Origin of the sequence: Pseudomonas sp. dw_612 (genome assembly GCF_018449725.1) — a bacterium.
Taxonomy (GTDB): Bacteria; Pseudomonadota; Gammaproteobacteria; order Pseudomonadales; family Pseudomonadaceae; genus Aquipseudomonas.
In genome coordinates this window covers 56,354-113,404 of the sequence record NZ_JAAVVC010000016.1, presented here as the reverse complement: position 1 = coordinate 113,404, position 57,051 = coordinate 56,354, and the positions used below count along the sequence as shown (strand labels likewise).

Annotated in this window: 54 protein-coding genes and 4 tRNA genes (2 of these 58 only partly in view); 24 read left to right on the top strand and 34 right to left on the bottom strand. The window is 59.4% G+C overall.

The features are described from left to right. The 3 genes in view from HB680_RS22500 to yacG are tightly spaced (each overlapping or abutting the next) and all read left to right on the top strand, a layout consistent with a single transcriptional unit that may run on beyond the window. Positions 1-347, top strand: the final stretch of a protein-coding gene (locus tag HB680_RS22500) for an A24 family peptidase (protein ID WP_213940687.1). It extends 526 nt beyond the left edge of the window; 347 of the gene's 873 nt are visible here — the last part of the coding sequence; its start codon lies beyond the left edge, outside the window; the stop codon is at positions 345-347. Next, complete coding sequence (gene coaE / locus HB680_RS22495; RefSeq protein ID WP_213940686.1) at positions 344-967, top strand: dephospho-CoA kinase; 624 nt, start codon at positions 344-346, stop codon at positions 965-967. The genes HB680_RS22500 and coaE overlap by 4 nt, the downstream gene beginning before the upstream one ends. Next, positions 964-1,164: a DNA gyrase inhibitor YacG gene (gene yacG / locus HB680_RS22490; RefSeq protein ID WP_123404924.1), complete on the top strand. Its 201-nt coding sequence runs from the start codon at positions 964-966 to the stop codon at positions 1,162-1,164. The genes coaE and yacG overlap by 4 nt, the downstream gene beginning before the upstream one ends. A 9-nt stretch (positions 1,165-1,173) precedes the next feature. On the opposite strand, the gene HB680_RS22485 is transcribed toward yacG, so the two are convergent. Together HB680_RS22485 and HB680_RS22480 are read right to left on the bottom strand one after the other, a co-directional pair. Next, complete coding sequence (locus HB680_RS22485; RefSeq protein WP_008033212.1) at positions 1,174-1,389, bottom strand: hypothetical protein; 216 nt, start codon at positions 1,387-1,389, stop codon at positions 1,174-1,176. 63 nt (positions 1,390-1,452) lie between these two features. Continuing rightward, complete coding sequence (locus HB680_RS22480; RefSeq protein WP_213940685.1) at positions 1,453-2,142, bottom strand: energy-coupling factor ABC transporter permease; 690 nt, start codon at positions 2,140-2,142, stop codon at positions 1,453-1,455. Between the two features lie 134 nt (positions 2,143-2,276). On the opposite strand from HB680_RS22480, the gene HB680_RS22475 reads away from it, so the two are divergent. From HB680_RS22475 to HB680_RS22455, 5 genes are all read left to right on the top strand, one after another. Continuing rightward, a complete protein-coding gene (locus tag HB680_RS22475; RefSeq protein ID WP_008154887.1) occupies positions 2,277-2,903 on the top strand; it encodes a DUF1780 domain-containing protein in 627 nt (208 codons plus the stop codon). Further along, positions 2,900-3,427 carry an MOSC domain-containing protein gene (locus HB680_RS22470; protein WP_213940684.1) on the top strand — a complete coding sequence of 176 codons (528 nt, stop codon included), beginning with the start codon at positions 2,900-2,902 and terminating at the stop codon, positions 3,425-3,427. Before HB680_RS22475 ends, HB680_RS22470 begins: the two co-directional genes overlap by 4 nt. Positions 3,428-3,481: 54 nt before the next feature. Continuing rightward, positions 3,482-3,655, top strand: a complete 174-nt coding sequence (locus HB680_RS22465) for a DUF3094 family protein (protein WP_213940683.1) — start codon at positions 3,482-3,484, stop codon at positions 3,653-3,655. Between the two features lie 60 nt (positions 3,656-3,715). Then, positions 3,716-5,014, top strand: coding sequence for an NAD(P)/FAD-dependent oxidoreductase (locus HB680_RS22460; RefSeq protein ID WP_213940682.1), 1,299 nt, complete (start codon positions 3,716-3,718; stop codon positions 5,012-5,014). 314 nt (positions 5,015-5,328) lie between these two features. Further along, positions 5,329-5,727, top strand: a complete 399-nt coding sequence (locus tag HB680_RS22455; RefSeq protein WP_213940681.1) for an EF-hand domain-containing protein — start codon at positions 5,329-5,331, stop codon at positions 5,725-5,727. 64 nt (positions 5,728-5,791) lie between these two features. Here the strand turns inward: HB680_RS22455 and HB680_RS22450 are convergent, their stop codons facing one another. The 8 genes from HB680_RS22450 to rluD form a co-directional block, all read right to left on the bottom strand. Next, the gene (locus HB680_RS22450; RefSeq protein WP_213940680.1) at positions 5,792-7,417 is read right to left on the bottom strand and encodes a methyl-accepting chemotaxis protein; all 1,626 of its coding nucleotides are present in this window, start codon (positions 7,415-7,417) and stop codon (positions 5,792-5,794) included. 154 nt (positions 7,418-7,571) lie between these two features. Beyond that, positions 7,572-7,648, bottom strand: a tRNA-Pro gene (locus tag HB680_RS22445). Between the two features lie 96 nt (positions 7,649-7,744). Further along, positions 7,745-7,820 (bottom strand) — tRNA-Lys (locus HB680_RS22440). A 5-nt stretch (positions 7,821-7,825) separates the two neighbouring features. Continuing rightward, positions 7,826-7,902 (bottom strand) — tRNA-Pro (locus HB680_RS22435). A 9-nt stretch (positions 7,903-7,911) separates the two neighbouring features. Beyond that, a tRNA-Asn gene (locus HB680_RS22430) sits at positions 7,912-7,987 on the bottom strand. 298 nt (positions 7,988-8,285) lie between these two features. Further along, positions 8,286-10,850: an ATP-dependent chaperone ClpB gene (gene clpB, locus HB680_RS22425; protein ID WP_213940679.1), complete on the bottom strand. Its 2,565-nt coding sequence runs from the start codon at positions 10,848-10,850 to the stop codon at positions 8,286-8,288. A 130-nt stretch (positions 10,851-10,980) separates the two neighbouring features. Further along, on the bottom strand, positions 10,981-11,706 hold the full coding sequence (pgeF, locus tag HB680_RS22420; protein WP_213940678.1) for a peptidoglycan editing factor PgeF: 726 nt from the start codon (positions 11,704-11,706) through the stop codon (positions 10,981-10,983). After that, on the bottom strand, positions 11,703-12,665 hold the full coding sequence (rluD, locus tag HB680_RS22415) for a 23S rRNA pseudouridine(1911/1915/1917) synthase RluD (RefSeq protein WP_007942311.1): 963 nt from the start codon (positions 12,663-12,665) through the stop codon (positions 11,703-11,705). Before rluD ends, pgeF begins: the two co-directional genes overlap by 4 nt. 151 nt (positions 12,666-12,816) lie before the next feature. On the opposite strand from rluD, the gene HB680_RS22410 reads away from it, so the two are divergent. The 4 genes from HB680_RS22410 to HB680_RS22395 all read left to right on the top strand — a co-directional run bounded on the left by HB680_RS22410 (position 12,817) and on the right by HB680_RS22395 (position 17,120). Further along, complete coding sequence (locus HB680_RS22410; RefSeq protein WP_213940677.1) at positions 12,817-13,839, top strand: outer membrane protein assembly factor BamD; 1,023 nt, start codon at positions 12,817-12,819, stop codon at positions 13,837-13,839. A 125-nt stretch (positions 13,840-13,964) separates the two neighbouring features. Further along, on the top strand, positions 13,965-14,198 hold the full coding sequence (locus HB680_RS22405; protein ID WP_123514560.1) for a PP0621 family protein: 234 nt from the start codon (positions 13,965-13,967) through the stop codon (positions 14,196-14,198). Beyond that, complete coding sequence (locus HB680_RS22400) at positions 14,188-15,777, top strand: ATP-binding protein (RefSeq protein ID WP_213940724.1); 1,590 nt, start codon at positions 14,188-14,190, stop codon at positions 15,775-15,777. Before HB680_RS22405 ends, HB680_RS22400 begins: the two co-directional genes overlap by 11 nt. A 2-nt stretch (positions 15,778-15,779) precedes the next feature. Beyond that, on the top strand, positions 15,780-17,120 hold the full coding sequence (locus tag HB680_RS22395) for a sigma-54 dependent transcriptional regulator (protein WP_213940676.1): 1,341 nt from the start codon (positions 15,780-15,782) through the stop codon (positions 17,118-17,120). A 131-nt stretch (positions 17,121-17,251) separates the two neighbouring features. Here HB680_RS22395 and thiO read toward each other — a convergent pair whose 3' ends face one another. From thiO to HB680_RS22360, 7 genes are read right to left on the bottom strand one after another with little or no spacing between them, the layout of a single operon-like run. Beyond that, on the bottom strand, positions 17,252-18,352 hold the full coding sequence (thiO, locus tag HB680_RS22390; RefSeq protein ID WP_213940675.1) for a glycine oxidase ThiO: 1,101 nt from the start codon (positions 18,350-18,352) through the stop codon (positions 17,252-17,254). 56 nt (positions 18,353-18,408) lie between these two features. After that, positions 18,409-18,804 (bottom strand): type IV pilin protein, encoded by a 396-nt coding sequence (locus HB680_RS22385; RefSeq protein WP_213940674.1) that lies wholly within the window; start codon positions 18,802-18,804, stop codon positions 18,409-18,411. Positions 18,805-18,818: 14 nt separating this feature from the next. Continuing rightward, a complete protein-coding gene (locus tag HB680_RS22380; RefSeq protein WP_213940673.1) occupies positions 18,819-21,926 on the bottom strand; it encodes a PilC/PilY family type IV pilus protein in 3,108 nt (1,035 codons plus the stop codon). Further along, positions 21,913-22,401: a PilX N-terminal domain-containing pilus assembly protein gene (locus tag HB680_RS22375; RefSeq protein WP_213940672.1), complete on the bottom strand. Its 489-nt coding sequence runs from the start codon at positions 22,399-22,401 to the stop codon at positions 21,913-21,915. Before HB680_RS22375 ends, HB680_RS22380 begins: the two co-directional genes overlap by 14 nt. Further along, positions 22,398-23,141, bottom strand: a complete 744-nt coding sequence (locus HB680_RS22370; protein ID WP_213940671.1) for a prepilin-type N-terminal cleavage/methylation domain-containing protein — start codon at positions 23,139-23,141, stop codon at positions 22,398-22,400. The genes HB680_RS22375 and HB680_RS22370 overlap by 4 nt, the downstream gene beginning before the upstream one ends. Then, complete coding sequence (pilV, locus tag HB680_RS22365; RefSeq protein WP_213940670.1) at positions 23,138-23,587, bottom strand: type IV pilus modification protein PilV; 450 nt, start codon at positions 23,585-23,587, stop codon at positions 23,138-23,140. The genes HB680_RS22370 and pilV overlap by 4 nt, the downstream gene beginning before the upstream one ends. Next, positions 23,584-24,057 (bottom strand): GspH/FimT family pseudopilin, encoded by a 474-nt coding sequence (locus tag HB680_RS22360; protein WP_213940669.1) that lies wholly within the window; start codon positions 24,055-24,057, stop codon positions 23,584-23,586. The genes pilV and HB680_RS22360 overlap by 4 nt, the downstream gene beginning before the upstream one ends. A gap of 130 nt (positions 24,058-24,187) precedes the next feature. Between HB680_RS22360 and HB680_RS22355 the strand changes: the two genes are divergently transcribed. Continuing rightward, complete coding sequence (locus HB680_RS22355; protein ID WP_213940668.1) at positions 24,188-24,745, top strand: GspH/FimT family pseudopilin; 558 nt, start codon at positions 24,188-24,190, stop codon at positions 24,743-24,745. Here HB680_RS22355 and ispH read toward each other — a convergent pair. The 6 genes from ispH to murJ all read right to left on the bottom strand — a co-directional run bounded on the left by ispH (position 24,714) and on the right by murJ (position 32,224). Continuing rightward, on the bottom strand, positions 24,714-25,661 hold the full coding sequence (gene ispH / locus HB680_RS22350) for a 4-hydroxy-3-methylbut-2-enyl diphosphate reductase (RefSeq protein WP_149661028.1): 948 nt from the start codon (positions 25,659-25,661) through the stop codon (positions 24,714-24,716). The two genes, HB680_RS22355 and ispH, sit on opposite strands and share 32 nt — an antisense overlap. Positions 25,662-25,823: 162 nt before the next feature. Further along, on the bottom strand, positions 25,824-26,261 hold the full coding sequence (gene fkpB, locus HB680_RS22345) for an FKBP-type peptidyl-prolyl cis-trans isomerase (protein WP_213940723.1): 438 nt from the start codon (positions 26,259-26,261) through the stop codon (positions 25,824-25,826). A gap of 7 nt (positions 26,262-26,268) precedes the next feature. After that, positions 26,269-26,781 carry a signal peptidase II gene (gene lspA / locus HB680_RS22340; RefSeq protein ID WP_213940667.1) on the bottom strand — a complete coding sequence of 171 codons (513 nt, stop codon included), beginning with the start codon at positions 26,779-26,781 and terminating at the stop codon, positions 26,269-26,271. Then, a complete protein-coding gene (gene ileS / locus HB680_RS22335; RefSeq protein ID WP_213940666.1) occupies positions 26,774-29,605 on the bottom strand; it encodes an isoleucine--tRNA ligase in 2,832 nt (943 codons plus the stop codon). Before ileS ends, lspA begins: the two co-directional genes overlap by 8 nt. Further along, a complete protein-coding gene (gene ribF, locus HB680_RS22330) occupies positions 29,606-30,556 on the bottom strand; it encodes a bifunctional riboflavin kinase/FAD synthetase (protein ID WP_054051371.1) in 951 nt (316 codons plus the stop codon). A 129-nt stretch (positions 30,557-30,685) separates the two neighbouring features. Further along, positions 30,686-32,224, bottom strand: a complete 1,539-nt coding sequence (gene murJ, locus HB680_RS22325) for a murein biosynthesis integral membrane protein MurJ (RefSeq protein WP_213940665.1) — start codon at positions 32,222-32,224, stop codon at positions 30,686-30,688. A 252-nt stretch (positions 32,225-32,476) separates the two neighbouring features. Between murJ and rpsT the strand changes: the two genes are divergently transcribed. Next, complete coding sequence (rpsT, locus tag HB680_RS22320; protein ID WP_008154937.1) at positions 32,477-32,755, top strand: 30S ribosomal protein S20; 279 nt, start codon at positions 32,477-32,479, stop codon at positions 32,753-32,755. Between the two features lie 199 nt (positions 32,756-32,954). On the opposite strand, the gene HB680_RS22315 is transcribed toward rpsT, so the two are convergent. The 5 genes from HB680_RS22315 to rplU all read right to left on the bottom strand — a co-directional run bounded on the left by HB680_RS22315 (position 32,955) and on the right by rplU (position 36,714). After that, complete coding sequence (locus HB680_RS22315; RefSeq protein ID WP_213940664.1) at positions 32,955-33,419, bottom strand: CreA family protein; 465 nt, start codon at positions 33,417-33,419, stop codon at positions 32,955-32,957. A gap of 11 nt (positions 33,420-33,430) precedes the next feature. Then, a complete protein-coding gene (proB, locus tag HB680_RS22310; RefSeq protein ID WP_213940722.1) occupies positions 33,431-34,549 on the bottom strand; it encodes a glutamate 5-kinase in 1,119 nt (372 codons plus the stop codon). Positions 34,550-34,672: 123 nt separating this feature from the next. Next, on the bottom strand, positions 34,673-35,896 hold the full coding sequence (gene cgtA / locus HB680_RS22305; protein WP_123514524.1) for an Obg family GTPase CgtA: 1,224 nt from the start codon (positions 35,894-35,896) through the stop codon (positions 34,673-34,675). Between the two features lie 193 nt (positions 35,897-36,089). Next, positions 36,090-36,365, bottom strand: a complete 276-nt coding sequence (rpmA, locus tag HB680_RS22300; RefSeq protein ID WP_046048788.1) for a 50S ribosomal protein L27 — start codon at positions 36,363-36,365, stop codon at positions 36,090-36,092. A 34-nt stretch (positions 36,366-36,399) separates the two neighbouring features. After that, positions 36,400-36,714: a 50S ribosomal protein L21 gene (rplU, locus tag HB680_RS22295; RefSeq protein ID WP_003230856.1), complete on the bottom strand. Its 315-nt coding sequence runs from the start codon at positions 36,712-36,714 to the stop codon at positions 36,400-36,402. A gap of 240 nt (positions 36,715-36,954) precedes the next feature. On the opposite strand from rplU, the gene HB680_RS22290 reads away from it, so the two are divergent. The 3 genes from HB680_RS22290 to HB680_RS22280 all read left to right on the top strand — a co-directional run bounded on the left by HB680_RS22290 (position 36,955) and on the right by HB680_RS22280 (position 38,896). Then, positions 36,955-37,923: a polyprenyl synthetase family protein gene (locus HB680_RS22290; protein ID WP_213940663.1), complete on the top strand. Its 969-nt coding sequence runs from the start codon at positions 36,955-36,957 to the stop codon at positions 37,921-37,923. A gap of 167 nt (positions 37,924-38,090) precedes the next feature. Next, complete coding sequence (locus HB680_RS22285; protein ID WP_213940662.1) at positions 38,091-38,432, top strand: zinc ribbon domain-containing protein YjdM; 342 nt, start codon at positions 38,091-38,093, stop codon at positions 38,430-38,432. Between the two features lie 206 nt (positions 38,433-38,638). Further along, on the top strand, positions 38,639-38,896 hold the full coding sequence (locus HB680_RS22280; protein ID WP_213940661.1) for a hypothetical protein: 258 nt from the start codon (positions 38,639-38,641) through the stop codon (positions 38,894-38,896). A 143-nt stretch (positions 38,897-39,039) separates the two neighbouring features. Here the strand turns inward: HB680_RS22280 and HB680_RS22275 are convergent, their stop codons facing one another. The 3 genes from HB680_RS22275 to HB680_RS22265 all read right to left on the bottom strand — a co-directional run bounded on the left by HB680_RS22275 (position 39,040) and on the right by HB680_RS22265 (position 40,778). Further along, entirely contained in the window at positions 39,040-39,657 is a 618-nt protein-coding gene (locus HB680_RS22275) for an FKBP-type peptidyl-prolyl cis-trans isomerase (protein WP_213940660.1), read from the bottom strand. Between the two features lie 112 nt (positions 39,658-39,769). Further along, positions 39,770-40,081 (bottom strand): DUF6482 family protein, encoded by a 312-nt coding sequence (locus HB680_RS22270; protein ID WP_213940659.1) that lies wholly within the window; start codon positions 40,079-40,081, stop codon positions 39,770-39,772. Between the two features lie 208 nt (positions 40,082-40,289). Further along, the gene (locus tag HB680_RS22265; RefSeq protein WP_054051388.1) at positions 40,290-40,778 is read right to left on the bottom strand and encodes a TIGR00645 family protein; all 489 of its coding nucleotides are present in this window, start codon (positions 40,776-40,778) and stop codon (positions 40,290-40,292) included. 160 nt (positions 40,779-40,938) lie between these two features. On the opposite strand from HB680_RS22265, the gene HB680_RS22260 reads away from it, so the two are divergent. Continuing rightward, positions 40,939-42,768 carry a hypothetical protein gene (locus tag HB680_RS22260; RefSeq protein WP_213940658.1) on the top strand — a complete coding sequence of 610 codons (1,830 nt, stop codon included), beginning with the start codon at positions 40,939-40,941 and terminating at the stop codon, positions 42,766-42,768. Here the strand turns inward: HB680_RS22260 and HB680_RS22255 are convergent. Beyond that, the gene (locus HB680_RS22255) at positions 42,762-43,103 is read right to left on the bottom strand and encodes a hypothetical protein (protein ID WP_123509165.1); all 342 of its coding nucleotides are present in this window, start codon (positions 43,101-43,103) and stop codon (positions 42,762-42,764) included. The genes HB680_RS22260 and HB680_RS22255 overlap by 7 nt on opposite strands. A 327-nt stretch (positions 43,104-43,430) precedes the next feature. Then, a complete protein-coding gene (locus tag HB680_RS22250) occupies positions 43,431-45,869 on the bottom strand; it encodes an ATP-binding protein (protein WP_213940657.1) in 2,439 nt (812 codons plus the stop codon). Between the two features lie 279 nt (positions 45,870-46,148). Here HB680_RS22250 and HB680_RS22245 point away from each other — a divergent pair, with 279 nt between their 5' ends. From HB680_RS22245 to HB680_RS22230, 4 genes are all read left to right on the top strand, one after another. Further along, positions 46,149-46,637, top strand: a complete 489-nt coding sequence (locus HB680_RS22245; RefSeq protein ID WP_054051400.1) for a DUF3015 domain-containing protein — start codon at positions 46,149-46,151, stop codon at positions 46,635-46,637. A 328-nt stretch (positions 46,638-46,965) separates the two neighbouring features. Then, entirely contained in the window at positions 46,966-48,819 is a 1,854-nt protein-coding gene (locus HB680_RS22240; protein WP_213940656.1) for a DUF4105 domain-containing protein, read from the top strand. Between the two features lie 208 nt (positions 48,820-49,027). After that, a complete protein-coding gene (locus tag HB680_RS22235; protein ID WP_213940655.1) occupies positions 49,028-49,384 on the top strand; it encodes a hypothetical protein in 357 nt (118 codons plus the stop codon). A 70-nt stretch (positions 49,385-49,454) separates the two neighbouring features. Beyond that, positions 49,455-49,949 (top strand): GreA/GreB family elongation factor, encoded by a 495-nt coding sequence (locus HB680_RS22230; RefSeq protein ID WP_213940654.1) that lies wholly within the window; start codon positions 49,455-49,457, stop codon positions 49,947-49,949. A gap of 186 nt (positions 49,950-50,135) precedes the next feature. Here HB680_RS22230 and ettA read toward each other — a convergent pair whose 3' ends face one another. Further along, complete coding sequence (ettA, locus tag HB680_RS22225) at positions 50,136-51,800, bottom strand: energy-dependent translational throttle protein EttA (RefSeq protein WP_213940653.1); 1,665 nt, start codon at positions 51,798-51,800, stop codon at positions 50,136-50,138. Positions 51,801-52,085: 285 nt separating this feature from the next. Here ettA and HB680_RS22220 point away from each other — a divergent pair, with 285 nt between their 5' ends. Then, complete coding sequence (locus tag HB680_RS22220) at positions 52,086-55,934, top strand: bifunctional diguanylate cyclase/phosphodiesterase (RefSeq protein ID WP_213940652.1); 3,849 nt, start codon at positions 52,086-52,088, stop codon at positions 55,932-55,934. Positions 55,935-56,164: 230 nt separating this feature from the next. Next, positions 56,165-57,051, top strand: the 5' portion of a protein-coding gene (gene glyA, locus HB680_RS22215) for a serine hydroxymethyltransferase (RefSeq protein WP_123404839.1). 367 nt of this gene lie beyond the right edge of the window; 887 of the gene's 1,254 nt are visible here — the first part of the coding sequence; it begins with the start codon at positions 56,165-56,167; its stop codon lies off the right edge, out of view.

Below are 57,051 nucleotides of genomic sequence, written 5' to 3'. Positions count from 1 at the left end.
TCGTGCCGTTGCATGATGCCTTGTGGGGCGCGGTGGCCGGCTACCTGGCGCTGTGGTCGGTGTTCTGGCTGTTCAAGCTGATCACCGGCAAGGACGGCATCGGCCATGGGGATTTCAAGTTGCTGGCGATGCTCGGGGCCTGGGGCGGTTGGCAGATTCTGCCGCTGACGATCCTGTTGTCATCGCTGGTGGGGGCCATTCTCGGGGTGATTTTGCTGCGCCTGCGTAACGCGAAAACCTCGACGCCGATCCCCTTCGGCCCCTATCTGGCAATTGCCGGCTGGATTGCGTTGCTCTGGGGTGGTCAAATAACCGGCTTCTATTGGCAGTTTGTCGGTTTGAAATGAATACCCCTGTGGAAAAACCCTGGATTCTCGGCCTGACCGGCGGCATCGGCAGCGGCAAAAGTGCCGCGGCCCAGCACTTCATCGACCTCGGTGTGCACGTGGTGGACGCCGATCACGCGGCGCGCTGGGTGGTGGAACCGGGTCGCCCGGCGCTGGCCAGGATTGCCGAACACTTCGGCCCCGGCGTGCTGCACGCCGACGGGCAACTGGATCGCGCCGCGTTGCGCAAACTGATCTTCGAAGTCCCGGAGGAACGCCGCTGGCTCGAAGCATTGCTGCATCCGCTGATCGCCGAGGAAATCGTCGAGCATCTGGCCAAGGCACAATCGCCTTACGCGATTCTGGTGTCGCCGCTGTTGATCGAGTCCGGGCAGTACGCCATGACCCAACGGGTGCTGGTGATCGACGCCCCGGAACAATTGCAGATCGAACGCACCCTGCAGCGTGACCAGACCAGCGAACAACAGGTCCAGGCGATCCTCAAGGCCCAGTCCAGCCGCCAGGACCGCGTGAACCATGCCGACGATGTGGTGGTCAACGACCGCGACCTCGCCTGGCTGCACAGCGAGGTCGAACGCCTGCATCATTTTTACTTAACTTTGCGTGGAGGCCAGTCATGAGCCAGACCCCAACCGTCAATTGCCCAACCTGCGGCGCCCCTGTCGAATGGAGCGCCACCAGCACCTTCCGGCCTTTTTGTTCGGACCGTTGCAAACTGATCGACCTGGGTGCCTGGGCGTCGGAAGAACACAAGATTCCGGTGAGCCCGGATGCCGAGGACGACCTGTTCAGCGAAGACTTCGAACCGCGTCACTGACTTCGATCATCAGGGCCGCATAAAACCGTAGTCCTGACCGTCATCGAGGTTCTCGGCGAGAAACTGCAGCTCATCCGCCAGATCCTCGACACTGCGCACGGCCTTGCTCTGTTGCACCACCGCGCTGAGCAAGGCGCGCAAGCTCAACCCCGGATCAAATCCCACTTCCTGCGCTGCATCCAGACTGTGACGCAACTCCTGCCTTGCCCATTCGTAAACACTCATATCGATGCTCCTGAAGGTTTTGCCGAGCATGAGTTGGCGAGCGTCAAACCGGTTTGATGTGGATCAAGACTTGGGATCGTCATCCTTCCACGGCGCCGAAAGGTAGCGAGTGCGGTTGAACGTCTCCAGCCACTCGGGACTGAACACCACCAGTGCGCTGATGATCATGCCGTTGATAAACGCTTCGGGAAAAATCAGCAGCCACAGGTAGCCGACAAAATCTTCCAGCCAGTACGGCATTGCGAAACGCTCGTCGAACCACAGCAATGTCAGCGCCAGCAGCAGGCACAGCAAGGCCGACAGCGCCGCCGCGAAGAAGCCGGAAACGAAGATATACACAAAGGGATTGCGCGGCTGAGCCCGCTCGACCAGGATCGCGCAGCATTCCGTGACCAGCACCGGCAACAGAATAATCAACGCGCCGTTTACCCCGACAGCGGCCAGATCCTGACGTCCGAGCAACACCAGCCCCATTTGCGCCACCAGAGCGCCGACAATCGCCAACGGCCAGTCCAGCAGCAACGTCACCGCCGTCATGCCGATAAAGTGATACGACACGCCAGTATCAAAATCCCGCCGCACCAGCCACAACATGAACAGCGCGAACACCGTGCCAAACAGCAAATGCTGACGGCGCCTGTCGGTGAACAACTCGACCCATGGCGCGCGGCAGATCGCCCAGATCACCACGGGTACGTAAATCAGCCAGCCGACCGCCAGGCTTTCCGGCGACAGCAACTCTGCACCGATCATGACGCCATCCCCTCGAACACCACGGCACACTCCTTGTTGGGTTACGTCTCCATGCCAGCATACACCGGCGCAAAAGTGCCTCCAGTGGATGCAAAGCTATCTGCTTGTCGCATTTGAACGCTAAGCTTGGGCCTATGGATGACTCAGATTATTTACGCCTGCTGACCATCGCGGCCGAGCAAGCCAACGCGTTCCTGTCCAATGCCCGCAAATGGGAGCGTGAGCGTTGGGTCTGCCAGCGCCTGCTGCAAGGCTTGAACATTCCCTATCGCGCCGACGAATTCGCCCCCGCCGGCGAGCCGCCGGACGTGCTGTTTCGCGATGCCAGTTTCGAGGTGTTCTTCGTCCTCGACGAAGGCCGGCGCCTCAACGACGAATGGCGCGACGAACTGCAACGGCGGCGCAGCGCGTTTTCCCTGAGTTCGCTGGTGCGTCGCGAGGCCAAGCCCCGGCGCATTCCAGCCAATGAATTCCTGCTGCGACTGGCACCGACCCTGCGCAAAAAGGCCCACAACTACAAAGAACGCGGCATGGACCTGGGCGAATTGGACATCATCGCTTTTGCCAGCCTCAAGCGCGAAGTGCTGGACCTCAACAGCCATTTCCCGCCACCCACCGAATACCTGCGCCAGGGCTGGCGCTCGTTGTCGCTGGTCGGGCCGACGTTCGCCCGCGTGCTGTTCGCCCACCCGGACGCGCCGGACTTCCTGCGCAGCAACCTTGGGCGCAGCATCGTCTTCGACGTCGGGATCAGCCTGTGAGCCCATTACAGGAACTGATTGCCGAAGTCCCACAAATCGGCCGTGTACGCTGGATCGGCGTGCGCCCGGCGTCGCATGTGCCGATGATTGAACTGGAGGTCGTGGAAGCGCGACTCGAAGCCGGTTTGACGGGTGACAAGGCGCGCCCCAGCGTACGCAATGCCCGACAGGTGACGTTGATTCAGTGGGAACACTTGGCGGTGATCAGTTCGCTGATGGGTCGCCCGGACGATCAACCGGTGCTGCCAAATGACCTGCGGCGCAACATCGTCGTCAGCGGAATCAATTTGTTCAGCCTCAAGGGCCGACGCTTCAAGATCGGCCAGGCAATTTTCGAAACCACTGGCTGGTGCCAACCGTGCGCACGCTTGCAAAACAACCTCGGCCCCGGGACCTTTCAGGCCGTTCGCGGCCATGGCGGAATCACGGCCCGGGTGTTACAAAGTGGAATCATTCGACTGGACGATACGGTGAGCGTCGAGCCTGTTCCCGACAGCGGCTATGCTCCGTTCAACGTTCGTTAAATCAGCCTGTAGCTTCTACACATTCAGCAACGTCTACCCCTGACGAGGCCCAATATGACCAGCCGCCTGAACCCAGACGACCAGAAGCATGTCGAAGAGTACCTGCACTTGTCCCAACACCGAGTCGAGCGCCGGCCTTTCCGGCCGTGGATGCTCCTGGTGCTGGTGCTGACAGTGACCATTGGTTTGGGCCTGTTGAGCCGACTTATCGGTTATCTGACGCTATGAGCCGCTTCGCGCTCGCTCGGGTAATCGCACCGATTTCTTTTAGCCTTGCGAGATATCCCCATGACTCATCGTATTGTCATCGTTGGCGGCGGCGCCGGCGGTCTGGAGTTGGCTACCCGTCTGGGTAAGACTCTGGGCAAGCGTGGCACGGCCAGTGTGATGCTGGTCGACGCGAACCTGACCCACATCTGGAAACCGCTGTTGCACGAAGTGGCGGCCGGGTCGCTGAACTCTTCCGAAGACGAACTCAACTATGTTGCCCAAGCGAAATGGAACCACTTCGAGTTCCAGCTGGGACGTATGAGCGGGCTCGATCGCGCGGCAAAAAAAATCCAGCTGGCCGCGACCTACGACGAAGCCGGCGTGGAATTGGTGCCGGCCCGGGAGCTGGGCTACGACTCGCTGGTGATCGCGGTTGGCAGCACCACCAACGATTTCGGCACCCAAGGCGCGGCGCAGCATTGCCTGTTCCTCGACACTCGCAAACAGGCCGAGCGCTTCCATCAGCAATTGCTCAACCACTACCTGCGCGCCCATGCCGGGCAAACGGACGTGGTGGAGCAGATCAGCGTGGCCATCGTCGGGGCCGGTGCCACAGGCGTCGAATTGGCGGCGGAACTGCACAACGCCGCCCATGAACTGGCGGCTTACGGTCTGGACCGGATCAAACCGGAAAACATGCACATCACCCTGATCGAAGCCGGGCCACGGGTACTGCCAGCGCTGCCGGAACGTATCGGCGGGCCTGTGCATAAAACCCTGGAGAAACTCGGGGTCAACGTGATGACCAATGCTGCGGTCAGCGAAGTCACGGCGCAGAGCCTGATTACCGCCGATGGCAAAGTGATCAATGCCAGCCTGAAAGTCTGGGCCGCCGGGATTCGTGCACCGGGTTTCCTCAAAGACATCGATGGCCTGGAAACCAACCGCATCAATCAGCTGCAAGTACTGCCGACCCTGCAAACCACCCGCGACGAGAACATCTTCGCCTTCGGTGACTGCGCCGCCTGCCCGCAACCGGGTACCGACCGCAACGTACCGCCACGGGCCCAGGCTGCGCATCAGCAGGCATCGTTGCTGGCCAAATCCCTGAAGCTGCGCATCGAAGGCAAGGCGTTGCCGGAATACAAGTACACCGACTACGGCTCGCTGATCTCGCTGTCGCGTTTTTCGGCTGTGGGTAACTTGATGGGCAACCTCACCGGCAGCGTGATGCTGGAAGGCTGGTTGGCGCGGATGTTTTACGTGTCGTTGTACCGGATGCACCAGATGGCGTTGTATGGCGCGTTTCGCACGGCGATGTTGATGCTCGGGAGCAAGATTGGGCGTGGGACTGAGCCTCGCCTGAAGCTGCATTAACACCAATCCCCTGTAGGAGCGGGCTTGCTCGCGAATGCAGTGTATCAGTCGACTTCACTGTTGAATGACACACCATTCGCGAGCAAGCCCGCTCCCACATTTGTTTCTCGTTGTCCTTTCGATCTGTGTCTCACTGTATCCCGCCCCACGATTTCGCCCCTTCGCTTACAAACTCCCCCTTGCGCGACACAGTAGCGATACACCCGCCCCTTTAAATGGCCACACCCGAGCAAGGCACTGCCTGCTTCGGTTAACGCCGCATTCCGCGGCCCCCTTTATCGAGCGGTTGTGTCGTGCAACCCAGGAGATTTCAAATGTCCCGTACCACTAAAAACACTATCGGTCTGCTCGGCGCTGTTTTGGCTGGCGGCATGATGTTGACCGGCTCCGTATTCGCGGCTCAGCCACTGACCCAAGGCTACCTGCTGGCATCGGCCGAGCAAGTGGTGAAAACCCCTGAAGGCAAGTGTGGCGAAGGCAAATGCGGCGATGCGTCGATGGCCAAGACCGACACCGATGGCGACGGCAAAGTCTCCCGTGCCGAATTCCAGGCCGTTGCGCCGAAGTCCAACTTCGACAAGATTGACAAAAACCACGATGGTTTCATCGACGAACAAGAGGCTTTCGACAACGTGAAAGCCAACTTCGAAGCCAACGGCAAGAAAATGCCAAAAGGTCTGTTCGAACACCTGAAAGACCAAGACGGCGCCTAAGCCTCAGAACAAACAAGCCGCGCATTCCTCGACGGGAAGCGCGGCTTTTTTGCGTCTCGCGGATTTACACCCGGAAGCGTTGCACCATGCCTTGCAAGGCATTGGCCAGTTTTGACAGCTCATGGCTGGAGGCACTGGTCTGATCGGCACCGGCGGCAGAACGCACCGACAGATCACGAATGTTCACCAGGTTGCGATCGACTTCCCGCGCCACTTGCGCCTGCACTTCAGCGGCACTGGCGATGACCAGGTTGCGCTCATGAATCTCATGCACCGACGCGGTAATGGTCTGCAACGCCTCACCGGCGCGCTCGGCCAGGACCAATGTGCTGGCAGCCCGGGAAGCGCTGGCGTGCATGGAATCCAGCGCCAGGGTCGAGCCGCTGCGCATGCCCTGGACCATTTGTTCGATTTCCTGGGTCGATTGCTGGGTGCGATGGGCCAGCGCCCGCACTTCGTCGGCCACCACTGCAAACCCGCGACCGCTCTCCCCCGCCCGCGCCGCTTCAATCGCGGCGTTGAGCGCCAACAGGTTGGTTTGCTCAGCGATGGCGCGAATCACATCCAGCACTTTGCCGATGTCCTGGGACTGATTGGCCAAGGACTGCACCAATTCACCGGTGTGCTGTACGTCATTGGCGAGCGCGCTGATGGCGCTGGCGGTTTCGCTGACCCGTTCCTGACCTTGATGCGCCGACTCGCTGGACTGACGCGTCGCGTCGGACGTTGATACCGCGTTGCGTGCGACTTCTTCCACGGCGGTGGTCATCTCGTTGACCGCCGTGGCGGCCTGTTCGATTTCGTTGTTCTGCTGTTGCAGGCCTTGGGTGCTGTCGAGGGTCACCGCGTTCAACTCATCCGCCGCCGTGGCCAGTTGGGTCGCCGAGCCGCTGATACCTTGCAGGGTTTCACGCAAGTTCTGCTGCATGGTCGCCAGCGCCTTGAGCAAACGGCTGACTTCATCGCTGCCGTGGGTCGCGATGGGGTTGGTCAGATCGCCCCGCGCCACGTTTTCCGCAGCATTCACCGCTTCATTCAAGGGGCGCACGATGCTGCGGGTCAGCAACATCGCAAGGCCGACGGTGGCCAGCGCCGCCAGGGCGATAAACAGACTGACGATGGTGCGCGAGGTTTCGTAGTGCGCGGCGGAGTTCTGGCTTTCGGCAGCGACTTGTTTGGCGAACAGGTCCGCCAGGTCAGTGAGCTGTTTGCCGGAGCCATCGACCACGGTCTTCATGTCCACCAGCAGCAGTTTGGTCAGTTCATCGCGACGGCCTTGTTCGGCCAGAGTGAACGATTGGGCGATACCCGAGCGGTACGCGGCGAAGGTGCTTTTGAACTGGTCATACAACTGTTTGCCTTCGGCGGTGTTGACCAGCTTGTCATACGCGGCAATTTTGTCGCTCAGCTCCTTGTCCCGGGTGTCCATCTGGCTGCGGTACTGGGCGATGTTCTTCGGGTCCTGATCCAGGGCCATGCGCAGAGAGATGGTGCGGATGCGCAGCATGATCTCGCGGATCTCATCGCCGCCGCGGATACTCGGCAGCCATTGGGTTTCCACCGCCACCTCGCTGTCTCGAATGCTCGACATCTGCCCCAGTGCGAACACCCCGAGCAACGCCACCAGTACCGCGATCAGGGCAAAACCCAATGCAGCACGGGGGGCAATATTCAGCTGACGAAGCAACATAACGAGCGCCTTTTCTTTTTATGGCTGGAGAGGGACGCGCGGTGTGCGCCCCGTTGGCTCGTTATCGGCAAGTTGTATGATGACTTGAAGCGGGTTTTCACTTTTTCGAAGACAAAAAAAATCCCCGTATCTTTCGATACGAGGATTTTTAATATGGTCGGGGTAAGGGGATTCGAACTCCTGACATCCTGCTCCCAAAGCAGGCGCGCTACCGGACTGCGCTATACCCCGGTAAAAAAAAGGCGACCTTTACAAGTCGCCTTCTTCGATCAGTGCTTTTGGCCTCTGATCTTAAGATCTGATCCCAGCGTTAACTGGTTTCAAAAATGGTGGGTCGTGTGGGATTCGAACCTACGACCAATTGGTTAAAAGCCAACTGCTCTACCAACTGAGCTAACGACCCAAAAATGGTCGGGGTAAGGGGATTCGAACTCCTGACATCCTGCTCCCAAAGCAGGCGCGCTACCGGACTGCGCTATACCCCGGTTTGAAATTGGCTCCGTGACCAGGACTCGAACCTGGGACCCAATGATTAACAGTCATTTGCTCTACCGACTGAGCTATCACGGAACTACATATTTCAATTTACAACGGTGAAGCTTGTTGCATCTCTTCGACCCGTTCGCATCGCTGCGTTCGTGTGTCTGAGGCGCGCTATTCTACAATCTTAAGCACCTCTGTCAACCCCCTAAATTGCATTCAAGTTAATGATTTGCAACTTATTTCAGATTTCTGCTTGGGGAGCAGAAACCCTTCCGGGCGACTTACTGCGGGGCGCACTTTACAAGCCTTTTCCTTTCAGTTCAACAGCCTGGCGAAAAAAAGGCCTCGCAATGCGAGGCCTTCTTTATTTCATTGGCGTTACGACTCAGGAGAAAACGATTTCGTCGTTTTCCACCCGGCCGACAGCGGTCTCTCCCGGCAGGAAACGACCGGACAGAATCAGCTGCGCCAGCGGGTTCTCGATCCAGCGCTGGATCGCTCGTTTGAGCGGCCGTGCGCCATAGACCGGGTCGTAGCCGACGGCGATCAACTTATCCATCGCCTCAGGGCTGAGCTCCAGTTTCAGCTCACGCTCAGTCAGACGCCCGCGCAGACGACCCAACTGAATCTCGGTAATGCCCGCGATCTGATCCCGCGCCAACGGCTCGAAGATCACCACTTCGTCGACCCGGTTGATGAACTCCGGCCGGAAGTGCGTGGAAATCGCATCCATCACCGCCGCACGTTGCGCTTCGCGATCACCGACCAGTTCCTGGATCTGCACCGAGCCAAGGTTGGAAGTCATGACAATCACGGTATTTTTGAAATCCACCGTACGGCCATGGCTGTCCGTCAGTCGGCCATCTTCCAGCACTTGCAGCAAGATGTTGAATACGTCCGGGTGGGCCTTCTCGACCTCGTCCAGGAGGATCACCGAGTAAGGCTTGCGACGCACCGCCTCGGTCAGGTAACCGCCTTCTTCATAGCCTACGTAGCCTGGTGGCGCACCGATCAGTCGAGCCACGGAATGTTTCTCCATGAACTCGGACATGTCGATCCGCACCATCGCCTCTTCGGTATCAAAGAGGAACTCGGCCAGCGCCTTGCACAGCTCGGTTTTACCGACACCGGTCGGGCCGAGGAACATGAACGAACCGCTTGGGCGATTCGGGTCGGACAACCCGGCCCGGGAACGTCGCACCGCGTTGGAAACGGCGATAACCGCTTCGTCCTGACCGATCACACGCTGGTGCAACAGGCTTTCCATCTTCATCAGCTTGTCGCGCTCGCCTTCGAGCATTTTCGACACCGGAATGCCGGTCCACTTCGACACGACTTCCGCGATCTCTTCCTCAGTCACCTTGCTGCGCAGCAACTGGTTTTCGCTCTTGCCGTGCTGATCAACCATTTGCAGGCTGCGCTCCAGGTCCGGAATTACCCCGTATTGCAGCTCGGCCATGCGGTTCAGGTCGCCTTTACGGCGGGCGGCTTCCAGTTCCTGACGGGACTGTTCGATTTTCTGCTGGATCTGCGCCGAACCCTGGACCTCGGCTTTTTCCGAATTCCAGATTTCTTCGAGGTCCGAATACTCGCGCTCAAGGCGGACGATTTCTTCCTGGAGTTTTTCCAGGCGTTTGATCGCCGCTTCGTCGCTTTCTTTCTTCAGCGCCTGGGATTCCACTTTCAGTTGAATCAGACGCCGTTCCAGACGGTCCAGTACTTCCGGCTTGGAGTCGATTTCCATGCGGATGCGGCTGGCGGCTTCGTCGATCAGGTCGATGGCCTTGTCCGGCAACTGACGGTCGGTGATGTAGCGGTGGCTGAGCTTGGCCGCCGCAATGATCGCGCCGTCGGTGATCGCGACCTTGTGGTGAACCTCATACCGCTCTTTGAGGCCACGCAGGATCGCGATGGTGTCTTCTTCGCTCGGTTCTTCCACCAGTACTTTCTGGAAGCGCCGTTCGAGGGCCGCGTCCTTCTCTATATATTGGCGGTACTCGTTGAGCGTGGTTGCGCCGACGCAATGCAGCTCGCCGCGAGCCAATGCCGGTTTGAGCATATTGCCAGCGTCCATTGAGCCTTCGCCTTTACCGGCGCCGACCATGGTGTGCAGTTCGTCGATGAACAGAATGATCTGCCCTTCCTGCTTCGACAGTTCGTTCAGCAGGGATTTCAGGCGTTCTTCGAACTCACCGCGATACTTGGCACCGGCAATCAGCGAGCCCATGTCCAGGGACAACAGGCGTTTGCCTTTGAGGCCGTCCGGCACTTCGCCGTTGATGATGCGCTGGGCCAGGCCTTCGGCGATCGCGGTTTTACCCACGCCAGGCTCACCGATCAGCACCGGGTTGTTTTTGGTACGGCGTTGCAGGACCTGAATGGTCCGGCGAATTTCGTCGTCACGGCCGATCACCGGATCCAGCTTACCTTCTTCGGCACGCTTGGTCAGGTCGACGGTGTACTTATCCAAAGCCTGACGCGACTCTTCGTGGTTGGCGTCGTTGACCGCTTCGCCGCCACGCAGGTTGTTGATCGCGTTTTCCAGGGCTTTCTTGCTCACGCCTTGGCCGAGCAGCAATTTACCGAGTTTGCTGTTCTCGTCCATCGCCGCGAGCAACACCAGTTCACTGGAGATGAACTGATCACCCTTCTGCTGGGCCAGGCGATCCGCCTGATTGAGCAGACGCGCCAAATCCTGCGACATATTGACGTCGCCGGTCGGGTTCTGGATTTTCGGCAGTTGATCGAGCTCTTTGGTCAGCTCTTTGCGCAGGCTGTTGACGTCAAAGCCGACTTGCATCAACAGGGGTTTGATCGAACCACCCTGTTGTTCAAGCATCGCCTGCATCAAGTGCGCCGGTTCAATGCCCGGATGATCAAGGCCGACGGCCAGGGATTGGGCGTCGGATAGAGCTAACTGCAATTTGCTGGTTAAACGGTCTATACGCATGGGTCACCTTCCTTTTGAGCAGGCCGGACCTAAAAACCATCCTGAATGAAGAAACCTGCCAGATACCGCTATAGATGCGGTCGATTCTGGGAGTTTCAAGCGGCAAACAGTTGATGTAGATCAGGCAAGTCTAGCGTTCGAGCCAGACAAGGGAGGCGAACCGACCGGTGCGCGGACTGCGGCGGTAAGAAAAAAAGCGCGGATCAGTCACGGTGCAGAAACCGCCACCATAAACAGCGGTGACCCCACGAGCCGCCAGACGCAAACGCGCCAGCGCATAGATGTCGGCCATGAACTTGCCGGCGTTCTGGCTCGGGACGAAGGCTTTCGCCGCGTCAGGCAGTTGCTGGATGAAAACTTCCCGGACTTCCGGGCCGACTTCAAAGGCTTGCGGGCCAATGGCCGGGCCAAGCCAGACCAGCACGTCTTCCGGCGCTACAGCCAGAGTGTCGAGTGTCGCTTCGAGCACACCCGCCGCCAGCCCGCGCCAACCGGCATGGGCTGCCGCAACGCGAGTACCGGCACGGTCGCAGAACAACGCTGGCAGGCAATCGGCGGTCATCGCCGCGCAGGCGATACCGGGTGTTTGCGTCCAACTGGCGTCGGCGGTGACGACCTGACTGGGGTCTGCATGAGCCACGACAATGCCGTGAACCTGTTGCAGCCAGGCCGGTTGAATAGAGAAATGATCGGTGAGGCGACGGCGATTTTCGGCAACAGCTTCGGGGCTGTCGTCGACGTGATCGCCGAGGTTGAGGCTGTCGAACGGCGCCAGACTGACGCCGCCCGCACGGGTGGTAACGCAGGCTTTCACCCCGGCAGGCGCAGGCCAGTCGGGAATCAGCCAGTCACTCATCCGATGAACGCCTCACGGTCTTGCTTGAGCAGGGTCAGCAACCAGACAAAATCGTCCGGCAGTGGCGATTCCCAGCTCATGCGTTTACCGGTGGTCGGATGATCCAGCTCCAGGAACCGCGCATGCAGGGCCTGACGCGGGAAAGCCTTCAACGATTCGACCATGGTCACACTGGCTGCCGGCGGAATACGGAAACGACCGCCGTAGGCAGGATCTCCGACCAACGGGTAGTTGATGTGGGCCATGTGCACGCGAATCTGGTGCGTACGACCGGTTTCCAGCTTCACCCGCACGTGAGTGTGGGAGCGGAAACGTTCGAGCACGCGGTAGTGGCTGACGGCTTGCTTGCCACCTTCCATCACCGCCATGCGCTGGCGTTGCTGGCCGTGACGACCGATCGGCGCGTTGATCTTGCCGCCGGCGGTGACCACGCCGATCACGATGCACTCGTAGATCCGGCTGACACTACGGCTCTGCAACTGTGTAACCAGCTGCGTCTGCGCTTGAATGGTCTTGGCCACCACCATCAGACCGGTGGTGTCCTTGTCCAGGCGATGCACGATACCGGCGCGGGGCACATTGATGATGTCCGGCACATGGTGCAGCAAGGCGTTGAGCAAGGTGCCATCAGCGTGGCCGGCAGCCGGATGCACCACCAGGCCCGCAGGCTTGTTGATCACCAGGATGTCGTCGTCTTCATAGACGATATCCAGCTCGATGTCCTGAGCGATCCATTCGCCTTGAGCTTCCTGCTCGGCAGTGAGTTCAAGAATGGCACCACCATGAACAATGTCTCGCGGGCGGATAACCGCCCCATCCACAGTCAGGCGGCCGTCTTTGATCCAGGCGGAAAGGCGCGAGCGCGAGTGCTCAGCGAATAATTGTGCGGCGACTTGATCGAGGCGTTGGCCGCCCAATTCGGACGGCACCTCTGCGCGAAGTTCAATTTTATCGGACATGCTCAGACTAGGCGTCGGCACAGCCTTTGGTTTCGGCTGCGCGCTTGTGGTTAAATACGGCGTCTTTTGCCCCGAGGCTATTCAACGGGGCGCTCATCATAACAGGACGGCCCCGCCCAAGACAGCGGCCGTCATAGGGACGCAAGCCGCCATGCAAGTGAAACACCTGCTGCTGATCGCCATCCTCGCATTGACCGCTGCTTGCTCATCGAAGGAAGTCGTAGACGAAAACCTTAGCGAAGTCGAGCTGTACCAGCAGGCTCAGACCGACCTGGACAACAATAGCTACACCGCCGCCACAGCCAAGCTGAAGGCGCTGGAGTCGCGTTATCCGTTCGGGCGTTACGCTGATCAGGCTCAACTCGAGCTCATCTACGCCAACTACAAGAACGCCGAGCCTGAGGCTGCGAAGTCTGCCGCCGAGCGTTTCATTCGTTTGCACCCACAGCATCCGAACGTGGATTACGCGTATTACCTCAAGGGTCTGACCTCTTTCGACCAGGACGTCGGCCTGTTGGCGCGCTTCCTGCCGCTGGACATGACCAAGCGTGACCCGGGCGCTGCCCGCGACTCGTACAACGAGTTCGCCCAGCTGACCAGCCGCTACCCGAACAGCCGCTACTCGCCGGATGCCAAGCAGCGCATGATTTACCTGCGCAACCTGCTGGCCTCCTACGAGATTCACGTTGCCGACTACTACCTGACCCGTCAGGCCTATGTCGCTGCCGCGAACCGTGGTCGTTATGTCGTGGAAAACTTCCAGGAAACCCCTTCGGTCGGTGACGGCCTGGCGGTGATGGTCGAGTCCTACCAGCGCCTGCACCTGGATGAACTGGCCAACACCAGCCTCGAAACCCTGAAGCTCAACTACCCGAACCACCCAAGCCTGGTGGACGGTCAGTTCAAGCCGTCGGTCGACGAAGCGGACAACCGTTCGTGGTTGAGCAAGGCCACCCTGGGTCTGATCGAATCCCGTCCGCCGCTGCCGCCGGGCGAAACCCGCGCCAACCAGGACGTGCAGAAACAGTTCCAGGACGCGAAAGACGCGATTCCGAACGATCTCAAGCCTAAAGATGAAAACGGCGACGTGATCGAGGAAGAGCAACACGAAGCGGAAGGCAACAACAGCGACCGTTCGTGGTTCAGCTACATGACCTTTGGTGTGTTCGACTGATACCCAAGGCTGTGTAAAAAGGGAGACTCTTGAGTCTCCCTTTTTTATTGTCGCGATTTATTACGCTGTGCGCCTGACATGTCCTTGGCTAAACTGCCTGATCATCATTCATAAAGCAGCCCGCCATGGTTCGTTTACTGTTCTGGATCGCCCTGATTGCCGCAGCGGTATGGTTTTGGCGCAAATTCAAGGGATCGGCTTCCGTCTCCCGCCCCAATGCCGAACTGGAAGCGGCACCGATGGTTCGCTGCGCCCATTGCGGCGTGCATCTGCCCCGCGACCGCGCGCTGAGCCTTCAACAACAGTGGTATTGCAGCCAGGCTCACCTTGAGCAAGGCCCGGGCTCCAGTGATCGCTGAGGCTTCCAGCCCCGGCAGCAAACAGGCCCAGCGACTGCTGCGCCTCTATCATCTTTACCGTTTAAGCGTCGGCATCACCCTGGTGCTGTTGATCTCCAGCAACATGGACAACCAGTTGCTGACGTTCGCCAATAACGACCTGCTGCGCAGTGGCAGTTGGTTGTATCTGGTGCTGAACATCTTGCTGGTGGTCTTTCTGGAGAACACCCGGCGCCCGGCGCAATTGTTCAGCCTGACGCTGGTCGACGTACTGCTGCTATGCGGTCTGTTCTACGCCGCTGGCGGTGTGGTCAGTGCCATCGGCAATTTGTTGATTGTGTCAGTGGCCATCGGTAACACCCTGTTGCGCGGGCGGATCGGCTTGTTGATTGCGGCGGTCGCGGCCCTGGGCATTGTCGGTTTGAGCTTCCTGTTGAGCTTCACCCGCCCCACCAGCCCCAGCGACTACCTGCAAGCCGGCACCCTCGGCGCTCTGTGCTTTGCCGCAGCGTTGCTGGTGCAAGGCTTGATTCGGCGCCTGGAAGTCAGCGAACACCTCGCCGAGCAGCGGGCCAGTGAGGTCGTCGGCCTGGAGGCGCTCAATGCCCTGATCCTGCAACGTATGCGCACCGGAATCCTGGTGCTCGACGAGCAACGGCGAGTGCAACTGGCCAATCACAGTGCCCTGTCCCTGCTGGGTCAGCAGCGTCTCGACGGCGAGTTGATCGATGACTACTCACCGACCCTGGTCGAACGCCTGCAACTGTGGCTCAACAACCCGACCTTGCGCCCCCAGAGCCTGAAAATCGCCAGCTCCGGCCTCGAACTACAGCCGAGCTTCATTGCCCTGGACCAGAGCCCGCACCCTCAGACCCTGATCTTTCTCGAAGACCTCGCCCAGATCGCCCAGCAAGCCCAGCAACTGAAGCTCGCCGCCCTGGGTCGCCTGACCGCCGGGATCGCCCACGAGATCCGAAATCCGCTGGGCGCCGTTAGTCATGCCGCGCAGTTGCTGCGCGAATCCGAGGAACTGAACGGCGCGGATCGGCGTCTGACCCAGATTATCCAAGACCACTCTCAGCGAATGAATCGGGTTATCGAAAACGTCCTGCAACTGTCCCGCCGCCAGCAAACCACCCCGCAACGACTCGACCTGAAGCCGTGGCTCGAGCAATACGTCGCCGAAACCCGCGAGGCCACGACCGAACGCCAGCAGATCCACCTGCGTATCGGCATGGGTCACTTCAAAACGCTGATGGACCCGAATCAACTGACGCAAGTTCTCGATAACTTGTTGCGCAATGCCTGGCGTCACAGCGGTTTGACCCATGAAACGGCCGAAGTCTGGCTTGAGTTGTTTGTCGACGCCGACAGTCAGTTGCCCGTCCTCGAAGTGCTGGACAACGGCCCCGGCGTGGCGCCGGACCAGCAGGCGCACTTGTTCGAACCCTTTTTCACCACCAGTAGCCAGGGCACTGGCCTGGGGCTTTATCTGTCCCGTGAGCTGTGCGAAAGCAATCAGGCCCGCCTAGACTTCAAACCACGCCAAGGCGGCGGCTGCTTTCGCATCACCTTTGCACACGGACGGAAACAAAGTTGAACATGAGCCCACAGCAGAAAGTCCTGATCGTCGACGACGAACCGGATATTCGCGAACTCCTGGAAATCACCCTGGGACGGATGAAACTCGACACCTTCAGTGCCCGCAACCTCGGCGAAGCCCAGGCCCTGCTGGGCCGGGAAACATTCGATCTGTGCCTGACCGACATGCGCCTGCCCGATGGCACCGGCCTGGAACTGGTGCAACACATCCAGCAACGTTATCCCCAAGTGCCGGTGGCGATGATCACCGCCTACGGCAGCCTGGAAACCGCGATCAACGCGCTCAAGGCCGGGGCCTTCGACTTCCTGACCAAACCGGTGGACCTCGCCCGTTTGCGGGAACTGGTCACCAGCGCCCTGCGCCTGCCCGCTCCGGGTGGCGCCAGCACCGCCATCGATCGCCGGTTGCTCGGCGATTCACTGCCGATGCGCAGCCTGCGCAAACAAATCGACAAACTGGCCCGCAGCCAGGCGCCGGTCTACATCAGCGGCGAATCCGGTAGCGGCAAGGAGTTGGTCGCCCGCCTGATCCACGAACAAGGTCCACGCGCCAGTGGCCCTTTCGTCCCGGTCAACTGCGGGGCGATACCGTCGGAATTGATGGAAAGTGAATTCTTCGGCCATCGCAAGGGCAGCTTCAGCGGCGCCATCGAAGACAAACCCGGACTGTTCCAGGCGGCCCATGGCGGCACCCTGTTCCTCGACGAAGTGGCGGATTTGCCACTGGCGATGCAGGTCAAGCTGCTGCGGGCGATTCAGGAAAAAGCCGTGCGCAGCGTCGGCGGACAGCAGGAAACCGTGGTCGACGTGCGCATCCTTTGCGCCACTCACAAAGACCTCGACGCCGAAGTCAGCGCCGAGCGTTTTCGTCAGGATTTGTACTACCGGCTCAATGTGATCGAGTTGCGGGTTCCGCCCCTGCGTGAACGCCGGGACGACATCGAGACACTGGCCAGCCATGTGCTCAAACGCCTGGCGGCGGGCACCGGCCACCCCGCCGCCAAACTGCACCCGCAGGCCCTTGAAGCGCTGAAAGGCTACCGCTTTCCGGGCAATGTGCGGGAGTTGGAGAATATGCTCGAACGGGCTCACACCTTGTGCGAGAACAAACAGATCGAAGCCGGCGATTTGCGTCTGGCCGAAGGTAACTGCGCCGCTGAAGCTGGCGTGCCGGACCTGACGCGGATCGACAATCTGGAAGATTATCTGGAAAACGTCGAACGCAAACTCATCCTCCAGGCACTGGAGGAAACCCGCTGGAATCGCACGGCGGCGGCACAGCGGTTGAATTTGTCGTTTCGGTCGATGCGCTACAGGTTGAAGAAATTGGGTTTGGATTGAGGGCCTCTTCGCGAGCAAGCCCGCTCCCACAGTGGATCTGTGGTGTTCACAAATTATGTGTTCACCGAAGATCTAATGTGGGAGCGGGCTTGCTCGCGAAGGCGATCGGACAAACGACAACTATCTAAAGGCTAAACCCGCCCCACCGGCGCATACGGCGCCGGATCAATAATCGGCGCCCTGCCCAACATCACATCCGCAAACAACTGACACGACGCCGGCGCCAGCACCAGCCCATTGCGATAATGCCCGCAGTTCAGCCAGAGCCCGGCAAACCCCGGCACTTGGCCAATATACGGAATGCCTTCCGGGGACCCCGGACGCAACCCGGCCCAATGCCCCACCACTTCGGCATCCGCCAACGCCGGAATCAACTCCACGGCGGAAGCTTTCAGGCTTTCCAGCGCCGATTCGGTCGGGGTCTTGTCGAACCCTTCGTGCTCCAGCGTACTGCCGATCAGGATATGCCCGTCGCGTCGGGGAATCGCATAACGCCCCTTGGCCAGCACCATGCTCGGCAAAAAGTCCGCCGCACACTTGTAGAGAATCATCTGGCCCTTGACCGGTTCGACCGGCAGTTCCAGACCGAGACTCTTGAGCAAGTCGCCGCTCCAGGCGCCCGCCGTCAGCACCACCTGATCGCCGTGAATAGCCCCCGTGGACGTCTGAACCCCGACCACCGTGTCGCCTTCGCGGATAAACCCGCTGACTTCACACTGTTCATGGATGGTCACGTTCGGCAGCGCCAACAACGCCGCTTTCAGGGATTTCACCAGCCGCGGATTACGCACGTTGGCCACATCGGCCATGTAGATCGCCCGGGAAAAACCACCGCCCAGGACCGGCACTGCGTCATGGGCCGCCGAGATATCCACAGCCCGCAACGGGCGGTTTTCCCGTTCGGCCCAGGCCAGCGCTTCGGCTTCATCATCGAGATCCAGCCAGTACAGCCCGGTGGTGTGCACTTCGGGATCGACACCGGTAGCGGCAAACAGCCGTTCACCCAGCTGTGGATAAAAATCCTGGGACCAATGAGCCAGCGCCGTGACCGCTGGGCTGTAGCGCCACGGATAGAGCGGCGAAACAATGCCACCACCGGCCCAGGAGGATTCCTGGCCGACGTTCGAGCGATCCAGCAGCACAACGCTCTGCACTTCGGACGCGAGATTGAACGCGGTCAGCAGGCCAATGACCCCACCGCCGACAATCACCACTTGCTGTTGACTGCTCATGTTCTGATCCAACCGTTCAATAGACAGTGAGCGCAAAAGGCGCCCGAAAAAGAAACTCAGCGGCCCCAGCAATCCTTGGTGGTGGCCGTGGCGTTGAGCATGCTTCTGACGCCGGTGTTGGTAATGGTGAAATCCCCGCACTTGTCAGTCGCCATGGCCGTACCGGCCTTGCGCACGGCGGTCAGGGTAAAGGTCTGGTCGGCGATGGTCGGAGTGATGGTGTAGAAGTCGTTCCCCGTGCTCAGGCCAGTGGCGTTGGTGTAGACGTTGTTCTTGGAATAGTACCGCTCAAGAATCTGCGCCTGCTCGGAAAGCAACCCGGCGACTTCGGTGCGCCGGCCCTTTTTCATGTATTCGGTGAGGCTCGGATAGCCAATGGTGATGACGATACCGATGATCGCAATCACGATCATGATTTCGATCAGGGTAAAACCTCGGTTGGATCTGCGCATGCCTCAACTCTCACTTACTGTATTTGTCGCCACATGATGCGACGGCTGCCGCCACCGCCGGGTTTCTCCACCAGGGAGCTGATGCTACCGCTGGAGTCGTTCACGATCTTGCGGGCCGCATTGTTGACGATCGCGTTCAGGGTCGGAATCCCCCCGGTGAAAATCACCCCGCTGGAAATCGAGTCCGTGCTGTCGACCAGCCCGTCGCCATTGGTGTCGAGCACCGCGTAGTTGAGCATCTTACCGCTGAATGCATCCAGTTCGACCAGTTTGCCGGTACCGAAACTGGCACACGGGTCAGTGGTGTCGACACTGGCCGTGGTGAACACGATCCGGCCGGCCACCAGGCTGGCCTGATTGATCACCCGTTCACCGGTCAGCACGTTGTTGTACACCAGCGGCAGGTACCAGCCCTTCTCGGTCGGGTAGGTCGTGTCATTCTGGCTCGTGGTGATGAATTGGCCACCGGCACTGCCGGAGGTTACGCCGGTCACCGACTGGGCCTGCAAACTCGCCACGGTAATCTGACCGGACCCACCATCGGCATCCCACACGGAATAAAACGCCTGAAGATCCTTGTTGGTCTTATCCGCGACTTCATTGAATTTTCCTGTGCCGAAAAACACTTGCTTGCCGCCGAGGGAATTGTCCGCCAGCAGTGGTTGCGCGGTAATCGGCTGAGTCGCACCACCCGGCGCCGTGAACAACGGTTTGCCGGAAAACGCCAAGCCCCAGGTGTCGGTCGTCGCACCGCTCAGGTCGAACTTCCACAAACGCCCTTTCAGGTCGCCCCCATAAGCGGCCTGCACCACGTTCTGCGAATTGACCCTGAGCTTTACCGAAGACAGACCATTGGTGGTTTCCGTGCTGTCGATCACGATTTTCTTGATCAGCGAACCGTCGCGCACATCCACCACATACAACGCCGCCACCCCCGAATTGCTCCCGTAGCCGTTGGAGATAAAAGCCGCCCAACGCCCATCGGCCAAGCGTGCCACTTCCGGGCGGGCGTAGGCATAACCCAGATCATTGAAAACGTTCGCCGTGTTCGCTGTAGCTGGCGCGCTGAATTCCCACAACGCCTTGAAAGCATTACCTGCCGATGCGTCGAACAATTGCACCGCGTAGAACGTTCTGCCGCCCGCCCCTACCCCGCCCAGTGCCACGGTTTTCCAAGCGGTGGCGAGTTGCATATCGAACACGCCGACCTGACCGTCCACCAGAAACTTGTGGCTAACGCCGTTGATGTACGTTGGATCGGCAATGTAGCGCAACGATGGCAGCACACTGGACGGCATGTAGGCATAACGTCGGGCACCGTTGGACGCGTTGATGACATTGAGGAAACCGTCGTTGGCGTTGACCACCAGACTGGCACTCATGTTGGAGGCTTTAGTCGCCAGGTAGGTGGTGTAGGTGGAATCGCCCACCAGGTCCGACGCGGTTTGCTCCGTGGGAGAAGCCAACGCGAGGGGCGAGTTGATGATGTCACCCAGCAAAACCGTGCGCACTTTCAACCCGGCCTTGTTGGTGCCCTTGCTCCACTCCACCAGGTCGTTGCCGACAATCCCGGTCGGCAGGCTCTGGCTGAGAGAGGTTTGCTGGGCCGGGGAAAAGTTGCTGTAGGCCAGGGTTATCGCGGCGTTGGTCAGGGTGTTCCAGGACTGGTAAGTCGGCGCAGCGGCACCGGGCACAATCGCCGTGTCGGTGGTCCATAACACCGCCGCGGTATTGACCGAACCGCTGGCCGTGAAGCCATAGGCCTTGATCGTCCCACGCCAGTCCTTGGGGTCGTAAGTGGTCTGGAAGTAACTCGACCCGCTGCTCAGCGTACTGCTGCTGGTCACACCGCTACCGCCCGAGCCCGCCTTGGAAGTGATGTTGCTCAATGCGGAAGACAGCGCCGTGTTCAGGCCGGCGGCGTCGTTGGCCTGGTAATACAGGCCTTGGCCATAAGTAGCGGCATCGGACAACATCGGATTGGCCGCAGTGAATCCCACGGTGTAAGTGTTCATGTACTGCTTGGGAAAGTCCGCTGCAGCCCAACTTTTACCCGCCAGGTCGGTGCCGGTCGAACGCATGTCGATGTCGAAGGCGAACTTGGCGATGTCGTCCAGATACAGGGTGTCGCCCTCGTCATCGCCAGCGGGGTTATTGCCGTCGTTGTTGATGCCGTCCCAGTTGGGCAAGCGGTTGGTGCCCAACGGATCGTTGGTCGGGAATGTGCGGTCGTAGGTCGGCAGGCCGTCGGTCACGACCACGCCGTAGTTTTTCTGGCATCGGTACTGGATCGGACTGGTGTAGGTCGCCGGCGTCGCGTTGTAATACGGCGCCATGCCACGAAAGTAACGGGTGATTTCGTAGTAGGTTTCGGCCAATGGCGTGTTGGCCACGGCGCCGAGGCCATTGATCGCGCTGATCAGCGCGTTGTAGTTGGTGTCTGCCTGGGCTTGGGTGACGCTACCCGTGACGACCGACAGATCGCTGACGGAGCGGGCGATATAACCGCCATTGCCGGAGTTGTTGCTGGTGGGCGGATTGAACGTCGCCAGACCGATACGCAGACCACGATTACTGGTCACCAGTGAGGAAGAAACGTTACGCGCCACGTTGATGCGATAGTCGTTGGGAATCGAGCCATTGGTGAAGTCACGATTGCTACCGTTCGCCAATCCCACCAGGTACGACAGGTAGTCATCGGTGTAACGGGTGTTTTCGTTGCCAACCGGGTCAGGAAGCTTGATGCATTGCGGGGTCAGGCTGTTGTTGTAGAACGCGTAGGCGCCCCCCGAACAGCCTGAGGTCGGCAGGCTGGAAAGGAAGATCGAGCTGCCGACTATGTCGGATGAACTCAAACACAGGCCGATAAAGGCGTTGCACTGCCTGGCCGGTGTGCGATTGACCGTCGGATCGAACCCTGCCGCGAAGATAATGGTGTTCATACTGCCCGAGTCATCGATCAGCAACATCACATTCGGCGGTACTGCGGCGGCGCTCAAAAGCGGCGAGTCCGATGGCGTGAAGGCATAGGACGGTGCCGTCAGGTACAGGCTCAGCAACGCGCCGAATAGCATCTGCGCCCATCGTCGGCGCCAGCCACCGCGAGCATCAATACTTGGCATAGATGCTCTCCACCACACTGCGAATGTTGTTACCGACAATGCCTACTGCGGTGATCCGGTACAGCGTGGCCGAAGTGTTGCTCGGCACATTTACGGCGCCCATCGTGGCTCCGAGGTTCTGCACCCCATAAAACCCGCCCCCGGCGGCGATCCAGTTGACCCCCGAGCCGGATCTGGCGTCGACGCCTGCGCCGGTCAGCGTTAACGCTTCAGCCGGCGGTGCGCAAGGAACCCCGGTGCCGCAAGCGGCCAGCGTATAGTTCGCCAGTTGCACGGCGCTTTCCCCCATGCGCAAGGTCGCCTCGGCCAGTTGGAAGGATTGATTGCGCAGTGTCACGCTGCCTGCCATTTTTTCCTGAAGGGTCGCGTTCTGCATGGATGAAATGCCGATCAGGGTCAGCAGCAACAGAAAGACCAGGCTGATCAACAAGGCCATGCCTCGCTGGGCGTGAGATGTCATCCTGGAAATTTTCATCGGCCCTCCGCCGATAGCAACAAGTTACGCACAGCGGCAACCACGGTGTAAGTTTGGTTGCGCACCCGATTATTCGGATCCTTGAGGGTCAATATCAGGCGTACACTGCGAACCGACTTCATATCGCTCGGGGCGCTGTTGTAACCCAAGGTTCCGTTCGAACCGATGACTCCAAAGCTCACGTCGAAAGCACTGACATTGTTCACCAGCACTTGTTGCACCGGCGTACCCGTGCCGACCCCCATCAGCAATTGGCTGTTGTTAACGTTGTAGCTGTAGATCAGCCGTCGGATCGGAAATGCTATCTGGCCCGCGCTAAGGGGCGGTGCGACAACGTACGCAATACCCGCGCTGGCGCCGCTACCGCTGCTGGTGCCGCACTCGGACACCACCGTCCAGGTCGGCGTCCCACCCTTGGTGCCAACATCTGCCGTCAACAGCGTCAACTTCTTGTTGGGCTCGTCCCAAACGATCGGTGTTTGACCCGCAGTGAAGATGCCACCTGAAACCGCATCGTTGACCGTCCCCAGGCAACCAAACATCCCAACCATACGAATTTCCTGAATCATCTTGCTCAACACGAACCGCGCATCTTCCTGCATCGCGGCGGCGGCGTTCTGGCTGACATAGGTGTTTTTGGCAGCGATGAAAACCTGCGCCACGCCCAGCACCACGATCAGGCTCAACGCCAAGGCGATCAGCACCTCGATCAAACCAAAACCTCGATTGGACCGGTTCATGGCGTAACCGGCGGGTCGACGGCGACACGGCTGGTCAGGACAAAAGTGCGGCGGGAGTTGGCGACATTGGCGGCCCGCGAGTCATCCCAGGTAATGGTGATGGTGTACACCCGCTGATTCAGCGCCACGCTGCCGGTGGCGGTCGCGCCGCCAAAGTTGACGATATTGGTGGTGAAATCGTAAAGGTCCTGGTCCCGTGCGACACTCGGGTTAGCCGACGTTGGAGGCGTAACGGTGTAATCGGCGCCGGAGTTGGCCCGGATACGATCCATCATGTCGTAGGCGATAAAATTCGCCTGGCTGGTCATCCTCGCGCTGTCGGTGTACTTGAGCGCATTCAGCTGAATCGCCGCCGCCCCCAGCAGTCCCACAGTCAGAATCAACAACGCGACCAATACTTCGATCAGCGTCATGCCCTCCTGTGCTCGCCTGCTCCAATCCCTCATCCGCAATTTCCACCCAAAAGAATCCGTCCGTTCAAACACACATTCAGCGTCCTGCTTTGCGCCCCAAGACCATAAGTGATCACCACCGTCGTGGACGGTGACGACAAACCGCCCAGATTGTTGAAATCGATGGCGGTCACTCCTGAGGTTAGCGCTAGAGTTGCGCCGCTGCTCAGCGCTGGAACAACCCGCAATACATTGGCCAAATCGCCAGTACCGTCGTAGACCGCCAGCGTCCCGGTCCAGACGTTGCCGCCAGCGGTCGGCCGCAACCGTGTGGTAACGCCCCGGTCGATGGCCTCGAGCCGGGCGAAATTGAGCGCACGTTGCAAATCGCCAATTTCGGTATCGGCGCGGGTGCCTTGCACCGAGCGGGTAAACATTGGAACGGCCATCGTGATCAAAATCAGAAAAACCGCGAGCGTGATCAGCACCTCGACCAGCGTGAAACCTTTTGTACGATGATCCATCGGTGCCCTCCGTTGCCGTCGGCTATACCTGCTTCTACACGCTAGAACATTCGACCGCCGCACGTACGGTTGTTTTGCCATTGGTCGCGCACGGATTGCGCGAGCCGCAGCACGCCACGGAGGGAAAAACATGCACCAACAAGGCTTCAGCCTGATCGAACTGCTTATGGGACTGGCAATTGCCGGGATTGTTCTGCTGTTGGTCAGTCCGGCGTTCGCCGCGCTCACGGAATCGAACCATCGGGAGGCAGCAGCGCACTCGTTGATCAGTGGCATACGCAGCGCGAGGACCGCAGCGCTCACGCACAACCAGAACGTGGTAATTCACGGCATTGATGGCGACTGGAGTCAGGGTTGGCGGATTATTCTGGATATCAGCGGCAAGGGGCTGGAGGACAGCAGCAATCCGCTGCTGATTGAGCATGCGAACGACGCTCGGGTGCCGATTGTCGGCAATTGGCACGTCCAGCGGTATGTGCGCTTCAGCCATCTAGGCCAACCATTGATGCCGGGCATGGCCTTTCAGGCGGGGACATTGCACCTCTGCGCGGCCCGCGAGCCAGTCAGTCACCAGCGGGTGGTATTGGCTGCAACGGGCCGAGTGCGCCTGGAGAACCAAAAGGTTGTGCAGGTGCTGTGCGCAGAGGAGAAAAGGCTTAAAGCAAAGAACGCACGCGCAATTCTTTAGGCATGGAGAACGTGATGTTCTCCTCGCGACCAGACAGTTCATCGGCACCGGTAGCGCCCCAGGCCTGTAACTGCTGGATCACGCCACGCACCAGTACTTCCGGGGCGGAGGCGCCAGCGGTGATGCCGATACGCTCGACGCCATCGAACCAGCTCTTTTGCAGGTCTTCGGCACCGTCGATCAGATAGGCCGGGGTGGCCATGCGTTCGGCCAGTTCGCGCAGGCGATTGGAGTTGGAGCTGTTCGGGCTGCCGACCACCAGCACCACGTCGCACTCGTCGGCCAATTGCTTGACCGCGTCCTGACGGTTTTGTGTGGCGTAGCAGATGTCGTCCTTGCGCGGACCACCGATGGCCGGGAAACGCGCACGCAGGGCGTCGATCACGCGGCTGGTGTCGTCCATGGACAAGGTGGTCTGGGTCACGAACGCCAATTTGTCGGGGTTGTGCACTTGCAGCGTGGCGACGTCTTTTTCGTCTTCAACCAGATAGATCGCGCCACCATTGCTGCCATCGTACTGGCCCATGGTGCCTTCGACTTCCGGATGACCGGCGTGGCCGATCAGGATGCATTCACGACCGTCACGGCTGTAGCGCGCGACTTCGATGTGCACTTTGGTCACCAGCGGGCAGGTGGCGTCGAACACTTTCAGCCCACGGCCGGCGGCTTCGGTACGCACAGCCTGGGAAACCCCGTGGGCACTGAAGATTACGATGACGTCGTCCGGTACCTGATCCAGTTCTTCAACGAAGATCGCACCGCGGGAGCGCAGGTCTTCGACGACGAATTTGTTGTGGACCACTTCGTGGCGCACATAGATCGGCGGCCCGAAGACTTCCAGGGCGCGGTTGACGATTTCGATCGCCCGGTCCACGCCGGCGCAGAAGCCACGGGGGTTGGCGAGTTTGATTTGCATGCTGTGCCTCGTGTCTTGCGCGCAAGAAATAGCAAAAACGGTGAAAAACTCACTGTGGGAGCGGGCTTGCTCGCGAAAGCGGTGTGTCAGTCAACATTGATATTACATGTGATGACGCTTTCGCGAGCAAGCCCGCTCCCACATTGGACCGTATCCGGTCAGTTACAGCGATTTGACGCTGATGATTTCTACGTCAAAGGTCAATGTCTTGCCAGCCAGCGGGTGGTTGAAGTCGATGGTGACCTGGTCATCATCGAATTCTTTCACGATACCCGGCAGCTCAGTATTGGCCGCATCGTTGAAGATCACCAGCAAACCCGGCGACAGGTCCATGTCCTTGAACTGCGAACGCGGGATGATCTGTACGTTTTGCGGGTTAGGCTGGCCGAACGCGTTTTCCGGTTGAATCGTCAGCGTACGCTTATCGCCTGCCTTGAATCCGAACAGCGCCGCTTCGAAACCTGGCAACAGGTTACCGTCGCCGACCTTGAAGGTCGCCGGGGCTTTGTCGAAGGTGCTGTCGACCGTGTCGCCGTTCTCCAGGCGTAATGCAAAGTGCAAGGTGACTTCCGTGTTCTGGCGGATGCGTTGCTCAGCCAATACCTGTTCAGTCATGAACGGTTTCTCCGGTTTTCTTGCTTTTGAACATATCCAACGCGAGCATCACGGCCCCGACGCTGATGGCGCTATCGGCAAAGTTGAACGCCGGGAAATACCAGCGGTTCTGCCAATGCACCAGAATGAAGTCGATCACATGGCCCAGGGCAATGCGGTCGTACAGGTTACCCAGCGCCCCGCCCAGCACCAGCGCCAGGGCGATGGCCAGCCAGGTTTCGTTGCGCCCAAGGCGTTTGAGCCAGACCACCAGCACCGCACTGACCACCACTGCAATCAGGGCAAATAGCCAACGCTGCCAGCCGGAGCTGTCGGCCAGGAAGCTGAATGCCGCGCCCGTGTTGTAGGCCAGGGTCCAGCTGAACACATCGGGGATCACCACGATTTGCTGGTACATCTCGAGCTTGCCTTCGAAGTAGAACTTGCTGGCCTGGTCAATGACCAGGACCAGCAGGCTCAACCAAAGCCAGCCCAGCCGCCCGAAGCGGCCAGCCGCGTTAGGCATAGTGACGAACCTCGCCCGCGCCGCTGATGTTGTCAACGCAACGACCGCAGATTTCCGGGTGCTCCGGGTTCACGCCGACGTCTTCACGGCAGTGCCAGCAACGGGCGCACTTGGCGAAGGCCGACTTGACGATTTTCAGCTTCAGGCCGCTGACATCGGTAACCACCGCGTCCGCTGGAGCCTGCACGAATGGCGCGACGCTGGCGGTCGAGGTGATCAGGACAAAGCGCAATTCGTTGCTCAGCTTGGCCAGATCGGCGCTCAGCGCCTCTTCGGCGAACAGCGTCACTTCGGCTTGCAGGTTGCCACCGACGGCCTTGGCCGCGCGCTGGATTTCCATTTCCTTGTTGACCGCGACCTTCACCGCCATGATCCGCTCCCAGTAGGCGCGGCCCAGTTCGACGTTGTCCGGCAGTTCGGTCAGGCCTTCGTACCAGGTGTTGAGCATCACCGATTCGTTGCGCTCGCCCGGCAGGTATTCCCACAGTTCGTCGGCGGTGAACGCCAGGATCGGCGCGATCCAGCGCACCAGCGCTTCGGAGATGTGGTACAGCGCGGTTTGCGCCGAACGGCGAGCCTTGCTGTTGGCGCCAGTGGTGTACTGGCGGTCCTTGATGATGTCGAGGTAAAAACCGCCCAGCTCCTGCACGCAGAAGTTGTGGATCTTGGAGTAGACGTTCCAGAAGCGGTATTCGCCGTAGTGCTCTTGCAACTCGCGTTGCAGCAGGAGGGTACGGTCCACGGCCCAACGGTCCAGGGCGAGCATTTCCTCGGCCGGCAGGATGTCGGTGGCTGGGTTGAAACCGGTCAGGTTGGAGAGCAGGAAGCGCGCGGTGTTACGGATACGCCGGTAGGCGTCCGCACTGCGTTGCAGGATCTGATCGGAAACCGCCATTTCACCCGAGTAATCGGTGGAAGCGACCCACAGACGCATGATGTCGGCGCCCAGCGTGTCGTTGACCTTTTGTGGCGCGATCACGTTGCCCAACGACTTGGACATCTTGCGACCGGACTCATCCACGGTGAAGCCGTGGGTCAGCAGCTCGCGGTACGGCGCGTGATTGTCGATGGCGCAACCGGTCAGCAGCGACGAGTGGAACCAGCCACGGTGTTGGTCCGAGCCTTCCAGATACAGGTCGGCACGCGGGCCGGTCTCGTGACCCATCGGGTGCGAACCGCGCAGGACGTGCCAGTGCGTGGTGCCCGAATCGAACCAGACGTCGAGGGTGTCGCTGATCTTGTCGTACAGTGGCGCTTCGTCACCGAGCAGTTCGGCAGCGTCCATCTTGAACCAGGCTTCGATGCCTTCGACTTCGACGCGCTTGGCGACTTCTTCCATCAGTTCGGTGGTGCGTGGGTGCAGCTCGCCGCTTTCCTTGTTCAGGAAGAACGGGATCGGCACGCCCCAGTTACGCTGACGGGAGATGCACCAGTCCGGACGGTTGGCGATCATCGAGTGCAGGCGCGCCTGACCCCAGGCCGGAACGAACTTGGTTTCTTCGATGGCCTTGATCGCCCGCTTGCGCAGGGTTTCGCCAGACGTCGGCTCTTTGTCCATGCCGATGAACCACTGCGCAGTGGCGCGGTAGATCAGCGGGGTCTTGTGACGCCAGCAGTGCATGTAGCTGTGTTCGATGATGGTGGTGTGCAGCAGCGCACCGACTTCGGTCAGCTTGTCGACGATCGCCGGGTTGGCTTTCCAGATGAACTGGCCGCCGAAGAACTCCAGCGACGGCACGTAAACGCCGTTGCTTTGTACCGGGTTGAGGATGTCGTCGTTGACCATGCCATAGGCTTTGCAGGTCACGAAGTCGTCCACGCCGTAGGCCGGGGCGGAGTGAACCACGCCGGTGCCAGCGCCCAGTTCGACGTAGTCAGCCAGGTAAACCGGCGACAGGCGATCGTAGAAGGGGTGACGGAAGTTGATCAGCTCCAGCTCTTTACCGGTGGTGGTCGCGATGACCGAACCTTCCAGGCTGTAGCGGGCCAGGCACGACTCGACCAGCTCTTCAGCCAGCACCAGCAGTTTGTCGCCGACGTCGACCAGGGCGTAGTTGAATTCCGGGTGAACGTTCAGCGCCTGGTTGGCCGGGATGGTCCACGGGGTGGTGGTCCAGATCACAATCGAAGCAGGCTTGCCCAGGGACGCCAGACCGAAAGCGGCAGCCAGTTTGGCTTCATCGGCAATCGGGAACGCAACGTCGATGGTCGAGGACTTTTTGTTCTCGTACTCGACTTCCGCTTCAGCCAGGGCCGAACCACAGTCAAAGCACCAGTTCACAGGCTTGAGGCCCTTGAACACGAAACCGCCCTTGACGATTTCGGCGAGCGCACGGATTTCACCGGCCTCGTTCTTGAAGTCCATGGTCTTGTACGGGTTGGCGAAGTCGCCCAACACGCCCAGACGGATGAATTCGGATTTCTGGCCTTCGATCTGCTCGGTGGCGTAGGCACGGCACAGTTCGCGGGTTTTATCCGCGCCCAGGTTCTTGCCGTGGGTCACTTCGACTTTGTGCTCGATCGGCAGGCCATGGCAGTCCCAGCCCGGAACATAAGGTGCGTCGAAACCCGACAGGGTTTTCGAGCGGATGATCATGTCCTTGAGAATCTTGTTCAGTGCATGACCGATATGAATCGTGCCGTTGGCGTACGGAGGGCCGTCGTGCAGGACGAACTTCGGACGATCCTTGCCAATCTCGCGCAACTTACCGTACAGGCCAATACTGTCCCAGCGCTGCAGAATCTGCGGTTCGCGCTGTGGCAGGCCGGCCTTCATTGGGAAGGCGGTGTCCGGAAGGTTTAGCGTGGCTTTATAGTCGGTCATTTAAGGCTCTTCATTAGCGATTGGCGCTAGGTGCGACAGGGCACGGGCGGCGGCGACATCCGCATTGATCGCCGTCTTAAGCGCCTCCAGAGAGGCGAAACGCTGCTCTTCACGCAGCTTGTGGTGGAAAACCACCGTCAAACGCCGGTCATACAGATCGCCGGCAAAATCTAAAAGATGTACTTCGAGGTGGGCCTTGCCATCCCCCTGGACCGTTGGCCGCACGCCGATATTGGCGACGCCCGGCCAGGTCTTGCCGTCGATGTCGACATTGACCAGGAACACCCCGGACAACGGCACACGACGACGCTTGAGCTGGATATTGGCGGTCGGCGTACCGAGCTGGCGCGCCAGCTTCTGGCCATGCAGCACACGCCCGGTAATCTGGAACGGACGACCGAGCAAGCGTTCGGCGAGGGCAAAGTCGGCGGCAGCCAAGGCATTACGCACCTGGGTGCTGCTGACGCGGATACCATCCAGCTCGACGGTTTGCGCCGCTTCGACGGTAAAACCTTGCAGCACGCCGGCCTGTTGCAGGAAATCGAAATCCCCGACCCGGTCGCAGCCGAAACGGAAATCGTCACCGACCTCCAGATGCTGCACGCCCAGGCCGTCCACCAGAATCGTATCGACGAATTCGGCGGCGCTGAGTTTGCTCAGACGATGGTTGAACGCCAGGCACAGGACCCGGTCAACGCCTTCGTCGGCCAGCAGTTGCAGTTTGTCCCGCAGCCGGGCCAGACGCGCCGGCGCGGTGTCAGGGGCGAAGAATTCCCGCGGCTGTGGCTCGAAAATCACCACGCAGCTGGGCACGCCCAACTCGAGCGCACGCTCACGCAGCCTGACCAGGATAGCCTGGTGACCACGGTGAACACCGTCAAAGTTGCCAATAGTGGCGACACAGCCCCGATGCTGGGGGCGCAGATTGTGGAGGCCTCGAACCAGCTGCATAACGCGCTTCTTGCTCATAAAGTGGTCGATTATAACCACACCCGGCGGCCGACGACAGGCAACACCGTAACCCAAAGTAATCGAACCGACAAAACTGCCGGCCCGCCCGTGTTTATCGAGGCAAACGCCTCAGCTCAACGCCTTGCGATTGAAGTCGCGCAAACGGAAGCCCATCAACAGCAACATGCCGAAATAAGCGACCACACCCGCTACCACCAACGCGCCCAGACGCAGGAACCGCTCCAGCATATGCCCCTGATCCCAGGCCGGCATGAAATGCATCCCCGCCAGCAACACCGCCGACATCACCAACACGGCGATCACCAGTTTGAGCCCGAACTTCGCCCAGCCCGGTTGCGGCTGGTACATCTGCTGTTTGCGCAGTTGATAGAACAACAGACTGGCGTTGATGCAGGCACCGATACTGATGGCCAGCGCAAGGCCGGCATGGGCCAGCGGACCGATCAGCACCAGGTTGAACAGTTGCGTGACGATCAGCGTGAATATTGCGATTTTCACCGGGGTGCGGATGTTTTGTTGCGCATAAAAGCCCGGCGCCAGCACTTTGATCACGATAATCCCGAGCAAACCGACGGAATAAGCGATCAACGCGCGCTGGGTCATGGACGCATCAAACGCGCTGAACTGGCCGTACTGGAACAACGAAACCGTCAGCGGCTCGGCCAGAATCCCCAGCGCCAGGGAGCACGGCAACACCAGCACGAAACACAGGCGCAGGCCCCAATCGAGGATTCGCGAATATTCCTGGCGATCCTTGCTGGCGTAGGTTTTGGCCAGGGTTGGCAGCAGAATCGTGCCCAATGCCACACCGAGCACGCCGGACGGCAACTCCATCAAGCGGTCGGCGTAATACATCCACGACACGGAGCCGGCCACCAGGAAGGAAGCGAAAATCGTGTTGATGATCAGGGAAATCTGGCTGACGGAAACGCCGAGGATCGCCGGCAGCATCTGCTTCATCACCCGCCAGACACCCGTGTCGCGCAGGTTCAGCCGTGGCAGCACCAGCATGCCGATCTTTTTCAGGTGCGGCAGTTGATAGAGCAGTTGCGCCAGGCCACCGACCAGAACCGCCCAGCCCAAGGCCATGACCGGCGGATTGAAATACGGCGTCAGGAACACCGAAAAAATGATCATGCTGACGTTGAGCAGCGTCGGCACGAAGGCCGGCACGGAGAAGCGGTTGTAGGTATTGAGGATCGCCCCGGCCAATGAAGACAGGGAAATCAGCAATATATAAGGAAACGTCACCCGCAACAGACTGGACGTCAGCTCGAATTTCTCCGGAGTATCGGTGAAACCCGGTGCCGTGGCCCAGATCACCCAGGGCGCGGCAATCATCCCCAGCGCCGTGACCAGCGCCAGCACCAATGTCAGCAGGCCCGAGACGTAGGCAATGAAGGTTCGCGTCGCCTCCTCGCCCTTCTGGCTTTTATATTCGGCCAGAATCGGCACGAAGGCTTGAGAAAAAGCCCCTTCGGCGAAGATCCGCCGCAGCAGATTGGGCAGTTTGAAGGCGATAAAGAAGGCGTCGGTCGCCATCCCCGCACCAAATGTACGCGCGATGAGAGTGTCACGAACGAACCCCAGAACCCGGGAAAGCATCGTGATAGAGCTGACGGCGGCCAACGATTTGAGCAGATTCATTGAAAGAGTTTGTGCCTGTCGATAAACAGCAGGCGAACAAAGCGCCCACTTATGCGATACTCCGCGCCGCAGCAGCACAGAGCCAAAGCTCGCGAGTTTACAGGTCAAGCGCCGGAAATAAATATCCCGCCTCTTTATACCTACCACTTAGCGGAACGTCTCAACCGCCCTTGACAAGACATCAACTCATCGGCATGATTCGCGGCCTATTTTGTTTGCTATTTCCTAAAAAGTCTTTCGAGGAGCTCGACGGTGGCCAACACACCTTCCGCCAAAAAACGTGCAAAACAGGCTGAGAAGCGTCGCAGCCACAACGCCAGCCTGCGTTCCATGGTTCGTACCTACATCAAGAATGTAGTTAAGGCCATCGACGCAAAAGACGCTGAAAAAGCTCAAGCTGCTTACGTTCTGGCCGTGCCAGTTATCGACCGTATGGCCGATAAAGGCATCATCCACAAGAACAAGGCTGCTCGTCATAAGAGCCGCCTGAACGGTCACGTCAAGGCTCTGAACCTTGCTGTTGCCGCTTAAGCAATAAGCTTGTTGAAAAACCGACCTCAGGGTCGGTTTTTTATTGCCTGTGATTTGGCAAACACAGCGCGAAAAATGTGGGAGCGGCGGTGCGACGATTCGACTTGCTCGCGAATGCGGTGTATCAGTCGACATCTGTATTGACTGACACTCTGCCTTCGCAAGCAAGCCCGCCCCCACATTTTGGATCTTTGTTAACTTATTGAGCGTGCGCCCACGGCAGGATCGGAATCGCCGTTACCGCATTTTGCGGGCTACCCTCGATCAAGCGATCGCTGTAGACCAGGTACACCAGCGTGTTGCGCTTCTTGTCGAGGAACCGCACCACTTGCATGGTCTTGAATACCAGCGATGTGCGCTCCTTGAACACCTCTTCGCCATCCTTGAGCTCGCCCTTGAAACTGATCGGCCCCACTTGGCGGCAGGCCAGGGACGCTTCAGCGCGATCTTCAGCCAGACCCAAACCGCCCTTCACGCCGCCCGTCTTGGCACGCGACAGGTAACAGGTCACGCCTTCAACCTTGGGATCGTCGAAAGCCTCGACGACGATACGATCATTCGGCCCGACGAATTTGAACACCGTCGACACCTGACCCACTTCTTCTGCCGAAGCCAGCAGCGGCATCGCCAGCAACAAACCCAATAATCCCTTTGCTACACGCATTCAGTTTTCCTTCAGACCAGGATCAGGTTATCGCGGTGAACCAGTTCCGGTTCCGCCATGTAACCCAACAGACCGACAATCGCCTCAGACGACTGACCAATGATTTTTTGCGCCTCAAGGGCGCTGTAATTGGCGAGACCGCGGGCGATTTCTCGACCATCCGGCGCCACGCACACCACCATTTCGCCACGGCGGAAACTGCCCTGGACCAGCTTGACGCCCACCGGCAGCAAACTTTTATTGCCTTTAGACAATGCCGTCACCGCCCCCGCATCCAGCACGAGGGTGCCACGGGTTTGCAGATGCCCCGCCAGCCACTGCTTGCGCGCCGCCAGCAGACCACGTTCCGGCGACAGCAAGGTGCCGATGCGCTCGCCAGCCTTCAGGCGATCCAGCACGCGCTCGATGCGCCCGCCGACGATGATGGTGTGCGCCCCCGAACGCGCCGCCAGACGCGCCGCACGCAATTTGGTCTGCATCCCGCCGCGACCCAGCGCACCACCGGTGCCGCCGGCCACTGCATCCAGCGCCGGATCATCGGCACGGGCCTCGTAAATCAGGTTGGCGTCGGGATTGTTGCGCGGATCAGCGTCAAACATGCCGTCGCGATCGGTCAGGATCACCAGCAAATCAGCTTCGACCAGGTTGGCCACCAGCGCCGCCAGCGTGTCATTGTCGCCGAAACGGATTTCGTCAGTGACCACCGTATCGTTTTCGTTGATCACCGGGATCACCTTAAGCTCGACCAACGCACGCAAGGTGCTGCGGGCGTTCAGGTAGCGCTTGCGGTCGGACAGGTCGTCGTGGGTCAGGAGAATCTGCGCGGTATGCCGGCCATGCTCGCCAAAGCTCGACTCCCAGGCCTGCACCAGGCCCATCTGGCCGATGGCGGCCGCCGCCTGCAATTCGTGCATTGCACTGGGTCGCACGGTCCAGCCGAGACGGCTCATGCCGGCCGCCACTGCCCCGGAGGACACCAGCACCAGCTCGACGCCTGCCTCATGCAAGGCCACCATCTGCTCAACCCAGACGCCCATGGCCGCGCGATCCAGGCCCTTGCCATCCGCCGTCAGCAACGCGCTGCCGATCTTCACGACCCAACGCTGCGCACCTGTCACCTTGCTCCGCATCATCTTCAACCTTAGCTTGAGGACAGCGCGACCCAGCGCTGCCCGTAACGTTATTCGTGACCACCAAATTCCAGATACTAAAACGCCGCTCATATGAGCGGCGCTTAAGTTTATCGCAACGAATCAGTCACGCACGTAAATGATTTCCGGACCGTCTTCGTCATCCACATCTTCTTCGTCCCAATCATCGTCACCGATGTCGTGGACCGACTTCACGCCGCTGCGACGCAGGGCACGCTGATCATCCAGAGCCTGCAACTGAGCACGGGCTTCGTCTTCGATGCGCTGATCGAGCTCGGCCAGCTCTTCCTTGTAGGCCGGGTCGGCAGCCAGGCGATCAGCACGATCTTCCAGATAACGCATGATGTCGTGGCACAGACGCTCGGTGCCCAGCTTGGAGATCGCAGAGATCACGTAGACCGGACCAGTCCATTCCAGGCGATCAACGATTTCCTTGACGCGCTCATCGTGCTCTTCTTCAAGGATCTGGTCGCACTTGTTCAGTACCAACCAACGATCACGCTCAGCCAGGGACGGACTGAATTTGGTCAGTTCGCTGACGATCACTTCCGCCGCATCCGGAGCGCTGGTGTCATCCAGTGGCGCCATGTCCACGAGGTGCAGCAGCAGACGGGTACGCGACAAGTGCTTGAGGAAGCGAATCCCCAGGCCGGCGCCGTCGGAAGCCCCTTCGATCAGGCCCGGGATGTCCGCGACCACGAAGCTTTTCCAGCGATCAACACTGACCACACCCAGGTTTGGCACCAGGGTGGTGAACGGGTAATCGGCGACTTTCGGCTTGGCAGCCGATACCGCGCGGATCAGGGTACTTTTACCGGCGTTCGGCAAGCCCAGCAGGCCGACGTCAGCCAATACTTTCATTTCCAGCTTCAGGTCACGCGCCTCGCCCGGCTTACCCGGCGTGGTCTGGCGTGGAGCCCGGTTGGTACTGGATTTGAAACGGGTGTTGCCCAGACCGTGCCAGCCGCCATGAGCCACCAGCAGACGCTGGCCGGCCTTGGTCAAGTCGCCGATGATTTCCTGGGTAGCGGAGTCGATAACGGTCGTGCCGACCGGAACGCGCAGTACCAGTTCTTCACCTTTTTTACCGGTGCAGTCGGTGCTGCCGCCGTTGGAGCCACGCTCGGCATCGAAGTGCCGGGTGTAACGGTAGTCCACCAGGGTGTTGAGGTTTTCGTCGGCAACCATGTAGACCGAGCCGCCATCACCACCATCACCGCCGTTCGGGCCGCCGTTTTCAATGAATTTTTCGCGACGGAAGCTCATGCAACCGTTGCCGCCGTCGCCGGCCTTTACTCGAATCGATACTTCATCAACAAACTTCATAACAAAACGCCTCTCGTCATACGGACGAGCCAAAAAAACCAGACATAAGACTCTTGCAAAAATGAGCGCAGCGACCTCAAGCAACTACCGCAAATCCAGCTGCTTTCGCCCATCACAAACAGCTTTGCAAGAGACTCACCCCACAAACGAAAAAGCCCCGTCGCGAGACAGGGCTTTTCCAGCAACTACGTAATTATGCCGCGACGACTGCAGTCTTCGGAACAATGCTTACGTAACGGCGATTGAAAGCGCCTTTTACTTCAAACTTGATCACGCCGTCGATTTTCGCGAACAGGGTGTGATCTTTACCCATGCCAACACCGTAACCGGCGTGGAATTGGGTGCCGCGCTGACGCACGATGATGTTGCCCGGAATGATAACCTGGCCGCCATACATCTTCACGCCAAGGCGTTTGGCTTCTGAGTCGCGACCGTTACGGGTACTACCACCAGCTTTTTTGTGTGCCATGAGTCAATTCTCCTAGTGAGGAATTAGGCTGAAATTAAGCCTGAATACCGGTGATTTTGATCTCGGTGTACCACTGGCGGTGGCCCATACGCTTCATGTGGTGCTTACGACGACGGAACTTGATGATGCGGATTTTATCGTGACGACCTTGGGAGATCACTTCAGCCACAACGGTAGCGCCAGCAACAACTGGAGCGCCGATGTTCACGTCATCGCCATTGGCGACCAACAGAACGCGATCAAAAGTAACGGATTCGCCGGTAGCGATTTCCAGTTTCTCGATCTTCAGGTATTCACCTGGGGCGACTTTGTATTGCTTGCCACCAGTAACAATTACTGCGTACGACATGGTATTTCTCCGATAATCCTGCTCACCCAGCTCTTTATAAGAAGAGGTATTGGCTGGCATGGCTGCATAGGGCTGGAAGGCCTGATTGCAATTGCGTAAGGCAGGTGCTGCCCAGGAAGTTCAGGGTGCGCGATTGTACGCAAGCTGTCCTGACGATGCAAGAGGCCGTCCATCGTACCTTGACAGGCCCGGACGTGGGTCCTAGCATGCCGCGCAACCCTTCTGGAGCAACTGTCGCTGATGCAACCCCAAGCTTTCTACCGCGCGGTGGCGGACGATTTTAACGCCGTCGACGGCATCATCAAGAAGCAGCTGACTTCCCGAGTGCCGCTGGTATCGAAAATCGGCGACTACATTACCTCGGCCGGCGGTAAACGCCTGCGTCCTCTATTAGTGTTGCTGTGTGGCAAGGCTCTGGGTCGCGAAGGCGATGACCTGCGCCTGCTGGCCGCCACGATCGAGTTCCTGCACACCGCGACCCTGCTGCATGACGACGTGGTCGACATGTCCGGCATGCGCCGTGGCCGCTCGACCGCCAATGCGATGTGGGGCAATGCGCCAAGCGTGCTGGTGGGCGACTTCCTGTATTCGCGCTCCTTCGAAATGATGGTCGAACTGGGCTCCATGCCGGTGATGAAGATCCTTTCGCAGGCCACGCGGATCATTGCCGAAGGCGAAGTGCTGCAGTTGTCGAAGATCCGTGACGCCAGCACCACCGAAGAAACCTACATGGAAGTCATCCGCGGCAAGACCGCGATGCTCTTCGAGGCCTCGACCCATAGCGCCGCAGCCCTGTGCGAAGCCACAGCGGAACAGGCTGAAGCCTTGCGCACGTTTGGCGACCACCTGGGCGTGGCTTTCCAACTGGTCGATGACCTGCTGGACTACAAGGGCGACGCGCAAACCCTGGGCAAGAACGTCGGTGACGATCTGGCCGAAGGCAAACCGACCCTGCCGCTGATCTACACCATGCGCGAAGGCACCCCTGAGCAGGCGGCACTGGTTCGCCAGGCGATCCAGAAAGGTGGCATCGAAGATCTGGAAAGCATCCGTGAGGCCGTTGAAGCATCCGGGTCGCTGGAATACACCGCGCAACTGGCCCGTGATTACGTCGCCCGTGCGATCAAATGCCTCGACGCCCTGCCGGCTAGCGAATATCGCGATGCACTGGTTGAGTTGAGCGAGTTTGCGGTAGCTCGCACGCACTGACATTCAGAAACAAAATCAAAAGATCGCAGCCTTCGGCAGCTCCTACAGGTGTACACAAAACCCTGTAGGAGCTGCCGAAGGCCGCGATCTTTTGCTGTCAGCTCCCTCCTCCGACAAAACCCTATACAATGTGCGACTTTTAGCGATCCTCAATCCAAGGAGCCTTAGTGAGCACGTTGCCACCCTGCCCGAAATGCAATTCCGAATACACCTACGAAGACGGCGCACAGCTGATCTGCCCGGAGTGCGCCCACGAGTGGTCCGCCAGCGGCGAAGCTGAAGTGGCGTCCGATGATTCCGTGAAAAAGGATTCGGTAGGCAACGTCCTGCAGGACGGCGATACCATCACCGTGATCAAGGACCTCAAGGTCAAGGGCACGTCCCTGGTGGTCAAGGTCGGCACCAAGGTCAAGAACATCCGCCTGTGCGATGGCGATCACGACATCGACTGCAAGATCGACGGCATCGGCCCGATGAAGCTCAAATCCGAGTTCGTCAGAAAAGTCTGAACCTGCTGTCATCCATCCCGCGCCCGGCGTGGGATGGTGCTTCACCCTCCCCCGCTTCCCCCAGCATTTCCTCGCAGTAGCCAAACGCCAGCCGTTTTGACCTTACGCAACCTTTACCCTGAAAAAATCAGAAACCGCCAATAGGCCCTTGCTATTTGATGAATAAGAATTATTCTCATTGAAACCAATCAATGGAGATGAGACCCATGACTTATTTGATCGATGCCTGGCTGGACCGCCCACACCCTTACCTCAGGATCCTGCATCGGGAAACCGGGGAAGTCTGTGCGGTGCTTGAAGAAGAAGCCTTGAACGAGTTGCAGGATCAGGGTGACCTGGACGTCAGCGGCTTGAGTTCCAGCGAGCCGGTGGTGCTCAAGGAACTGGTGCGCAATCTGTTTCTGTTCTGCTATGCCCGGGCGTTGCGCCCTGCGCATGAACTGCACCACAAGATCGAACTATGAAAATGCAAAATGTCGGAGCGAGCCCTGTGGGAGCGGGCTTGCTCGCGAAGAGGCCATAACATTCAACATCATCGCTGAATGAAACACCGCTTTCGCGAGCAAGCCCGCTCCCACATGATCAAGCCCGTTCCGACACTCAGGTCTTACAGTACGTCGAGCAGCTCGACGTCGAACACCAGTACGCTGTGCGGCGGAATGCTGCCAACGCCTTGAGCGCCGTAAGCCAGTTCGCTCGGCACGTACAGACGCCATTTGCTGCCGGCATTCATCAGTTGCAGGGCTTCGGTCCAGCCAGCGATCACGCCGCCAACCGGGAATTCAGCAGGCTGGCCGCGCTCGTAGGAGCTGTCGAACACAGTGCCGTCGATCAGGGTGCCGTGGTAGTGCGTGCGCACTTGATCTTCACGGGTCGGCTTGGCGCCTTCACCTTGAGTCAGTACTTCGAATTGCAGGCCGGAAGCCAGGGTGGTGATGCCGTCACGCTTGGCGTTTTCAGCCAGGAAGGCCAGGCCTTCGCCAGCAGCGGCTTCAGCTTTGGCAGCCGCTTCGGCTTGCATGATCTCGCGGATCACCTTGAAGCTGGCGGCCATTTCTTCCTGACCCACGCGGCTTGGCTTGCCGGCGAACGCGTCGGTCAGGCCAGCCAGGATGGCATCCAGGTTAACGCCCGGTGGCGGGTTGTCGCGCAGTTGGTCGCCCAACTGACGGCCGATACCGTAGCTGACGCGGGTTTCGTCGGTGGACAGATTTACTTCGGACATGACACTGCTCCGCTGTGCGGACAGCCCTGGAACGTGCCGTGCGAGCACAGCGCATCCCGGAGCGCCCGGAATCAAAAGGGCGAGCAGACTAGCACAGATGCCATGGCGTTTATCAGCTCTGCCAGGTCGACCGGAAGGCAATCGGCACCTTCAAGCTTTCCTCGGCACTGGCGCCGAGCCCGCACATTTCGTCATGAACTGACGTGTGCACGAGGTTGAATTGCAGCTTGGGAAACGCATGCAACACTTCACGGGCATGCTCGACGGAACGCAGGTGAAACATCTGGCCGTGGGTATCGCTCAACGGATACGCCGCCCCGTGCATCCGCGCTTCCAGCAGATAGATCCCGCCTTCCAGCGAAATCAGGTTCAGCTCATCGATCTTCCCGGCGATGGCATAGGCATTCAGCTCTTGCAGGTTCATCAGCGCACCTCAAGCAGTGGCGGACCAAGACCCTTACAGGCATATGCCTCGACGCCCTAAAGCACAACCCACAAACCACACCGCCTGTCTGTTTCACCACGACCTGTAGGAGCTAGGCTTGCCCGCGAAGGCGTCGTGACAGTCGAAACAAATGTCGCCTGACACGGCCTCTTCGCGGGCAAGCCTCGCTCCTACAGGAGTCGTGCAATCAATGCTTGGTCAGCTTATCCAGATAGCCCATCGCAAACGCCGAGATCACGAAGGTCATGTGAATGATCACGTACCACTTCAAATGCTCAGGATCGACGTTCTTGGCGTCCATGAATATCCGCAGCAGGTGGATCGAGGAAATCGCCACGATCGAGGCCGCCACTTTCATCTTCAGCGAAGACGAATCCATGGTACCCAGCCAGTGAAGCTTCTCTTTGTTCTCATCGATGTCCAGTTCGGACACGAAGTTCTCGTAACCGGAGATCATCACCATCACCAGCAAACCGCCCACCAGCGCCATGTCGATCAACGACAGCAGCACCAGGATCAGGTCCGATTCCGCCATCGAGAAGACGTTGGGGATGACATGAAAGACTTCCTGGAAAAACTTCAGCGCCAGCGCGAGCAAGCCCAGGGACAGACCGAAGTAGATCGGCGCCAGTAGCCAGCGGGAGGCGTACATTGCATTTTCGATAAAGCGTTCCATTGAATCTCACACAAGGGCTGGTAAATGGCCGCGAGTATAACAGCGGCCTGTTACACCCAGAAACAGCCCGGAAATCCGCAACCTGCGCGTATGTGACAAAGTTTTTCTGCTAGTGTCCAAACCATTGACAGGTCAGCGACACCGGACAGGAAGACAGGAAATGGATGTGCGATTACCTTTTACGAGTGCCGGACTTTGCCTTGCGTTGTTGCTCAGCGGTTGTTCCCCCAGCGATGAGAAACGCCAGGTCAGCCTCGAAGAAAAAACCGCGCAGTTCGAGAAGTCCCTTGATGCCATTCAGGACCCCAAGCTCAAGGATGCCGTCGCCGAGCTGGGCGGATCGCTGCTGTTGCTCGAACGGGCGCAGCTCAAGCTCGATAGCAAACCGGTGCAAACCGAGTACGGCGAAGACGCCCTGGCCGTGCTCAAGCACTACCCCACGCCCCAGGCGCTGGTGGACACCTACATTAACGGCCTGTTTGTGCTGCACAAGGATTCCAGCTCCGATTACCTGACCGACCTGCAACCGGTGTTCCCTTTCAACTTCAGCATCCCGGCGGCGTTTCTCTTCCCCCATGGCCTGGAATGGCAATCGGTAACCCTGAGCAACAAGCGCGTGATCCCCTTCCAGCCGGAATGGTCGGAAACCGATCCCGGCATTCAGTTGAGCCCCTCCAGCTCGAACCTGACCAACCCTGATGACCTGACGGTGACCTACCCCTTCATCGATGGCCTGGATGTGGAAAACAAGAACCAGCCGCAACCGGTGAGCCTGCAAGGTAAGGTCGAGGTGATTGCGCCGCGCCGACTCTACAGCTTCGATCTGACGAAAAAGGACGTCGGCCAGACGCGCACCAACGACAACCTCAGCGTCACCCTGCTCAACCTGACAAACAACTACGCCGAAGTCGAATTCACCAACAACTTGCCGCTGGCTTCAGAGGTCAGCGAAACCCCGCTCAACCCGCTGATCGTGCAGGCCAAGGACAGCACCGGGCAATTCCTCTCCCGCTCCGGCTCGATCAATGAAACCGCCGCGCAAATCGCCTTTTACCAGAAACAACTGGCGCAAATGCAGCAGCAGAAAGCCTGGACGGAGACGTTCGAAAAGCAACTGGATGAAGACCAGCAAGCGTTTGAGAAGCAGCAGACCCGGCATTACACCAAGGTGTATTTCAACGGTCCGATCGAGACGCTCGATGTCAGTGTGCTGGACTTCTCCAGCGCCACCGTGACACGCAAGGACCTGAACCTGCCGATACGCCGCTTCGATCACGACACCACCGAGAAAACCATCCAGCCGCTGAGCTTGCCGGTGGTGGTGTACGACGACCAGGCGCCGATCTGGCTCAAAGGCGCGACCCTAGGCGAGGAGCAGCTGAAAAAGAGTGTCAGCATTACCCAGTCCGTGGATGACCCGAGTGCGGCGCGCATAGAGTTCGATCATCCCCGCAGTTTCAACGACGATCTGCTCGGCTCATCCTTCAGCCCCGGCGAAAGCCCGGTGACGTTCTTCACCGACGACGGTAACGGCAAGCGCGATGAACCGATCGAACTGCCGGCCGAGGCTTACCAGATTGATCCGTTGCGCGGGGTCATTACGTACGATTTGAATCTGTTTCCGGAAACACCGGCCTTCGCGGTGGGCTCGATGCCGTTGTTCCTGGCCACGATCGAACAGAAAACCCTCGACGCGCACCAATTGCCCAAGGGCCTGGAACTCAAAGGCAATGCGCTGGTGGTCGATCTGAAGCTGTTTCCCGCTCAGGACTGGCGCTTTTTCGCCAAGGACGACAGCGGCAATTATCTGAAGGAGATTCTCTCGGTCACGCATGACGCGAGCGCAGAAGGCCCCGCGCTGTTTGGCGTGCATTATTTCTACGGCCAGCCGACGCGACTGGAAACCTACCAACGAACCGACCTCGCCACCGTGCAATATGGTTTTGAGGTCAAACTCAACAAAACCGAACTGCCCGACGCTGATCAGTGATCAGGGCGAAACTCGAAACCACCCAGGCTGCGACAGCGGCCACCGTTGATTTCCCGCAACTGGGCTTGCAGGTGCAGGCTCCAGATTTGCGGATCGTCGGCCAGCTCATAGCCATGCAGGGTAAGGCTTTCAACAATCGTGTCGAGGATGGATTCGGCCACGAACGGACCATGAAACGGGCCTTGAGCCTTGATGGCGGAAGGTTGTTCGCCGGCCATTCCGGCGGCGAAGAGTAAGGTCCACATGCCCGTATCTCCCGCCAATGGGCGGATGGCGCACTCGATACGGGTCACAAGACCCAGGCATTGACGGGTGAGGCAGAGGTTGCGCGACATGGCGGCGACCCTCGGTAGATCCGGTATTCAGCCTCCATGTGAAGGCTGTTTCGATCCAGTGATTGCTGTCCCTATCCTTGAGCTGAGAATAGAAGAAAAGTTCGCCTCGCAAGCAAAGCGAGACCAGAAGGCGCCGAGCGGTCATTGTGTGAATATTGACGCCAGAGTGATGGCACTTTTTCCACTGAATGTCGATTTTGCCAATGCACAAAAACCTGTGGGAGCGGGCTTGCTCGCGAAGGCGGAGTGTCAGCCAACATCAATGTCGGCTGACAGATTGCATTCGCGAGCAAGCCCGCTCCCACAGGGGGTTTGTGTGGCTTCAGATCAGGCCGGTTTGGCTTCGACCAACGCCTCCAACGCCATCTCTTTCTCGGCTTCCTTGAGGTCATCCTCGCTGATCATTTCCGCGATCACCCGCAGACGCTCTACCACCCGCGCGTTGACGCTGCCTTCCGGAAACTGGCCATCGGCGTCCGGCGAACCGGCCGGCTCGCCCACCAACAGGCTCAGCGCTTCGTCGGCCTGGCGCACGGCATAGACATGGAACTGCCCCGCGCGCACTGCCGACAGCACTTTCTCGTCGAGCATCAGCGTCGCGACGTTGGCTTGGGGAATGATCGCCCCTTGCTCACCGGTCAGCCCGCGCGCTTCACAGAGGCGGAAGAAGCCTTCGATCTTCTCGTTGACCCCGCCCACGGCCTGCACTTCACCGAACTGGTTGATCGAACCCGTAATCGCGAAACACTGCTTGAGCGGGGTTTTCGACAGGGCCGAAATCAGCGTGCACGCCTCGCCCAACGATGCACTGTCGCCATCGACGTAACCGTAGGACTGCTCCAGGGCGATGCTCGCGGAAATCGCCAGCGGGAATTCCTGGGCGTAACGGCTGCCCAGGTACCCGGTCAGAATCATCACGCCTTTGGAGTGAATCGGCTGGCCAAGGTTGACCTCACGCTCGATATCGACAATCCCGCTGCCACCCGGATACACCGTGGCGGAAATCCGCGCCGGCACACCGAACGCCGAGTCACCGACTTCCAGCACCGTCAACCCGTTGCACTTGCCGACGGCCGCGCCATCGGTGTCGATCAGGATAATCCCGGCCAGCATGTCGTCGAGAATCCGCGCCGAGACGCGCCCGGTGCGGGTCGCCTTGGCTTTGAGCGCACGTTCGATATGCCCGGCGTCGGTCATCTCGTCGCCGGCCAGGTGGCGAATGAAATCCGCCTCACTGACCAATTGGAACAGATCGCCAATCCGCGCCGACAACCGCCCCTGGTGTTCCGCCAGGCGCGCACTGTAAGTCGCCAGACGCGCCACCGCATCGGCGGTCAATGGCGCCATGCCTTCTTCGGAGGTACGGGTTTTAAGCAACTGGGCGAACTGCTCCAGGCTCTCGTCGACCATCGGGATGTCTTCGTCGAAGTCCACCAGGACGCGGAACATCTCCTGGAAGTCCGGATCGAGGTCTTGCAGCGTGTAGTAGAGCTGCCGGGCGCCGATGATGATGACTTTGACCTGCAACGGAATGTGTTGCGGGGTCAGGGTCACGGTGGCCAGACGCCCCAGTTCACCGAGGGGCGATTCCATTTTCAGTTTGCGCGATTGCAGGGCGCGCTTGAGCGCATCCCACACGAACGGCTCGCTGAGCATTTTTTCCGCTTCAAGAATCAGGAAACCGCCGTTGGCGCGATGCAACGCACCCGGGCGCAGTTGCCGATAAGTGGTGTAGAGCGCGCCCTGATCGGTGCTGTATTCGATACGACCGAACAGGTTTTCGTAGGTCGGATGCGGTTCGAACACCACCGGTGCGCCGCCGCTGGCCGAATGACCGACCACCAGGCTCGGCGCGTATTGCTCTTCGAGCATCTTGCGCGCAACCGCATCGACCTTGCTGTCGTCGACCAATTGCTCGACCACGGTTTTCAGCAGGTACACCTGCATCGCTTGCAGGTAACCGCACACCGCGGCGTTCTCGGCGTATTTCTCCGACAACGGCGAGAGCAACGGCTGCAAGGCCAGGGTGATGGTTTCTTCGTTGAGCTGGCGCAGTTGATTGCTCGACTCGCGCTTCCATTGCGGCAGGCTGGCGAGCTCTTCGTTCAGACGCTCTTCCAGGCCGGAAATGTCTTCGTGAAAACGCTCGCGATCAGCTTCCGGCAACTGGGCGAATTCCGCTTCGTCCAGTGCCTTGCCATCAGCCATCGGGGTGAACGCGATGTTGCTGGCGTCGCGGTACAGCGCGACTTCCTTCTCCAGGGCCAGGCGCTCGATGATGTCCAGCGCCTTGTCGTAGCGCTGGTTGAAGGCGCGGTCGATGGCGCTTTTCTTTTGCTGATAGGACGGGTGCTCGAACACCGCCGGAAACGTCGCCAGCAGGTTGTCGATCAAGCCGTTGATATCACCGATGAACGCACCGGCGGTGCCCGATGGCAACTCCAGGGCGCGAGGTTCGCGGGGCTCATCGAAATTATTGACGTAGACCCAGTCCGCCGGGGTCTGCAGGCGCTTGCCTTCGGCTTTCAGATAGCGTTTGACGAACGAGAAACGGCCGGTGCCGGGCTCGCCCATGACGAAGACGTTGTAACCGGGGCGCGGCATGGCCACGCCAAACTGCAAGGCCTCGACCGCACGTTCCTGGCCAAGCACACCGCGGAAGGGCTCCAAATCATTGGTGGTAGAGAAGCTGAACTGTTCAGCGGAAAACGGACGGGTCAGCGCTTCGGGCGCTAGACGCAAGCTGGCAGCAACAGGATCAGGCATCGGGCTTCCTTACATCAGGCGGGGCAGATAGCGGCATTCTGGCGCTGCCCATACCCGACTGGCAAGGCGCGCCTCAAGCCAAAGCATAGACAAACCATCATCCCCAGGCGGGGCGGGGGCAAATCAATGTTTGCAGCGAATGTTTTGCAAAAAATCACGGAACCCTTGGAACGTGCCTAAACTCCAAACTGCGCGGCTGGAACTAATAACCGGCCCACTGACGTCGAGATGGCGTTAGAACCCCTTGTCCATTGGTATGCACACAAAGAGAACAAAGCTATGAAACGGATTCTTCTCGGTACTCTCTTCACCGTTGTATCCCTCAACGCTATGGCTCAAGCGCCAGGCGGCCCGGATTGTGGTTGGGGCAACATGCTGTTCGAAGGACAGCGCGGCACCCCGGCTCACTTCCTGGCATCCACCACAAACGGCACCTCGGGTAACGCAACATTTGGTATGACGTCCGGTACCAACGGTTGCTCGACCAATGCGGCGCTGACCTATGGCGGCAAATCCTGGATTGCCATGAATGGCATGATGAACGAGCTGTCCGAAGACATGGCCAAAGGTAACGGCGAAGCGCTGACGACCTATGCCGTGGTACTGGGCGTGGCGCCGGAAGACCGTGCGCACTTCGCCGCCGTGACTCACGAGCACTTCCAGCAGATCTTCAGCAAGGCTGACGTGACCGCTGACGACGTGCATACCAACACCCTGGCCGTCCTGAAGAGCGATCCTCGTCTGGCCAAGTACGCCACTCAAGCTTAAGCTCGACCCAACCGCTCCTTTCGGGGAGCGGTTTTTGTTTTTTGGACCTGCCCTCCTTGGGTAATGCCAACCAACTGTAGGAGACGTAGGAACTGTAGGAGCTGTAGGACCCGTAGGAGCTGTAGGAGCTGTCGAGTGAAACGAGGCTGCGATCTTTTGATCTTTCACTTGGGACTCAAGTGAGCCGGGAAAGATCGCAGCCTCGTTTCACTCGACAGCTCCTACGGCTCCTACAGCGCCTACAGATCCGACAGGTCATACGGGTTCTACAGGTCAATGGCATTCGCCTCCTTGGGTCTTTGTTTCTTCCGACTTTAAGTTGCTCACTATGCTCAAACGCCTTGCCTGGCTGGCGCTCTGTGTCTGCGCCCCGCTGTCCGCCGCGCCACACATCGACAATCAACGTTTGCAGCAACTGGCCAATGACCCTTTCTGGATATCCCTGGGCCATTACGAAACCGCCAAGCTCGGCGGCTGGCGCAGCTATGTCAGCGACAGGAAATTCTTCCTCGCCCCCGACGGCAATGAACACCCGGACCATGAACTGGCGGCGACGGTACAGGCGTTGTATGCCCCGGCCAGCGCCGGCGAAAAACATGCGCAATGCGTCTATCCCGCACGAACTCGCTGGCTCAAGGCACAACTCGACCTGACCGACTTGCCGAAGCTGGACTGCGCCGAGTTCACGCAATGGTTCAAGGATGTCGCGCCCCACAGCGCGGTGATGATCTTCCCGGCGGCGTACCTCAACAGTCCGTCATCGATGTTCGGCCACACCCTGCTGCGCATCGACCAGGCGAATGTGCAAAGCGACCAGACCGCCCTGCTCAGCTACGCGATCAACTTCGGCGCCTACATCGAAGGCTCGGACAACAGCATCCTCTACGCCTGGAAAGGCTTGATGGGCGGCTATCCCGGTTTGTTTGCGCTGGTGCCGTATCAGGAAAAACTCTCCGAATACCGCAGCCTGGAAAACCGTGATCTGTGGGAATACCGGCTCAACCTGACGCAACAAGAAACCGAGCGCATGGTCGAGCACGTCTGGGAGCTCAAGCAGATCCAGTTCGACTATTTCTTCTTCGACGAAAACTGCTCGTATCGCCTGCTTGAACTGCTGCAAGTGGCGCGACCGAGCCTGCGCCTGACCGAGCAATTCCCGCTGACGGCGATCCCGACCGACACCGTCAAAGCGGTGAAAGAAGCCGGGTTGGTGGAGTCGATCCAGTATCGCCCGTCCCGCGAGCGTGAATTGCTGAGCCGCGCCGAGCCACTGAACGGTGAAGAACAGGATTGGGTGCTGAAAGTCAGCGCCGATCAAAAACAACTGCAAGACCCGGCTTTCAAGGCTCAGCCCAAGGATCGTCAGGCGCTGATCATCGACGCGGCCTACCGCTTGGAACGCTACCGCGCCAACGGCCAGGAACGCGATCCGGCGCGGGCCCAGCGCAGTTTCGAACTGTTGCGCGCGATCAACCAGAACCCACCACCGGAACTGGACATTCCGCGCCCCGGCTTGCCGGAGGACGGTCACGAATCCCGCACTTGGCAGGCCGGTATCGGCACCCGGGGCGACAAGGCGTTCGGCGAGTACGGTTTGCGCATGGCCTATCACGACCTCAACGACAACGCCGAAAGCTTCCCGCTGGGCGCGCAGATTGAAATCCTGCAAATGAAACTGCGCCAATACGAAGGCAATCACTGGCAATTGCAGCAACTGGATCTGGCAACCATTCGTTCCCTGACCCCGCGCAATGAGCTGCTGCAGCCATTGTCCTGGCAAGTCACCGGGGGCCTGGAACGGGTGCCGGGCAAGCATGACGATGAAACCCTGGTCAGCCACGTCAACGGCGGTGCTGGCGGGACTTGGGCGTTGGGCGACGATGTGCTCGGGTTTGCCTTGGGCACCGTGCGCATTGAACACAACAACGATTTCGCCGGGTTCGTCGCGCCAGCGGCCGGCTTCAACAGCGGCGTGTTGTGGAAAAACCCGCTGGGCAACTTCAGCCTGGAAACCAAGGGTGATTTCTTCACCAACGGCGAAGTGCGCCGCAGCGTAAGCCTGAACCAGCAATGGGAATTGTCGCGCAACCTCGGCCTGCGTCTGAGCGCCCAACGGGAATTCAGCCACCTCGCCTCCCCCGAGAATGAAGTGATGCTTGAGGTGAAGTGGTATCACTACTAACGCATAACCCCTTGTGGGAGCGGGCTTGCTCGCGAATGCATTCTGTCATTCAACATTGATGCTGTCTGACACTGCGCCTTCGCGAGCAAGCCCGCTCCCACAGGGATCTGCGGTTATCCAACAGATTAATCACAGCCCTTTCACAAACGCCTGACGAATCGACTTCTAGACTTCCCTGTATAGGCCGTTAACCGGCCGGGAGTCTGAAATGTGGCGTTGCGTGGGTGTGGTGGGTTTGTTGCTGTTGTGCGCGGGTTGCCAGTCGACCCACGAAGATCTGATTGCCAAGGGTTACCCGCCGGCCTTCGCCGATGGTTTCGATGACGGTTGCGTCAGTGGTCGCCAGGCGGCCGGGGCGATGACCGGCGAATTTCGCAAAAACGTGCCGCGCTATCTCAAGGACAAGCAATACGCCGAGGGCTGGGGCGATGGCTTCCGCCAGTGCCAGGCGATGTTGGAAAACCGCGATCGCGAGGACTATCGCAGCCACCACTGGGATGATCACGAAAGAGCCTGGCAACAGCAGAAAGATCAGGACGCCGCCCGAGCGTTTCGCTCGCCCTGAGTCGCTGGCAGACATTCGTCGAAACTAAATCCCTGCGAGCATGGCCCAAATCCTATACCGGGAGAAAACCATGAGCCGTGCCTTCGTCAATGAAGATAACGCCGCCGCGCAAGCCGACCAGCCCGTCGAACGGCAGGTCAGCGCGCAGCCCAACTACGTCACCCCCGCCGGCCTCGCCCAGCTTCAGGCGAAACTCGCCGAGGTGCAAAACCTGCTCAATGGGCAAAGCGCACAAGGTGAACTGGCCGACAAACAGCGCCAGGCTGACCTTGAGCGGGACTGGCGGTATTTCAATCAGCGATTGCAAAGTGCTCAGTTGGTCGTCCCGGCCTCCTCGACTGACAAAGTGCAGATTGGCGCCTGGGTGACGTTTGCCGATGAGCAAGGCAATGAGCAGCGCGTGCAGTTGGTGGGTGAGGATCAGGCCGATGCGGCCAGTGGATTGATCAATTGGGGTTCGCCGCTGGGGCGGGCGTTGTTGGGTGCGCAGGTTGGGGATGAGGTGCTGTGGAAGCGGCCGGCGGGGGATTTGCAGATTGAGGTTTTGAGCATAGAGATTGGGTGAGTTTGAGGGCCCCTTCGCGAGCAAGCCCGCTCCCACAATTGATCTTCAGTGGATTGAATATTTGTAACCAATACAAATCCCCTGTGGGAGCGGGCTTGCTCGCGAAGGCCGCACCGCGGTTTAACTGAATTCCCATAAAAAAACGGAGCCCCTGAAGGCTCCGTTTTTTATGCAACCCACCCGATATCAGGCCAGTTTCTTGTGCCGTACACGGTGCGGCTGGGCCGCCGCTTCGCCGAGACGCTTTTTACGATCAGCTTCGTACTCGGTGTAGTTACCTTCGAAGAAGATGGCTTGCGAGTCGTCTTCGTACGCCAGGATGTGAGTCGCGACGCGGTCAAGGAACCACCGATCGTGAGAGATCACAATGGCGGCGCCCGGGAAGTCCAGCAGGGCTTCTTCCAGAGAACGCAAGGTTTCAACGTCGAGGTCGTTGGACGGTTCGTCGAGCAGCAGGACGTTGCCACCCTCCTTCAGGGTCAGGGCCAGGTGCAAGCGACCGCGCTCACCACCGGACAGGTCCTTGACGAACTTCTGCTGATCGCCGCCCTTGAAGTTGAAGCGACCGACGTAAGTACGCGACGGAATCTCGTAGTTACCGATGCGAATCTGATCCGAACCGTCGGAGATTTGCTGGAACACCGTCTTGCTGCCGTCCAGGTCTTCGCGGCTCTGATCCACGCAGGCCAGTTGCACGGTTTCGCCGACTTCGATGCTGCCCGAATCCGGTTGTTCCTTGCCCATCAGCATGCGGAACAGTGTGGATTTACCCGCACCGTTACCGCCGATCACGCCAACGATGGCGCCTTTAGGCATGGAGAACGACAGGTTGTCGATCAGTACGCGATCGCCGTAGCCCTTGGTGACGTTCTTGAATTCGATGACCTTGTCACCCAGGCGCGGACCGGCCGGGATGTAGATTTCGTTGGTTTCGCTGCGCTTCTGGAATTCCTGCGATTGCATTTCTTCGAAGCGTTGCAGACGGGCCTTGGATTTGGACTGGCGGGCCTTGGCGCCTTGGCGCACCCACTCCAGTTCTTCCTTCATGGCTTTTTCGTGGGCCGACTGCTGCTTGGATTCGGCCGCCAGACGATTGGACTTGGCTTCCAGCCAACCCGAATAGTTGCCCTCGTACGGGATACCGGCGCCGCGGTCGAGCTCGAGGATCCAGCCTGCCACATTGTCCAGGAAGTAACGGTCGTGCGTGATCGCTACCACAGTGCCCGGGAAGTCGTGCAGGAAGTGCTCCAGCCAGGCGACGGAATCGGCGTCCAGGTGGTTGGTCGGTTCGTCGAGCAGCAGCATGTCGGGGGCGGACAGCAGCAGGCGGCACAGGGCCACACGACGCTTTTCACCACCGGACAGGAATTCGACCTTGGCATCCCACGCCGGCAGACGCAGCGCATCGGCGGCGACTTCCAGTTGGCGATCCAGGTTGTGACCGTCGCTGGCTTGCAGGATGGCTTCGAGCTTGGCCTGTTCAGCCGCGAGTTTATCGAAGTCGGCATCTTCTTCAGCGTAAGCCGCGTAGACCTCGTCCAGGCGTGCCTGGGCGTTCTTGATCACGCTGACCGCTTCCTCGACCACTTCACGCACGGTCTTGGTCGGATCCAGGATCGGTTCCTGCGGCAGGTAGCCGATATTCAGCTCCGGCATCGGACGGGCTTCGCCCTCGAATTCGGTGTCGACGCCAGCCATGATTTTCAGCAGCGTGGACTTACCCGAACCGTTAAGGCCGAGTACGCCGATCTTGGCGCCGGGGAAGAAGGACAGCGAAATGTTTTTCAGGATTTCCCGCTTCGGCGGAACAACTTTGCCCAGCCGATGCATGGTGAAGACGTATTGAGCCATGGAGAACCTTGGGTCAGTGACAGATGAATGATTGGAGCGCGGGCGAAGCCCGGCCAGACTGTGCGCGTCGTCCGCCTGATGGGAATCAAGGCGTGCACGCTGAAAAAGTCTGATTCTAGGAGCTGGAACGCCCCCACGTAACCGGCAAAGCTACCTGAATGACCGATGGCAGTCCAGCCGGGAGGGGCTGGCACTTCGCCACAACTCAAGGCATGCTAGCCGCCCTCCGGGCGTCCGGCTTATAGTGCACGTCGCGCCAATCCAGCCAAACCGCAGGATTTCAGTTTGTCTAATGTCACGCCGCCTCTTTCTACCCGTGTACCGGCTGCCGCGCTCGGCTCTCCCCTGCGCGGTACATTGAAGGGCGCGCTGGCGACACTCGTGCTGTTACTGCTCGCGCTGCTGTTTTGGCAATTGCTGGATCAACTGAGCGAAACCCAGAAAAATCAGCGCCAATACACCATCGATTACACCGCCGACCTGGCCTCGCAAGTCAGCCTGAACATGGCGCTCAACGCGCAAATCGCGCTGAATCTGCTACCGATCGTCGAGCAACCGCAATCAGCCGACGAACAGCAGGCGCTACTGCGAAAATTGCAGCAGTCGCTGCCCGACCTGCGCAGCCTGGCGTTATTGACCCCTTCCGGCAAAATCCTCAGCGACAGCGCCGCCGACAGTCAGGACGCCAACTACTTGATCGAACTGGTGCGCCGCAGTCGTGCCCAGGCTCACTATTTCAGCAACGCCGACGATGGTTCGGTGGTGCACTTGCTGCTGCATCAGGCCAGCGGCAGTACTCGCGGCTATTGGGCCTTGCGCCTGACCCCGACGTTTTTCTCCTCACTGACCAAACAGAGCGAAGCCGGCATTCGTCCGCTGTGGCTGGTGGAAAACCGCTTCAATCATCAAATCATCAGCCGCGATGAAGCGCTGCCCGCTACCCGGCAGGGCACGCTGAGCGATGATGATCTGGCCAATACCGTGCTAACCGTGCCGTTAAGCAGCAGCGACTGGCAACTGCGCGGGCTGTTCGACCGCCAACAGGTGCTTGAACAACTGCTGCCAGCATTCATCGGCAAATGCCTGCTGGGCCTGGCGTTCTCCCTGCTGCCGTTTATCGCGCTGCTGAGCATGCGCCGGCGCCAGCGTCAGTTGCATGAAGGGCGTCGCCGCTATCAGGACATTTTCGAAGGCACCGGCGTTGCGTTGTGCGTGCTCGATCTGTCCGGGCTGCAAAGCTTTTTCGACAAGGCCCAGCTCAATAGCAGCGAACAACTGAAGACCTGGCTCGAAGTCCCTGAGCAACGCCAGCAACTGTTGCAAGAATTGCGCATCACCGAGGTCAACCAGGTTGCCCTGCAACTGCTCAACGTCAACTCCTGCGAGCAGGCCTGGAAACTGCTGATCGAGGGTTGCCCGCTGGATTGCACCGCTATCGGCAACCAGATACTGGAGGCCATGCTCAACCAGCAGAAACAACTTGAACTGGAAATCAAACTCCAGGACACCAACGGCCGCGACCAGCACTTGTGGCTGGTGCTGCGCCTGCCGGAAGAGCAGCACGACTACAAAGCGGTGATCCTGAGCATCAACGACATCACCAGCCGCAAGCTGATCGAGCTGTCGCTGCTGGAGCGTGAAGGGTTCTGGTCGGACGTGGTGCGCACCGTGCCGGATCACCTGTATGTGCAGGACGTGATCAGTCAGCGAATGATCTTCAGCAACCACCACCTGGGGCAGACGCTGGGTTACAACCGCACCGAACTGCACCAGATGGGCGAGTACTTCTGGGAAATCCTGCTGCACCCCGAAGACGCCGACTACTACCACCGTTCACGCCAGACCCAGCGCCAGGCCGGATACTCGCAATTGCTGCAATGCCAATTGCGATTCCGTCATCGTGACGGTAATTGGCGGCGTTTCGACATCCGCGAACAGGCCCTGGCGCGGGACAGGTACGACCAGGTCACGCGAATCATCGGCGTGGCCAAGGACATCACCGAGCAGATCGAAGCCAGTGAATCCCTGCGCGACAGCGAGCAGCGCTACCGCATGCTCGCCGAAAGCATCAGCGACGTGATCTTCTCCACCGACAACAAGCTGTCGCTCAATTACGTCAGCCCGTCGGTGCAAGCGGTGCTGGGCTATGACGTCGACTGGATTTTCCAGAATGGCTGGCAATCGACCATCGCCAACCCGCAACAACTGAACGGCATCTACGGCTTGATGGACCGGGTGAGCAAAGCCCTGGATAAACCCGATCAATTGGCGTTGTTGCGCAGCCAGGTCCAGACCCAGTTGTTCCTGTTCGACTGCCTGCGGGCCGACGGGCGCAAGATCCCGATCGAACTGCGGCTGGTGCTGGTCTGGGACGAACATGGCGGTTTCGAAGGCGTGCTTGGGGTCGGTCGCGACATCAGCCAACAGCGCCGCGCCGAGAAAGACCTGCGCATGGCAGCCACGGTTTTCGAACACTCGACCTCGGCGATCCTGATCACCGACCCGGCTGGCTACATCGTCCAGGCCAACGAAGCGTTCAGTCGCGTCAGCGGTTACGCGGTGTCGCAGGTCCTTGACCAGTTGCCTAACATGCTCACCGTCGACGAGCAACAGGAAGCGCATCTGCGTTACGTGCTCAAGCAACTGAATCAGCACAGCACGTGGGAAGGCGAAGTCTGGCTCAAGCGCCGCAATGGCGAGCATTACCCGGCGTGGGTCGGCATCACGGCGGTGCTCGACGACGAAGGCGACCTCGCCAGTTACGTGTGCTTCTTCAGTGATATCAGCGAGCGCAAGGCCAGTGAACAGCGGATTCATCGCCTGGCCTATTACGACGCCCTGACCCATCTGCCCAACCGCACGCTGTTCCAGGATCGCCTGCACACCGCGCTGCAATCGGCGGAACGGCAGAAGTCGTGGGTGGTGCTGATGTTCCTCGACCTCGACCGTTTCAAACCGATCAACGATTCCCTGGGCCACGCCGCCGGCGACCGCATGCTCAAGGAAATGGCCACGCGCCTGCTCGGCTGCGTCGACGATGACGACACTGTGGCACGCATGGGCGGCGATGAATTCACGTTGCTGCTGCAACCGCGGATCAACCGCGAAGTGGCGCTGAACCGGGCGATTCACGTGGCGGAACAGATTCTCGCCAGCCTGGTGAAGCCGTTTGTGCTGGAAGGTCGCGAGTTCTTTGTCACGGCCAGTATCGGCATTGCCCTGAGCCCGCAGGACGGCAATGAACTCAGCCAGTTGATGAAGAACGCCGACACCGCGATGTACCACGCCAAGGAGCGCGGCAAGAACAACTTCCAGTTCTATCAGGCCGACATGAACGCCAGCGCCCTTGAGCGCCTGGAACTGGAAAGCGACTTGCGTCATGCCCTGGAGCAGGACGAATTCGTGCTGTATTACCAGCCGCAGTTCAGCGGCGACGGCAAACGCCTGACCGGCGCCGAAGCCTTGCTGCGCTGGCGCCATCCGCGTCGCGGGCTGGTGCCGCCGGGGGATTTCATTCCGGTGCTCGAAGAGCTCGGGTTGGTGGTGGACGTTGGCGACTGGGTGATCCGCGAGGCCTGTAGTCAGCTCAAGACCTGGCATCAAGCCAAGGTGCGGGTGCCGAAGGTGTCGGTGAACATCTCGGCGCGGCAGTTCTCCGATGGCCAGCTCGGCACGCGCATCGCCAATATCCTCAAGGACACCGGCCTGCCGCCGGCGTGCCTGGAGCTGGAGCTTACCGAAAGTATCCTGATGCGCGAAGTCAGCGAGGCCATGCAGATTCTCGCCGGGTTGAAAAACCTTGGGCTGAGCATTGCGGTTGACGACTTCGGCACCGGTTATTCATCGCTCAACTACCTCAAGCAGTTCCCGATCGATGTGCTGAAAATCGACCGCACCTTCGTCGACGGCCTGCCGTCGGGCGAGCAGGATGCGCAGATTGCCCGGGCGATCATCGCCATGGCCCACAGCCTGAACCTGGCGGTGATCGCCGAGGGCGTGGAAACCCACGAACAACTCGACTTCCTGCGTGAGCATGGGTGTGATGAGGTTCAGGGGTATCTGTTCGGGCGGCCGATGCCGGCGAGCCGGTTTGAGGCGCAGTTCAGTAATGATGCGCTCTTCATGTTTGATTGATTGGAGCCGCTTGCGGCGGCCTTAATCAATCAAACATGAAGAGCGCTGCAAGCTTCAAGTGGCAAGCTGCAAGTAAGAGCGAACAGGCTTTTGCTTGCTGCTTGAGGCTTGCTGCTTGAGGCTTGCTGCTTGAAGCCCGCTTATCCACAACCTGACTGTGTTTCATATCCCTTCTAAAAGCGGTTGGGTTAGAATGCCCCCCTTTTCTGCCCCGATCCTTGAGGACCGCCATGTTCAGCCGTGATTTGACTATTGCCAAGTACGACGCCGACCTTTTTGCCGCCATGGAGCAAGAAGCTCAGCGCCAGGAAGAACACATCGAGCTGATCGCTTCGGAAAACTACACCAGCCCAGCGGTGATGGAAGCTCAAGGCTCGGTACTGACCAACAAATACGCCGAAGGCTACCCGGGCAAGCGCTACTACGGTGGTTGCGAGTTCGTCGACGTGGTTGAACAACTGGCCATCGACCGTGCAAAAGAACTGTTCGGCGCCGATTACGCCAACGTTCAGCCGCACGCCGGTTCCCAAGCCAACAGCGCCGTTTACCTGGCCCTGCTGCAAGCGGGCGACACCATCCTGGGCATGAGCCTGGCCCACGGCGGTCACCTGACCCACGGTGCCAGCGTTTCGTCCTCCGGCAAGCTGTACAACGCCGTTCAGTACGGTATCGACGCCAATGGCCTGATCGACTACGACGAAGTCGAGCGTCTGGCCGTCGAGCACAAGCCGAAAATGATCGTGGCCGGTTTCTCTGCCTACTCGCAGATCCTCGACTTCCCGCGTTTCCGCGAAATCGCCGACAAGGTTGGCGCTTACCTGTTCGTCGACATGGCCCACGTGGCCGGTCTGGTCGCCGCTGGCGTCTACCCGAACCCGGTGCCATTCGCCGACGTCGTGACCACCACCACCCACAAAACCCTGCGCGGTCCACGTGGCGGCCTGATCCTGGCTCGCGCCAACGCCGACATCGAGAAGAAGCTGAACTCCGCCGTTTTCCCAGGCGCCCAGGGTGGCCCGCTGGAGCACGTGATCGCCGCTAAAGCGATCTGCTTCAAGGAAGCGCTGCAGCCTGAGTTCAAGACTTACCAGCAACAAGTGGTGAAGAACGCCCAGGC

Bases quoted from the DNA above. Each gene is read 5' to 3' on its own strand.
- coaE (WP_213940686.1), top strand. From the start codon at position 344: ATGAATACCCCTGTGGAAAAACCCTGGATTCTCGGCCTGACCGGCGGC.
- yacG (WP_123404924.1), top strand. From the start codon at position 964: ATGAGCCAGACCCCAACCGTCAATTGCCCAACCTGCGGCGCCCCTGTC.
- HB680_RS22485 (WP_008033212.1), bottom strand. From the start codon at position 1,389: ATGAGTGTTTACGAATGGGCAAGGCAGGAGTTGCGTCACAGTCTGGAT.
- HB680_RS22480 (WP_213940685.1), bottom strand. From the start codon at position 2,142: ATGATCGGTGCAGAGTTGCTGTCGCCGGAAAGCCTGGCGGTCGGCTGG.
- HB680_RS22475 (WP_008154887.1), top strand. From the start codon at position 2,277: ATGGATGACTCAGATTATTTACGCCTGCTGACCATCGCGGCCGAGCAA.
- HB680_RS22465 (WP_213940683.1), top strand. From the start codon at position 3,482: ATGACCAGCCGCCTGAACCCAGACGACCAGAAGCATGTCGAAGAGTAC.
- HB680_RS22460 (WP_213940682.1), top strand. From the start codon at position 3,716: ATGACTCATCGTATTGTCATCGTTGGCGGCGGCGCCGGCGGTCTGGAG.
- HB680_RS22455 (WP_213940681.1), top strand. From the start codon at position 5,329: ATGTCCCGTACCACTAAAAACACTATCGGTCTGCTCGGCGCTGTTTTG.
- HB680_RS22450 (WP_213940680.1), bottom strand. From the start codon at position 7,417: ATGTTGCTTCGTCAGCTGAATATTGCCCCCCGTGCTGCATTGGGTTTT.
- clpB (WP_213940679.1), bottom strand. From the start codon at position 10,850: ATGCGTATAGACCGTTTAACCAGCAAATTGCAGTTAGCTCTATCCGAC.
- pgeF (WP_213940678.1), bottom strand. From the start codon at position 11,706: ATGAGTGACTGGCTGATTCCCGACTGGCCTGCGCCTGCCGGGGTGAAA.
- rluD (WP_007942311.1), bottom strand. From the start codon at position 12,665: ATGTCCGATAAAATTGAACTTCGCGCAGAGGTGCCGTCCGAATTGGGC.
- HB680_RS22410 (WP_213940677.1), top strand. From the start codon at position 12,817: ATGCAAGTGAAACACCTGCTGCTGATCGCCATCCTCGCATTGACCGCT.
- HB680_RS22405 (WP_123514560.1), top strand. From the start codon at position 13,965: ATGGTTCGTTTACTGTTCTGGATCGCCCTGATTGCCGCAGCGGTATGG.
- HB680_RS22395 (WP_213940676.1), top strand. From the start codon at position 15,780: ATGAGCCCACAGCAGAAAGTCCTGATCGTCGACGACGAACCGGATATT.
- thiO (WP_213940675.1), bottom strand. From the start codon at position 18,352: ATGAGCAGTCAACAGCAAGTGGTGATTGTCGGCGGTGGGGTCATTGGC.
- HB680_RS22385 (WP_213940674.1), bottom strand. From the start codon at position 18,804: ATGCGCAGATCCAACCGAGGTTTTACCCTGATCGAAATCATGATCGTG.
- HB680_RS22380 (WP_213940673.1), bottom strand. From the start codon at position 21,926: ATGCCAAGTATTGATGCTCGCGGTGGCTGGCGCCGACGATGGGCGCAG.
- HB680_RS22375 (WP_213940672.1), bottom strand. From the start codon at position 22,401: ATGAAAATTTCCAGGATGACATCTCACGCCCAGCGAGGCATGGCCTTG.
- HB680_RS22370 (WP_213940671.1), bottom strand. From the start codon at position 23,141: ATGAACCGGTCCAATCGAGGTTTTGGTTTGATCGAGGTGCTGATCGCC.
- pilV (WP_213940670.1), bottom strand. From the start codon at position 23,587: ATGAGGGATTGGAGCAGGCGAGCACAGGAGGGCATGACGCTGATCGAA.
- HB680_RS22360 (WP_213940669.1), bottom strand. From the start codon at position 24,057: ATGGATCATCGTACAAAAGGTTTCACGCTGGTCGAGGTGCTGATCACG.
- HB680_RS22355 (WP_213940668.1), top strand. From the start codon at position 24,188: ATGCACCAACAAGGCTTCAGCCTGATCGAACTGCTTATGGGACTGGCA.
- ispH (WP_149661028.1), bottom strand. From the start codon at position 25,661: ATGCAAATCAAACTCGCCAACCCCCGTGGCTTCTGCGCCGGCGTGGAC.
- lspA (WP_213940667.1), bottom strand. From the start codon at position 26,781: ATGCCTAACGCGGCTGGCCGCTTCGGGCGGCTGGGCTGGCTTTGGTTG.
- ileS (WP_213940666.1), bottom strand. From the start codon at position 29,605: ATGACCGACTATAAAGCCACGCTAAACCTTCCGGACACCGCCTTCCCA.
- ribF (WP_054051371.1), bottom strand. From the start codon at position 30,556: ATGCAGCTGGTTCGAGGCCTCCACAATCTGCGCCCCCAGCATCGGGGC.
- murJ (WP_213940665.1), bottom strand. From the start codon at position 32,224: ATGAATCTGCTCAAATCGTTGGCCGCCGTCAGCTCTATCACGATGCTT.
- HB680_RS22315 (WP_213940664.1), bottom strand. From the start codon at position 33,419: ATGCGTGTAGCAAAGGGATTATTGGGTTTGTTGCTGGCGATGCCGCTG.
- proB (WP_213940722.1), bottom strand. From the start codon at position 34,549: ATGCGGAGCAAGGTGACAGGTGCGCAGCGTTGGGTCGTGAAGATCGGC.
- cgtA (WP_123514524.1), bottom strand. From the start codon at position 35,896: ATGAAGTTTGTTGATGAAGTATCGATTCGAGTAAAGGCCGGCGACGGC.
- rpmA (WP_046048788.1), bottom strand. From the start codon at position 36,365: ATGGCACACAAAAAAGCTGGTGGTAGTACCCGTAACGGTCGCGACTCA.
- rplU (WP_003230856.1), bottom strand. From the start codon at position 36,714: ATGTCGTACGCAGTAATTGTTACTGGTGGCAAGCAATACAAAGTCGCC.
- HB680_RS22290 (WP_213940663.1), top strand. From the start codon at position 36,955: ATGCAACCCCAAGCTTTCTACCGCGCGGTGGCGGACGATTTTAACGCC.
- HB680_RS22280 (WP_213940661.1), top strand. From the start codon at position 38,639: ATGACTTATTTGATCGATGCCTGGCTGGACCGCCCACACCCTTACCTC.
- HB680_RS22275 (WP_213940660.1), bottom strand. From the start codon at position 39,657: ATGTCCGAAGTAAATCTGTCCACCGACGAAACCCGCGTCAGCTACGGT.
- HB680_RS22270 (WP_213940659.1), bottom strand. From the start codon at position 40,081: ATGAACCTGCAAGAGCTGAATGCCTATGCCATCGCCGGGAAGATCGAT.
- HB680_RS22265 (WP_054051388.1), bottom strand. From the start codon at position 40,778: ATGGAACGCTTTATCGAAAATGCAATGTACGCCTCCCGCTGGCTACTG.
- HB680_RS22260 (WP_213940658.1), top strand. From the start codon at position 40,939: ATGGATGTGCGATTACCTTTTACGAGTGCCGGACTTTGCCTTGCGTTG.
- HB680_RS22255 (WP_123509165.1), bottom strand. From the start codon at position 43,103: ATGTCGCGCAACCTCTGCCTCACCCGTCAATGCCTGGGTCTTGTGACC.
- HB680_RS22250 (WP_213940657.1), bottom strand. From the start codon at position 45,869: ATGCCTGATCCTGTTGCTGCCAGCTTGCGTCTAGCGCCCGAAGCGCTG.
- HB680_RS22245 (WP_054051400.1), top strand. From the start codon at position 46,149: ATGAAACGGATTCTTCTCGGTACTCTCTTCACCGTTGTATCCCTCAAC.
- HB680_RS22240 (WP_213940656.1), top strand. From the start codon at position 46,966: ATGCTCAAACGCCTTGCCTGGCTGGCGCTCTGTGTCTGCGCCCCGCTG.
- HB680_RS22235 (WP_213940655.1), top strand. From the start codon at position 49,028: ATGTGGCGTTGCGTGGGTGTGGTGGGTTTGTTGCTGTTGTGCGCGGGT.
- HB680_RS22230 (WP_213940654.1), top strand. From the start codon at position 49,455: ATGAGCCGTGCCTTCGTCAATGAAGATAACGCCGCCGCGCAAGCCGAC.
- ettA (WP_213940653.1), bottom strand. From the start codon at position 51,800: ATGGCTCAATACGTCTTCACCATGCATCGGCTGGGCAAAGTTGTTCCG.